We start from the raw sequence: 56,768 nt of genomic DNA on the forward strand, positions 1-56,768 counted from the left end.
GCGTTTCCGCATCAGCGACGTTTATTAATTTACCATATACAAACTATTAACGTCAATACTTTTTAATAAAAAGTTCTTCTTCTTACATAACGAATACATTCCTCTGCGTTAGCAACTCTCCGAAACAAACAAAAAATGATTTTATATCTTTCTTCCATCGCCTTTTTTACAACTTCATGAATACGCTCATCTTCAAAATCAAATAAAAGTTCCTCTAACTCTCTCTTTAATATGTATTCCATCTCTTTTCTCTCTTCTTTTGTCAACATCAGCCCAAGCAAATGATCACCTCAATAATTCCTTACGTAACAATAAACGTTCCGCTCATTTTCACTTATTACAATCCTATCATTCATTATATCCACTACTTACGATATTAATCCTTTGTTCTCTTTTTTATATTTCCAGCATATATGTAACTGAAAAGGATTGGACAAAGGGGCGTAATATTATGTTTTTCTTTTTTATTACGAGTAAAAGAACTTTTAAACACATTAGCTTAATAGTGATACTTTCCTTATTTACAGCATGGCTACTCTTTTTAAAAACATATTCACATGAATCTGCTTTTTCAACTGCTACAGGCCCTAAAGTAATTTACAAAGGAGATACCGCTAAAAAGCAAGTTGCATTTACGTTTGATATTAGTTGGGGAGACAAAAAAGCAATTCCAATCCTTGATACTCTTAAAGAAAGAGAAATTAAGAATGCAACCTTCTTCCTTTCTGCTGCATGGGCCGAAAGACACCCCGATATTGTAGAGCGCATCATGAAAGATGGACACGAAATCGGTAGTATGGGTTACAATTACACATCTTATACTTCTCTAGAGACGAATGAAATAAGACGAGACCTTTTACGAGCACAAGATGTTTTTACAAAACTTGGTGTAAAACAAGTCAAACTGTTACGTCCACCTAGTGGCGAATTTAACAAGGCAACCCTTAAAATTGCAGAATCACTTGGATACACCGTCGTGCATTGGAGTAATAATTCAAACGATTGGAAAAACCCAGGTGTAAACCACATCGTTTCCACCGTCTCTAATAATTTGAAAGGTGGAGATATTGTCTTATTACACGCATCCGATTCTGCCCTTCAAACAAATAGAGCTTTACCGCTGCTCCTGCAAAAATTAAAAAGTGATGGATATGAGCAAATATCCGTATCACAACTTATTTCCAACACAAGTACGAAAAGTGAAGATGTGAAATAGCTTCGTCCCTACTACTCTTCACGTATAAAAAGCTCTACTACCTTTCAAGAAGGTGGTAGAGCTTTTTTAATCACACCATTTCCAGTAATATAACTGCCGGTGTATAAAACCTCTCTCTATTAAGCAGGTTTACTCGTTTTTCCGATTAAACGATGTAATACAAGTAATTGATATGCATTACATAACAATAGCGGTATAACCATTAAATATAACCAATCTGTATCATTAATCCGAAGCGCCGGTACCCATTCAAGAATTGTTACAACAACCATAAAGAACAGAGCTGGCACAAATGCTTTTTTATTTGTTTCTTTACTTTTTACATAAGCAACAATTGCTCCAAACACAAATAAAATTCCAGCAACAAGTATGTTATTCCCCAATGAGACTTCCCCATTTGCAATAAGTACAGACCTTAAATACACAAAATCAAATAATACGAATGCAATAAAGAAGAGCTGGACTGCATTCCATAAAGACGATGAGCGAAACATCCCTAGTCCAAAACGATGGATTGTTAAATATGCAAAGAATCCCATTTGACTTATAACGCTAAAAATAAATCCTACACCCATCAACCAGAAAGATACCGCTAAAATCTCCTTAACGTCGAAATTTTGAAAAAATTCATTGTACCTGTCCCACTCCAAAACAAAACCAATAATAACTGTGCTAATCCCACCAAGAAACAACGTCGTTAAAAATAGTCGTACCCACTTGCGGCTATTCACAACACATCCCCCATTATCCTTATATTTCTAATTAAATTGTATCAATGACAATTTCAAAAAGCTAGCCATGTTCATGTATAAATTCCTTAAAGATATTTATATTAAAAAGAGAGAACTGTGCTGAAAGGAGTTCCAACTTATGAAACGGATACTATTCATTTTCGTTTCTTCTTTTCTACTTATCGCACTTGTAGCATGCGCACAAGGAAAAGAAACGAAATCCGAACTAGATTACGATCAAACAAAGAAAATGATTGTTGATATTTTAAAAACAGATCAAGGTAAGAAAGCTATTCAAGATGTATTAACTGATGAAAAAATGAAACAAGCACTCATACTAGATGAAACAGTAGTAAAGAAAACGATTGAAGATGCAATGGTATCCGATAAAGGGCAACAATTCTGGGAAAAGCTCTTTAAAGATCCTGAGTTCTCATCGAAGTTCGCTAAAAGTATGGGGAAAGAACAAACCCAATTAATGAAAACCTTATTAAAAGACCCTGAATACCAAGCAGGCGTTATAGAAATCATGAAAAATCCTGAAGTAGAAAAAATGATGTTACAAACAATGAAGAGTAAAGAATACCGTCAATATCTACAACAAGTACTAACAGAAACTGCTGAAAGTCCACTCTTCCAATCCAAGATGATTGATATCATTAGTAAAGGTGTACAAAAGGCTGAAAAAGGTGGATCTGATAAGAAAGAAGCAGGCGGTGACGGTGGTTCTCAAGGCGAGAAGAAGGAAGAACAGTGAAAATAATAACTATAATAACGAGTGGACAATGTATAAATTGTCCACTCGTTATTACTTTATCTTGCTATTAACAGACAAAATGGCCCTCTAGTTAAGCGAAAAGTTTACTAGTAACAAAACCCTTATTGTTGCCAGTAACAGATGAACTCCACTGATTAAAGTTTCACTTTATTTTTGTGTAACAGCTGTTTTATCAATTACCACTTCGGCTATTTTACTATAAATAATGCCGGTTGTATGTGTATCTTCATATACTGAAGGAGCAAAGTCTTCTTTATTCCAATCAGGTTGTTGCAGCGGAATACGACCAAGAACATTCGTTTGTAGTTCGGTAGCCAACTTATCTCCCCCGCCTCTTCCAAATACATATTCTTTCTCACCAGTTACCTTACTTTCAAAATATGCCATGTTCTCAACAACACCGAGAATACTATGTTCAGTGCGTAATGCCATCGCTCCAGCACGCGCTGCTACAAACGCAGCTGTTGGATGAGGCGTCGTTACAATAATCTCTTTGCAAGATGGCAACATTGAGTGCACATCTAACGCAACATCACCTGTTCCTGGTGGTAAATCTAGTACTAAATAATCTAAATCGCCCCATTCCACTTCTGTGAAGAAGTGGTTTAACATTTTCCCAAGCATAGGTCCTCTCCAAATAACTGGTGCATTATCCTCTACAAAGAAGCCCATTGAGATTACCTTTACACCTAAACGTTCCACCGGAATTATCTTGTCACCTCTTACGATGGGACGTTTTTCTATCCCCATCATGTCTGGCACACTAAAACCGTAAATGTCCGCATCAATAATACCAACTTTTTTTCCTAAACGAGCTAAAGCAACTGCAAGGTTAACGGAAACGGTTGATTTTCCCACGCCACCTTTTCCACTCGCTACTGCTAAGAATGTCGTTTTTGAATTTGGTGACAATAAAGATTCACTTTGCTCTGCTTCTTGTTCTGGTGCAAACTGAGCTAATTCCTCTTCTGTAAATTCTGCAAAACGAAGTCCAACTGTTGCTGCTCCAAGTTCTTTTACTAACTTTACAATTCCAGACTGCAACTGCATTTGTTCCGCTGTACCAGTTTTTACGATTGCAATTTTGACACTCACATGTTCCTTCTCAGGCTTGACTGTTACCTCTTTAATTGCACTTGTTTCTTTTAATGTTTTATGTAAAAACGGATCTACAATCCCTTCTAACGCTTCAACCACTTGTTCTTTCGTTACCATAATTAACCCAGCCCCCTGTATGAAAAATAACGTAATGTTAATTGAATTCATCTTTGTTTATTCTTCAAATTAATGCGTTTACATTTCCAGTATAACATATTTTCCGAAAACTTCGTTAACGAGAGAAACTCAAAAAAATCCTCCTTATTCTGGAGGATTTCCTTTTTCCGTGAAATAACGCAATATACCACGGTATATTGCAGCTGCTACCTTCTGTTGATATTTCTCCGAATTTAACATATACCTTTCGTTCACATTCGATAAAAAGCCGGCTTCAATTAAAGCACCTGGTGTTTTCGCATACTTCAATAAGTATACGTGAGAAATTGTTTTAGCAGAACGATTCGTATTTTCTAAACTCGTTCTCAATTCAGCCTGTATAAATTTAGCAGCACGTTCATTTTCAATTGAAGAGCGATAGTAGAATGTTTGTGCGCCTTTCGATCCACTACTAGTTAAAGCATTTAAATGAATGCTTGCAAAAAAGTCTATATCTGGTTTATTGATGATTTCTACACGTTTTTTTAAATCCTCCGCTTTACGTCTACTATATGACTTTGTATCTTTGTTAGCTAAATCATAATCTCCCTCACGCGTTAAAATAACTAGTGCACCTTGTTCTTGTAAATAGTCTTGTACCTTTTTTGTAATTTCAAGCGTAATATCCTTTTCTATAATATCCTTTCCACCAACAGCCCCTCCATCTGGTCCACCATGCCCAGCATCTAATACGATTACTTTCCCTGATAAGGGTAAATTCCAAGCTCGCCACGATTTTGTGATTTGAAATTCTTGTTTGACTAAAAAAAACAAAACAACCGCAGCGAGTGCAAAAGAGATAATTCGAATTCTCTTCATACCTTTCCTCCTCCAGCTAGTCCCTCTAATTACTTATATGGGACAAGAGGAAAGTTTATGCTTGTCTTAATGAAGCTTTAATCGATATCTTCTTTCACCTTTTTCATACCCTTCTTGCCACCACAATCCTATAAACTGCTGACAAGATTCAAAAAGTAATTCCTCATCTTTCAACTTTATTTCTCGCATAGTCATACTCGTTAAAAATTGAAATAGCGTTTCAGTTAATTGTTGTTCTTCTTCTAAAGCTCTATATTTCACATCAAAAAACGATTCACCATAATAACCAAATTTACTATATCTCGCTCCTAATAAATAAGATTCTATCCCTAATTCAATACAGTAATCTTCATACTGACGATGAAGCTCTTGCATTTGAAAGGCATCACGAATATTTGAGCGCAATGTTTTTAATGATAATTCTCGCAGCATCTTCCGCTCGTATTTTAACTGCTTTTCTTTTTGTTTTTCTTGTAAGCTGACAATGACATTCATAGTACTTATAAACCTCCCTAATACGTATTAGTCTAAACTTCTAAAGAAGAAGCATACGCGAGGCCGTAGCACTAAAATATTCCAAGCTAAAAAAATTGTAAAAGAGGAATGAAACACAAAAAAACCCCAACCAAAATGGTTGGGGTTTGTAGTTCGCAAAAATTAACGTTTTGAGAACTGAGGTGCACGACGTGCGCCTTTAAGACCGTATTTTTTACGCTCTTTCATACGTGCGTCACGAGTTAATAGACCTGCACGTTTTAGTGTTAGACGGTATTCTGGATCAGCTTTTAATAAAGCGCGAGAAATACCGTGACGAATAGCACCAGCTTGACCAGTGTATCCACCACCATTTACGTTTACAAGTACATCGTAGTTACCTAAAGTTTCTGTTGCAACTAGAGGTTGTTTCACTACTTCACGTAATGCAGCAAATGGGATATAGTTTTCAAAATCACGACCGTTAATGATAACGCGTCCTTCGCCTGGAACTAGGCGTACGCGCGCTACTGAACTCTTACGACGTCCAGTGCCATAGTATTGAACCTGTGCCAAAGTAAGCCCTCCTTTAATTAATTATCCGCGAAGTTCGTAAACTTCTGGTTTTTGTGCTTGGTGTGGATGCTCTGCTCCAGCATACACGTTAAGTTTCTTAGAAACTTGACGGCCTAAGCGTCCTTTTGGAAGCATGCCTTTAATTGCAAGCTCTAACATTTGTACAGGGTAGTTTGTACGCATTTCAAGAGCTGTTCTTTGCTTAAGTCCACCTGGGTGGTTAGTGTGACGGTAGTAAATTTTATCGTTTAATTTATTACCTGTTAAATGAATTTTCTCAGCGTTAATAATAATTACATGATCACCCGTGTCAACGTGTGGTGTAAATGTAGGTTTGTTTTTACCACGTAAAATGGATGCTACTTCAGTAGATAGGCGACCTAAAGTTTGACCTTCAGCATCAACCACATACCATTTACGCTCAACTTCGTTAGCTTTTGCCATAAAAGTCGTACGCATGTGTTTCCCTCCTCGTTATCTTTTCCATAGAAAAAATCTATTGTTTATCTTAAACACGATTTCCTTCCGGGGCTAATCGTGGTTTTAGAAACAATACCATATGTTATGATATACTTTTGAGTTTCTAATGTCAAGCAAATGTTACACCAGGATTAGTTGTTATAGTTTACCTCCCATAGGTAAAGCCCATGACCTGGAGCCATCTTTCCAGCAAACTGACGATTTTGTTTCGCTAAAATCTCTGGAATGCTATCAGGATCAAGCTTTCCTTGCCCTACGTTAAGTAACGTACCAACAATAATTCTGACCATATTATATAAAAATCCATTACCTACAAAACGAAAAATTAATTCATCATCTTGCTCAATTAACTCGATTTCATAAATTGTTCGCACTTTATCTTTTTTGTCAGTTTTTGCCGAGCAAAAAGAAGTGAAATCATGCGTTCCAATAAAATAAGGAATTGCTTTTCTTATAGAATTGATTTCGAGCGGATATGGATATTGATATACGTAATTTCTACGGAATACATCCGCAGTCTTTGATAATAATACACGATAACGATATTCTTTTTTCTCAACACCGTAACGTGCATGAAATTCTTCTGTTTTTTTCTCTACTCGCCTAATAACAATATCATCTGGCAACATTGTATTTAAAGCGTTATTCCATTGCCACTCCTCAAGAGACAAAGGAGTATCAAAGTGTATTACTTGCCCTTTTGCATGAACCGTAGAATCTGTTCTACCAGACGCCTGAACACGAACAAGTTCTCCCTTATGCAATTTCTGTAATGCTTTTTCTATCTCCTGTTGAACAGTACGATGCTTCGGCTGAATTTGATAACCACAAAAATGCATACCATCATATGCAACCGTACATTTTATTCTATCCATTTCTCTATTCTCCATTACGATCGCACCCATGCCAAAATACAAGCTAAACAAAATAAGCTTACAATCGTTACTGTATCGCTTGTTTTCCAGCGTAGTTGCCTAAATTTAGTACGTCCTTCACCACTTTGATATCCACGAGCTTCCATCGCAATAGCTAAGTCCTCTGCACGCTTAAAAGCACTGATAAACAGAGGAACGAGCAGTGAGATAATAGCTTTCATTCTATCTTTTATCGGTCCACCAGCGAAATCAATACCACGTGATGCTTGTGCTTTCATTATTTTACTCGTTTCATCCATTAATGTCGGGATAAAACGAAGAGAAATTGACATCATTAATGCGATTTCATGAACAGGAACCTTTATACGCTTCAATGGCTTTAATAACGTCTCCAAACCATCTGTAATTTCAATAGGTGTCGTCGTTAACGTTAATAATGTCGTCATTAAAATAATAACGAAGAACCGTACAGAAATGTATATCCCTTGCTCTAATCCTTTTTCATGTATCGAAAACCAACCAAGCTGGAGTAGTACATCCCCCTCTTTATTTGTAAAAATATGCAGGAAAAATGTAAAAAGAAAAATCCATAAAATTGGTTTTAAGCCCGAAAGTACATAACGAATCGGCACTTTTGCAAAAAATAAAGCAATGAGTGCATATAAAAATAAAAATCCATATGAAATCGCATTATTTGCTAAGAAAACAACAAATACATATAAAAAGACAATCAGCAGCTTCGTACGTGGATCAAGTTGATGAATAAGTGAATTCCCCGGGATATATCTCCCAATAATCAACTGCTGCATGATTCATGACCACCTTTTCGTAACACCTGCACAACTTCATGAGTAAGATCCTCTAAAGATAAGGTAGCCTTTGGAATTGAAATACCAAACTTCTCTTCAATTGCACGTTTATACTTTAATGACATAGGAAGATCCACACCAATTTTCTCTAGTTCATCAGCATGTGAAAATACTTCCTCTGCACTTCCTTGCAAAAAGACCGTTCCTTTATGCATAACTACAATTTGTTCCGCATACTGAGCAGCATCTTCCATATTATGCGTTACAAGGATAACTGTAAGCCCTTTCTCCTTATGCAACTTATAAAACATCTGCATAAGTTCGTTCTGCCCTTTTGGATCTAGACCTGCTGTAGGTTCATCTAATACAAGCACTTCAGGTTCCATTGCCAGTACACCCGCTATAGCAACACGTCTCATTTGTCCACCACTTAATTCGAACGGAGAACATGTTAACAGTTCCGGTTCTAGCCCTACAAGTTCTATTGCCTCTCTAGCCTTTTGCTTCGCTTCGTCTCCAGATACCCCGAAATTAGTAGGTCCGAAGCAAATATCTTTCTCCACAGTTTCTTCAAACAACTGATGTTCCGGGAATTGAAAGACAACCCCTACTTTTTTACGTAGTGGCTTTAGCTTTTTTTCTTTCTTTCCTGCCGAAATCAAATGTTCACCAATTTGAACTGTACCATTTGTCGGCTGCAATAAACCATTTAAATGTTGAATCATCGTCGACTTACCTGAACCAGTATGACCGATAATGGCATAATAGCCCCCACTTGGAAACGACACGTCTACATCATAAAGTGCGCGTCTTTCAAATGGAGTTTTATATTGATAACGATGTTCTACTTTTTGGAATGTAATCTCCAAAGTTCGTTCACCAAGCTTTCCATTGTAAGATGCGTATTTTGCAAAAGAATTTCATTTCTTTTTAATAATTCTGCTATTTTCACCGAAAACGGTACATCTAAGCCAATTTCTTGGAGCATATGAGAGGACTTGAAAATTTTCTCTGGAGTCCCTTCCTCTAATATTTCTCCCTTATTTAAAATAATGACACGATCTGACTGCGCCGCTTCTTCTAAATCGTGCGTAATTGATAACACGGTAATACCTTTTTGATTAACAAGTTGTCTAACCGTTTCTACTACTTCACGTCTTCCTTGAGGATCTAACATTGACGTTGCTTCATCTAATATTAAAATAGATGGCTGAAGTGCTAAAACGCCCGCTATTGCCACTCGCTGTTTTTGCCCACCAGATAAGGAATGAGGCTCATCATTAAGAAAATCTTCCATACGGACAAGTCGTAAGGCCTGTTCTAATCTTTCAATCATTTGTTCTCTTGGCATTCCGATATTCTCTAAACCAAATACAACATCATCTTGCACTGTTGTTCCAACAAATTGATTATCTGGATTTTGAAATACCATTCCAATTTGTTTTCGAACATCCCATACCGTTTCCTCTGATAAAACCATTGAATCATTTACTGTAATAGTCCCTGCTTCCGGCAAAAACAAACCATTCAATAATTTTGCAAGTGTAGACTTTCCTGAACCGTTTTGTCCAATAATAGATACCCATTCTCCCTCATATAAGGAAAATGAAACATCTTTTAATGCATACGTGGCTGCCCCAGGATATTGAAATGATATATTTCCTATCCGAAGTTTCTCTTTTTTCAATAGAAGGCACCCTTTCCTTCGCCAAGCTCGCCTATTTTTATATTTAAAAAAAAGGGCCATGACCAGTTTCTTGAAAAGAACTGTCCTGCCCTTTTAATTATCATTATACTAACTCGATAATTACCATTGGTGCTGCGTCTCCGCGACGTGGACCAATTTTTGCAATACGAGTGTATCCGCCTTGGCGCTCAGCATAGCGTGGAGCTACATCAGCGAATAATTTTTGAAGTGCATCTTGACCAGTCTCAGCGTTAGCTACTTCATTGCGAATGAAAGCTGCTGCTTGACGACGAGCATGAAGATCTCCGCGTTTACCTAAAGTGATCATTTTTTCCACTACAGAACGAAGTTCTTTTGCACGAGTTTCTGTCGTTTGGATGCGCTCGTTGATAATTAAATCAGTAGCTAAGTCACGTAACATAGCTTTACGTTGCGCACTTGTACGGCCTAATTTTCTGTATGCCATTCGTAGTTCCCTCCTTTGTTCATGGGTTTAAATCCTCAGTCGTCTTTACGTAAACCTAAACCTAATTCCTCAAGTTTATGTTTAACTTCTTCTAAGGATTTACGTCCTAAGTTACGAACTTTCATCATATCTTCTTCTGTTTTGTTCGCAAGCTCTTGTACAGTATTAATTCCTGCACGTTTTAGGCAATTATAAGAACGAACAGAAAGGTCTAGTTCTTCGATAGTCATCTCAAGAACTTTCTCTTTTTGATCTTCTTCCTTCTCGACCATAATCTCAGCATTTTGTGCTTCATCAGTTAAACCAACAAAGATATTTAAATGCTCAGTTAAGATTTTGGCACCTAAAGAGATAGCTTCTTTTGGCCCGATGCTTCCATCCGTCCATACATCAAGCGTAAGCTTATCATAATTAGCCACTTGTCCGACACGTGTCTTTTCCACTTGGTAAGTCACACGTGATACTGGAGTATAAATAGAATCAATAGGAATTACTCCTATTGGTTGATCTTCGCTTTTATTTGCATCAGCTGGCGTATACCCACGGCCACGCTTTGCAGTTAAACGCACGCGGAAATGCGCATCTTTTGCTAACGTTGCAATGTGTAAATCTGGATTTAAGATTTCTACATCACTATCGTGAGTAATATCAGCAGCTGTGACAATACCTTCGCCCTGCACATCAATTTCCAACGTCTTCTCTTCTTCAGAGTAGATTTTAAGAGCTAACTTTTTCAAGTTTAAGATGATCGTCGTAACGTCTTCTACTACGCCCTCAACTGTTGAAAATTCATGTAATACGCCATCGATTTGGATAGCAGTAACAGCGGCACCAGGGAGTGAGGATAAAAGAATACGACGTAAGGAGTTACCCAAAGTAGTACCATATCCACGCTCAAGCGGTTCAATTACGAATTTACCATATTTAGCATCTTCGTTAAGTTCAACCGTTTCGATTTTCGGCTTTTCGATTTCAATCATTAACTAAACCCTCCTTCAAAACGTCGAAACCCCGGTTAAACAAAGGTATAACCCCTGTCTAACCGAAAGTCCCCCTTAGGCAGTTCCCGATTGTGCACAACAAGCGATGTTTCTGTACGAAATTTCTCGATAATGCATCATATCCATTATAGACAAAAGGGAAAATTCTATACAGAAAAATTACACACGACGACGTTTTGGCGGACGACATCCATTATGAGGAACTGGAGTAACATCTCTAATTGCTGTTACTTCTAGACCTGCAGCTTGAAGAGCACGAATTGCAGCTTCACGACCAGCACCAGGACCTTTAACAGTAACCTCTAAAGTTTTTAAACCGTGCTCCATTGCAACTTTAGCAGCAGCTTCAGCAGCCATTTGCGCAGCGAATGGAGTAGATTTACGAGATCCACGGAAACCAAGTGCACCAGCACTAGACCAAGAAAGTGCGTTACCGTGAGTATCTGTAAGTGTTACGATTGTGTTGTTGAAAGTAGAACGAATATGAGCTATACCAGCTTCGATATTCTTTTTCACACGTTTTTTACGAGTGTTTGTTTTACGTGCCATTGTTAGTTCAACCTCCTTTACTTATTATTTCTTTTTATTTGCTACTGTACGACGTGGACCTTTACGTGTACGAGCATTGTTTTTAGAATTTTGACCACGAACTGGTAAACCACGACGGTGACGAAGACCACGGTAAGAACCGATCTCCATTAGACGTTTAATGTTAAGAGATACTTCACGACGAAGGTCTCCCTCAACTTTAATACGATCGATAACATCACGGATACGTCCTAATTCGTCTTCCGTTAAATCACGAACTCGTGTTTCTGAAGAAATACCAGCTTCAGTAAGAATTTTTTCAGCAGTTGTGCGACCAATGCCGAATACGTAAGTTAAAGAAATAACAACGCGTTTGTCTCGAGGAATATCTACACCTGCGATACGTGCCATTCTGAATGCACCTCCTTCTGATTAACCTTGTTTTTGTTTATGTTTAGGGTTTTCACAAATAACCATTACTTTTCCACGTCTACGAATAACTTTACATTTTTCGCAGATTGGTTTAACTGACGGTCTTACTTTCATGTCTCGAACCTCCTTAAAGATTACGGAGTGCTATATTATTTAAAACGGTACGTAATACGACCACGATTTAAATCGTACGGAGATAATTCTACCGTAACTTTGTCTCCTGGTAAAATACGAATGAAGTTCATACGGATTTTACCAGAAACGTGAGCCAATACGACATGCCCATTCTCTAATTCTACTTTGAACATAGCATTTGGCAACGTTTCAAGAACGGTACCTTCGACTTCAATTACATCATCTTTAGCCATTCAATAGTTCTCCCTTCTTCAAATCAGTAACATTTTACACTGCTCTGAAATCCCGGAGAGCCAGCTACTTATAAAGTGGTAAGGATTTCGTATCCTGCTTCTGTAAGAGCAATCGTGTGCTCAAAATGGGCACACCATTTACCATCTACCGTTACCACTGTCCAGTCATCAGATAGTGTTTTTACATATCGTCTTCCTTGATTCACCATCGGCTCAACACAGATGACCATTCCCGGCTTTAATCTAGGGCCTCTATTTGGTGGACCATAGTGCGGGATTTGAGGGTCCTCATGTAAGTCTTGCCCGATTCCGTGACCAACATACTCCCTAACGATCGAGAATCCATTCTCTTCAGCATGGGTTTGAACCGCATGTGAGATATTTGATAATCTCTCGCCTGGTTTTACTTGTTCTAGACCAAGATACAACGATTTTTCTGTGACATCAAGTAGCTTTTGAACAGATTCAGAAATGTTTCCAACTGGATACGTCCATGCAGAATCTCCATGGTACCCATTGTATTTCGCACCAATATCGATACTGATGATATCGCCCTCTTTGAGCTTGCGCTTTCCTGGAATTCCGTGTACAAGCTCTTCATTTACAGAAGCACATATGCTCCCCGGAAATCCGTTGTATCCTTTAAAAGATGGCGTAGCACCATATTTTTGAATCGTCTTTTCCGCTATTTGATCGAGCTCTTTCGTTGTAATTCCTGGAGTAATGTGCTGTTTCAACTCTTGATGAGTTAAAGCAACGATTCTGCCAGCTTCTCGCATGATTTCTATCTCGCGAGGAGTTTTGCAGATGATCATTACGCTAAGCCTCCGATGAGAACATCGATATCAGCAAATACTTTATTGATATCTTGCTCACCATTAATGCTTTTTAAGTAACCAAGCTCGTCGTAGAAATCAAGCAAAGGTTTTGTTTGCTTAATATTTACATCTAAACGATTTGCTACAGTTTCTTCATTGTCATCAGAACGTTGGTATAATTCGCCACCACATTTATCGCACACATCAGCTTTTGCTGGTGGATTGAATTCTAAGTGGTAAGTCGCACCGCACTCTTTACAAATGCGACGGCCTGTAAGGCGTTTTAATAACAACCCTGAATCCACATTAATGTTTAAAACATAGTCGATTTTTTTGCCAAGATCTTTCATAATCTCTTCAAGAGCTGATGCTTGTGCAACAGTTCGTGGGAAACCGTCTAGTAAGAAACCTCTTACGCAGTCTTCTTGACTTAAACGTTCACGAACAATTCCGATTGTAACTTCATCTGGAACAAGTGCACCTTTATCAATAAAAGATTTTGCTTGTAGACCCATTTCAGTTTCAGCCTTCATAGCTGCACGGAACATATCTCCTGTTGAAATGTGAGGGATGTTATACTTGGCTACAATCTGTTCGGCTTGTGTACCTTTACCAGCACCAGGAAGCCCCATTAAAATTAAGTTCATCCTTGTTCCCCCTCAGTACATGAGCATGTAGGGAAGATAGTTCTTCCCACTTACTCACTGCTTGATAAACCCTTTGTAATGGCGTTTTACCAGTTGGCTTTCTAGCTGCTTCATTGTTTCTAAAGCAACGCCGACAACGATTAACATACTCGTTCCACCAATCTGTGCAGATGGAGGAAGATTTCCCAATTTCGTAAAAATAACTGGTAAGATTGCAATCGCTGCTAGGAAAATTGATCCTACAAAGGTCAAACGATACAAGATTTTTGTTAGATATTGTTCTGTATTCTTACCCGGACGAATACCTGGAACATATCCACCTTGCTTGTTTAGATTCTCTGACATTTGCTCTGGATTAACCTGAACAAATGCATAGAAATATGTGAAGGCTACAATGAGCGCAACATATATGATCATTCCCACTGGGTGAGAATAGTTAAAGTTTGCAATAATCCACTGCGATACATCATGTTTCGGGAAGAACTGTGCAATAGTTGGAGGCGTAATTAAGAATGAAACAGCAAAAATGACTGGAATAACACCCGCACTATTTACCTTAAGCGGTAAATGTGTGTTTTGTGCTCCAGCATGATTCCCATTCCCTCCTGTTACACGCTTCGCGTATTGAATTGGGATCTTTCTAACAGCTTGTTGAATGAAAATAACACCAACAATAACTGCTAGCACAGCTAGTAAAATCAATGCAACTTTAACGATACTCATGAACAATTGATCTCCGATATTTTGAAACTGTTGTTGATACACTTGAGATATAACACTTGGGATCGCTGCAGCAATACCGCCAAAGATAAGGATGGAAATACCATTACCTACACCTTTAGCTGTAATCTGTTCGCCTAACCACATTAAAAATGCAGTACCAGCAGTCAGTACCGTAGCAATGTATAAATAAGTGCTCCAACCAGGATTCAAAATTAATTGCCCACCTACCATACCGTTAAAACCGATTGACATACCAAACCCCTGAATAAACGCAAGAACAATTGTAAAGTAACGCGTGAATTGCGTTAGTTTACGACGGCCCATTTCACCTTGCTTCGACCATTCCGAAAATTTAGGAACAACATCCATCTGCAATAATTGCACGATGATGGATGCTGTAATATACGGCATGATTCCCATCGCGAAGATGGAGAAGTTTTTCAAGGCGCCACCGCCAAATGTATTTAGGATGCCTAAAGCATTTAATTGGTCTTGTGCTTTCAGTACGTCTCCATTTGTAAATGGCACTGGGATAAACGTGCCAATCCTGAATACGATTAACATCGCTAAAGTGAATAATATTTTACGTCTTATCTCAGCAACGCGCATAAAGTTGGAGATTGTACGAAACATTAGATCACCTCAACTGATCCGCCAGCTGCTTCAATTGCTTCTTTAGCACTTGAAGAGAACTTGTGCGCTTTAACAGTTAGTTTTTTCTCTACTGCTCCGCTTGCAAGAATTTTAACACCGTCGTTTAACTTGCTGATAACGCCAGTTTCCAGCAATAATTCAGGTGTTACTTCTGTACCATCTTCAAAACGATTTAACGTTGATAAGTTTACAATAGTAAACTCTTTACGGTTAATGTTTGTGAAGCCGCGTTTTGGTAAACGACGGAATAATGGAGTTTGACCACCTTCGAAGCCAAGACGAACACCGCCACCAGAACGTGCGTTTTGTCCTTTATGACCTTTACCAGCAGTTTTACCGTTACCAGAACCGATACCACGACCGACACGGTTACGTACTTTACGAGAACCTTCTGCAGGTTTTAATTCATGAAGTTTCATTCCCAGGCACCTCCTTATATTAATGAGTTATCCTTAAGCTTCTTTTACAGTTAAAAGGTGAGAAACTTTGTTGATCATACCAAGAATAGCAGGAGTTTCTTCCTTAACTACAGTTGAATTCAACTTTTTAAGACCTAAAGCTTCTACCGTCGCACGTTGATCTTGTGGACGACCAATTACACTACGAGTGAGGGTAATTTCTAACTTTTTCGCCATTTGTTTTCCCTCCTTAACCTAGTAGCTCTTCTACAGATTTACCGCGTAATTTTGCAACATCTTCAGCGCGCTTAAGTTCGCTTAATCCGTTCACAGTAGCGCGAATCATGTTGATTGGTGTGTTAGAACCAAGAGATTTCGAAAGAATATCTTGTACACCAGCTAATTCAAGAACCGCACGAACAGGTCCACCAGCAATAACACCAGTACCCTCAGCAGCAGGTTTTAAGAATACTTCACCAGCTCCAAAGTGACCGTTGATTGTGTGTGGAATTGTTGTACCAACTAATGGTACAGCGATTAAATTTTTCTTAGCGTCTTCGATAGCTTTGCGAATTGCGTCTGGTACCTCTTGTGCTTTACCAGTACCGAATCCAACATGACCGTTTTTATCGCCAACTACAACTAGTGCAGCAAAGCGGAAACGACGACCACCCTTAACAACTTTCGCGACACGATTTATCGTAACTACACGTTCTTCAAGTTCTAATTTACTTGGGTCAATGCGATGCATCAATTTTCCCTCCTTTGACCATTAAAATTGTAATCCAGCCTCACGAGCAGCTTCAGCTAGAGCTTTAACACGGCCATGGTATAAGTAACCACCGCGATCGAATACTACTTCTTTAACGCCTTTCTCTACAGCACGCTTAGCAACTGATTCTCCAACTTTCGTAGCAGCTTCAGTATTGCTAGTACCGTTAAGAGCAAGGTCTTTATCAAGAGTAGATGCACTTACTAACGTTACACCATTCACATCATCAATAACTTGAGCGTAAATATGTTGGTTAGAACGGAACACGTTTAAACGTGGACGCTCTGCAGTACCAGTAAGTTTAGCACGTACACGTGCATGTCTTTTCTTACGAGTCGCATTTTTATCAGCTTTAGTGATCATTTTCTTGTCACTCCTTTCTCTCACCTAACGGGTTTACTTAGCAGTTTTACCTTCTTTACGACGAACAACTTCGCCTTCGTAACGAATACCTTTACCTTTGTAAGGCTCAGGAGCACGTACAGCACGGATGTTAGCAGCAAATTCGCCAACACGTTGCTTGTCGATACCTTTAATTACGATTTTAGTTGGTGCAGGTACTTCAACTTCAAGACCTGCTTCCGGAGTCATTTCTACTGGATGAGAATAACCTACGCTTAAAACAAGTTTATCTCCTTGTTTTTGAGCACGGTAACCAACACCGACTAATTCAAGTCCGCGTGCGAAACCTGCAGTTACACCTTCAACCATGTTTCCGATTAAAGCACGAGTTGTACCGTGTAATGCACGGTGTTCCTTCTGTTCAGATGGACGCTCAACTGTTAGTGTATTTTCTTCAATTTTGATAGACATATCAGCATTGAATTTACGAGTTAATTCACCTTTAGGGCCTTTTACTGTTACAGTATTGTCTTCTGCAATTGTAATAGTAACACCTGCAGGGATTTCAAGAATCTTTTTACCAATACGAGACATGTGGTCACACCTCCGTTCGTTTTAAATATATATTACCAAACGTATGCTACTACTTCTCCACCAGTTTGTAATTGACGAGCGTCTTTGTCTGTCATTACTCCCTTAGATGTAGAAACAAGAGCGATACCTAATCCGTTAAGTACACGTGGTACTTCGTCAGCTTTAGCGTAAACGCGTAAGCCAGGTTTACTGATACGTTTTAATCCAGTGATTACACGTTCATTGTTTGCACCATATTTCAGGAAAATACGAAGGATACCTTGTTTGTTATCCTCGATGTATTCTACATCACGAATGAAACCTTCACGTTTTAAAAGTTCAGCGATCTCTTTTTTGATTTTAGAAGCAGGAACCTCTAATTTCTCATGACGTACCATGTTCGCATTACGGATGCGAGTAAGCATGTCTGCAATTGGATCTGTCATCACCATGTGTTTTACCTCCTTCCCATTTGTGGGTTTTACCAACTAGCTTTTTTAACACCAGGAATTTGACCTTTATATGCAAGTTCACGGAAACAAATACGGCAAAGTTTAAATTTGCGGTATACAGAATGCGGACGACCGCAGCGTTCGCAACGTGTATACTCTTGTACTTTAAACTTAGGAGTACGCTTTTGTTTCGCTATCATAGATTTTTTAGCCACGTTTTCGCCTCCTCTACTTAGCGTTGGCTTCCATTATTTTTGGAATGGCATACCGAATTGTGTTAAAAGTTCACGAGCTTCTTCATCAGTTTTCGCTGTAGTAACGATTACGATGTCCATACCGCGTACTTTGCTTACTTTATCATAATCAATCTCAGGGAAGATAAGTTGCTCTTTAACACCTAATGTGTAGTTCCCACGACCATCGAATGATTTCTTAGAAACACCACGGAAATCACGTACACGTGGTAAAGAAACCGATACTAATTTGTCGAAGAACTCATACATTTGCTCGCCGCGTAAAGTTACTTTCGCACCGATTGGCATACCTTCACGAAGACGGAAACCAGCGATTGATTTTTTAGCACGAGTTACAACAGGTTTTTGACCTGCGATTTGTGTTAATTCTTCTACTGCATTGTCTAAAGCTTTTGAGTTAGATACCGCGTCACCAACACCAGTGTTGATTACGATCTTTTCGATTTTCGGTACTTCCATCACAGATTTATAGTTAAACTTGCTCACTAGAGCAGGAGTAATTTCCTTTTGGAACTTCTCTTTAAGGCGATTCAATGAAGTGACCTCCTTTCTTAAGAAAATTATTTATCTAATAATTCACCAGATTTTTTTGCAATACGAACTTTTTTACCATCTTCTACTTTGAAGCCTACGCGAGTAGGTTCACCTGTTTTCGGATCTAAAATCATAACGTTAGAAACGTGAATAGGTGCTTCTTTAGTAATAATTCCACCTTGTGGATTTAATTGAGATGGCTTAGAGTGTTTTTTAACGATGTTAACACCCTCAACGATAACACGGTTTTGCTTTGGGAAAGCCACAAGGATAACGCCTTGTTTTCCTTTGTCTTTACCAGTGATTACCTGTACTTTATCACCTTTTTTTACATGCATCTTAATTCTGCACCTCCTTAGCAAGGCAATACCTTAAATTATAGAACTTCTGGAGCTAAAGAAACGATCTTCATGAAGTTGCTATCACGTAATTCACGAGCTACTGGTCCGAAGATACGAGTACCACGTGGGCTCTTATCGTCTTTAATGATAACCGCTGCGTTTTCATCAAATTTGATGTAAGAACCGTCCGGACGACGAGCTCCGCTCTTCGTACGTACTACTACTGCTTTAACAACGTCACCTTTTTTAACAACGCCACCTGGTGTTGCTTGTTTTACCGTAGCAACGATAATGTCACCAATGTTAGCATATTTACGACCAGAGCCGCCTAATACTTTAATTGTTAAAAGTTCACGTGCACCAGAGTTGTCAGCAACTTTCAAACGAGATTCTTGTTGGATCATGTTATGAAACCTCCCTTCGGACTAAAAATTCCGATTCGTCTATTTAGATAATAACCGCTTCTTCAACGATTTCAACTAAACGGAAACGCTTAGTAGCAGAAAGCGGGCGAGTTTCCATGATTTTAACGATATCGCCAAGTTTCGCTTGGTTTTGCTCATCATGGGCTTTGTACTTCTTAGAATACTTAACACGTTTTCCGTACAAGGAATGAGTTTTGTAAGTTTCAACTAAAACTGTAATCGTTTTGTCCATTTTGTCAGACACTACACGACCAGTATAAACTTTGCGTTGGTTACGTTCGCTCACTATGCAAACCTCCCCTCAATTTATCGATTAATTCCGATCTCTCTTTCACGAACTACAGTTTTCATACGAGCAATTGCTTTACGCACTTCACGAATGCGAGTTGGATTCTCTAATTGTCCTGTAGCAAGTTGGAAGCGAAGATTAAACAACTCTTCCTTTAAAGCTTTAACTTTTGTTTCGATTTCGGCAGTGGTTAATTCACGAATATCATTAGTTTTCATTAGATTCACCACCATTTTCTTCACGTTTTACGAATTTACATTTCACAGGTAACTTGTGAGCTGCAAGACGTAATGCTTCGCGTGCTACCTCTTCAGATACACCCGCGATTTCGAACATAATTTTCCCAGGTTTTACTACTGCTACCCAGCCTTCTGGTGCCCCTTTACCGGAACCCATACGTACTTCTAGAGGTTTTGCAGTGTAAGGTTTAGAAGGGAAAATTTTAATCCATACTTTACCGCCACGTTTCATGTAACGAGTCATTGCACGACGAGCAGCTTCGATTTGACGGTTTGTAATCCATGAAGCAGCTTGTGCTTGTAAACCGAATTCACCGAAAGCAATTTCAGTTCCACCTTTAGCACGACCACGCATTTTACCACGATGCTCTCTACGATATTTTACGCGTTTTGGCATTAACATATTATTTTCCTCCTTCCTCAGAAGCTTTCTTTTTTGTAGGAAGGACTTCTCCACGGTAGATCCATACTTTTACGCCTAATTTACCGTATGTTGTATCAGCTTCAACTGCTGCATAGTCAATATCAGCGCGAAGTGTATGAAGTGGAACAGTTCCTTCACTGTAAGATTCTGCACGAGCGATATCAGCTCCGCCAAGACGACCAGAAACCTGTGTTTTAATACCTTTAGCACCTGCACGCATAGCACGTTGAATAACTTGCTTTTGTGCACGACGGAATGATACACGGTTTTCTAATTGACGAGCGATGTTTTCGCCTACTAATTTAGCGTTAAGATCAGCTCTCTTAACTTCTAAAATGTTGATGTGTACACGCTTGCCTGTTAATTGGTTAAGAGCTTTACGAAGTGCTTCAACTTCAGTACCACCTTTACCAATTACCATACCAGGTTTTGCAGTGTGAATTGTAACATTTACACGATTTGCTGCACGTTCGATTTCTACTTTAGCAACAGCAGAATCTTTTAAGCGTACATTAATGTACTCACGGATTTTGATGTCTTCATGTAATAATGTAGCGTAATCTTTCTCAGCGAACCAACGAGATTCCCAGTCACGGATAACACCGACACGAAGACCAATTGGATTAACCTTTTGACCCATCGATTATCCCTCCTTCTTTTCTGATACCACAACTGTGATGTGGCTTGTGCGTTTGTTAATTTGGCTTGCACGACCCATTGCACGTGGACGGAAACGTTTCAACGTTGGACCTTCGTCAACGAAGACTTTTTCAACAACTAGGTTGTTAATATCCATCTCATAATTGTGCTCTGCATTTGCGATTGCAGATTTTAAAACTTTTTCTACAACTGGAGAAGCAGTTTTTGGTGTGTGGTTAAGGATAGCAATCGCTTCACCCACTTGCTTACCTCGGATTAAGTCTACTACTAAACGAACTTTACGAGGAGCAATACGAACTGTTCTCGCTACTGCTTTAGCTTGCATTGAAGTGCCTCCTCTCATTATCTTCTAGTTTTCTTATCGTCAGCAAGGTGACCTTTATACGTACGAGTTGGTGCGAATTCACCTAACTTATGGCCAACCATATCCTCAGTGATGTACACAGGTACGTGTTTACGACCATCATATACAGCGATTGTGTGTCCGATGAACTGAGGGAAGATTGTTGAACGGCGAGACCAAGTTTTAACAACTTGTTTTTGCTCAGATGCAACTAATTTTTCCATTTTGCTCATTAAGTGATCATCGACAAATGGTCCTTTTTTTAAGCTACGAGCCATTTTGGTGCCTCCCTTCGTGATTGGCGTACGGTTCTAGAAATGAACCGTACTACAATCCCATTATTTTTTACGACGACGAACGATAAATTTGTCAGACGCTTTGTTTTTCTTACGAGTCTTGAATCCAAGAGTTGGTTTACCCCATGGAGACATTGGAGACTTACGTCCGATTGGAGAACGACCTTCACCACCACCGTGTGGGTGATCAACCGGGTTCATTACAGAACCACGAACTGTTGGGCGTTTACCTAACCAGCGAGAGCGACCTGCTTTACCGATTTTGATAAGTTCATGTTGTTCGTTACCTACTTGACCGATTGAAGCGCGACAAGCAGATAATACAAGACGTACTTCACCAGAAGTTAAACGTACAAGTACGTATTTACCTTCTTTACCAAGTACTTGAGCAGATGTACCAGCAGAACGAACTAATTGTCCGCCACGACCAGGCTTAAGCTCGATGTTATGAACAACAGTACCTACTGGAATGTTGATTAATGGTAATGCGTTACCGATTTTGATGTCAGCTTCTGGGCCAGACATAACTTCCATACCTACTTCTAAAGATTTAGGAGCAAGAATGTAACGTTTTTCACCGTCAACGTAGTTAATTAATGCGATATTCGCAGAGCGGTTTGGATCGTATTCGATCGTAGCAACGCGTCCTGGAATTCCATCTTTGTTACGCTTAAAGTCGATGATACGGTATTGACGCTTATGTCCGCCACCTTGATGACGTACAGTAATTTTACCTTGGTTATTACGACCAGCCTTCTTGCTTAAAGGAGCAAGTAAAGACTTTTCGGGTCTGTCAGTCGTGATTTCAGCGAAATCATTCGTAGTCATATTACGACGACCGTTAGTAGTTGGATTATACTTTTTAATTCCCATCTCAATTTCCCTCCTTCTTTAGTAAGAATTAAACACCTTGGAAGATTTCGATTTCTTTGCTGTCAGCAGTTAGCTTAACGATTGCTTTACGACGACGGCTAGTAAAACCAGCGTGACGACCAACGCGTTTTGCTTTCGGCTTGTAGTTCATGATGTTCACTTTTTCTACTTTAACACCAAAGATCGCTTCAAGAGCATCTTTAACTTCTGTTTTATTAGATTTAACGTCCACATCGAACGTGTATTTTTTTTCAGCCATCATTTCCATAGAACGTTCAGTGATAACTGGGCGCTTAATGATATCACGAGGATCTCTCATTATGCAAGCACCTCCTCTACTTTTTCCACTGCCGCTTTTGTCATGATTAGCTTATCATGATGAAGCACGTCTAAAACGTTTACGCCATCAGCAGTGATTACTGTTACTCCAGGGATATTGCGAGCAGATAACTCTACAGATTCGTTTGCATCAGCAGTTACGATAAGAGCTTTCTTCTCAACAGTTAATCCTTTAAGTACTGCTAGCATGTCTTTTGTTTTTGGTGCATTTAATACTAGGTCTTCAAGAACTACAATGTTGTTCTCAACTACTTTAGTAGCTAATGCAGATTTAATTGCTAAACGACGAACCTTCTTAGGAAGTTTGTACGCATAGCTTCTTGGTGTAGGTCCGAATACCGTACCACCACCACGCCATTGAGGAGAACGGATAGACCCTTGACGAGCACGTCCAGTTCCTTTTTGACGCCATGGTTTACGACCACCACCGCGAACTTCAGAACGAGTTTTTACTTTGTGTGTACCTTGACGTAAAGATGCACGTTGCATCATTACAGCTTCGAAAAGTACAGCTTCATTTGGTTCGATACCGAAAATAGCTTCAGCTAATTCGATTTCACCAACCTGTGAACCAGTTTGGTTATATACAGTAACTTTTGGCATTGGAATTCCTCCTTCCTATTGTGAATTATTTGCTAACCTTCACAGCGCCTTGAACAACTACAAGAGATTTCTTAGCACCTGGAACGTTACCTTTTACTAGTAATAAGTTGCGCTCAGTGTCAACTTGAACGATTTCTAAGTTTTGGATAGTAACTTGGTCTCCACCCATACGTCCAGCAAGTTTTTTGCCTTTGAATACACGGTTCGGAGCAACTGGGCCCATTGAACCTGGACGACGGTGATAGCGAGAACCATGAGACATAGGTCCGCGAGATTGTCCGTGGCGTTTGATAACACCTTGGAAACCTTTACCTTTAGAAATTCCTGTTACGTCAACGATTTCACCTGCAGCGAAAACTTCAACTTTTACCTCTTGACCAACCTCTAATCCGTCCACGTCTGCATCGCGGATTTCGCGAATGAAGCGCTTAGGAGTTGTAGATGCTTTAGCAGTGTGGCCTTGTTCAGGTTTGTTAGTTAACTTTTCACGTTTATCTTCAAATCCTAACTGGATTGCATTGTAGCCATCAGTTTCAGTTGTTTTCTTTTGAAGAACAACGTTTGGATTAGCAGCGATAACTGTTACTGGGATTAACTCACCGTTCTCAGCAAATACTTGAGTCATACCGATCTTTCTTCCTAAGATTCCTTTGGTCATGAGTTACACCTCCTACATTTTTAAGTTATATAATTTATAGTTTAATTTCGATATCTACACCAGACGGTAAGTCTAAACGCATTAATGAATCTACTGTTTGTGGAGTAGGACTCACGATATCGATTAAACGTTTGTGTGTGCGCATTTCGAATTGCTCACGAGAATCTTTGTACTTATGAACAGCACGAAGAATTGTGTAAATAGTCTTCTCAGTTGGTAATGGGATCGGACCAGAAACTGTTGCCCCAGAACGCTTAGCTGTTTCTACAATTTTCTCAGCTGATTGATCAAGAATACGGTGATCATAAGCTTTTAAACGGATACGAATTTTTTCTTTTGCCATTATTTTCCCTCCTTCGTTCGCCTATTTCTAAAATAGACCTTCTCCATGGAAATTTCCCCACACCATGCCATGGCAAAGCGGCCGGGTGTGTCAGCAACCTTCCACTTCATCGCAGTCAAAGACCAACATTGTCTATTATACAATGTTATTAGTCTAGATGCAAGCATCTTTTTGTTTGCATCTGCTTTTCTCTACTTTTGCTATTATACATGGCACTTTAAAGAATTTCAAGTTTTCATCTACTAGAATTCATTTTACAGTTTTTGGGTTTCGTTTTAATGTTTTTATATACTATAGAAGAAACTCGTCAAAACATAAAGATATCATCCAATTCATTATATAAACACAAACAAAACCCCCCAAGGGAAATCCCTTGGGGGGTTTTATATCAGTTAAGATTACTCAACGATAGTAGCAACTACACCGTAACCTACTGTACGTCCACCTTCACGAATAGAGAATTTAGTTCCCTCTTCGATAGCGATTGGAGCGATAAGTTCGATAGTCATTTCGATGTTGTCACCAGGCATTACCATTTCAGTACCTTCTGGTAATTGGATGATACCAGTTACGTCAGTTGTACGGAAGTAGAACTGAGGACGGTAGTTAGCGAAGAATGGAGTGTGACGTCCACCTTCTTCTTTAGATAATACGAAAACTTCAGCTTTGAATTTAGCGTGTGCTTTTACAGAGCCAGTTTTAGCAAGAACTTGTCCACGTTGGATGTCTTCACGAGCAACCCCACGAAGAAGAGCACCGATGTTGTCTCCAGCTTGAGCTTGGTCAAGAAGTTTACGGAACATTTCTACACCAGTTACAGTTGTAGAAGCATTCTCTTCAGCAAGACCGATGATTTCTACTACGTCACCAACTTTAACGATTCCGCGCTCTACACGACCAGTTGCAACTGTACCACGACCTGTGATAGAGAATACATCCTCGATAGGCATTAAGAATGGTTTGTCAGTTTCACGTTCTGGAGTTGGGATGTAAGCATCAACTTCAGTCATTAATTCAATGATTTTTGCTTCCCAATCAGCTTCTCCTTGAAGAGCTTTAAGAGCAGAACCTTTGATTACAGGAATGTCGTCGCCTGGGAATCCGTATTCAGATAATAGGTCACGAACTTCCATTTCTACTAATTCTAATAATTCTTCGTCGTCAACCATGTCGCATTTGTTTAAGAATACAACGATGTAAGGAACACCTACTTGACGAGAAAGAAGGATGTGCTCACGTGTTTGAGGCATTGGGCCATCAGCAGCAGATACTACTAAGATACCGCCGTCCATTTGAGCAGCACCAGTGATCATGTTTTTAACATAGTCAGCGTGACCTGGGCAGTCAACGTGTGCATAGTGACGAGTTTCAGTTTCGTACTCAACGTGTGCAGTTGAGATTGTGATTCCGCGCTCTCTTTCTTCTGGAGCAGCGTCGATTTGATCGTATCCGCGTGCTTCAGCACCACCAGCTTTTGCAAGAACTGTAGTGATCGCAGCAGTTAATGTAGTTTTACCATGGTCAACGTGGCCGATTGTACCGATGTTAACATGGGGTTTAGAACGTTCGAATTTAGCTTTAGCCATTCTAAATTCCTCCTTAGTTTATATAGGTTATTTTATATTTAGACTAGAAAGCGAAACTTACGTCCCACTTTCTAAGCTTACATAAGTAGTTATACTCGAACAATTGATAAAAATCAATTATTCGCCTTTATTTTTTTTAATAATTTCTTCTGAAACAGACTTCGGTACTTCTTCATAATGATCAAATGTCATTGAGAATGTTCCGCGTCCTTGAGTGTTAGAACGTAATGCTGTCGCATAACCGAACATTTCAGAAAGCGGAACCATAGCGCGAACAACTTGTGCGTTACCGCGAGCTTCCATACCTTCTACACGTCCACGACGAGATGTTACGTCACCCATGATGTCTCCCATGTATTCTTCAGGGATTACAACTTCAACTTTCATCATTGGCTCAAGAATTACTGGGTTACATTTAGAAACCGCAGCTTTAAGTGCCATAGATGCAGCGATTTTGAACGCCATCTCAGATGAATCGACATCATGGTAAGAACCGTCAACTAATGCTGCTTTAATGTCAACTAGTGGGTAACCAGCTAGTACACCATTTTTAAGTGAGTCTTCAAGACCCGCTCCAACAGCTGGGATGTATTCACGTGGAACTACACCGCCGACGATTTTGTTTTCGAATTCAAATCCTTTACCTTCTTCGTTAGGTGCAAACTCAATCCAAACGTGACCGAATTGTCCACGTCCACCAGATTGACGAGCAAACTTACCTTCAACTTTCGCAGCAGCGCGGAAAGTTTCACGGTATGCTACCTGAGGAGCACCAACGTTTGCTTCGACTTTGAATTCACGGCGCATACGGTCAACGATGATATCAAGGTGAAGTTCACCCATACCAGCGATGATAGTTTGGCCAGTTTCTTGGTCAGTGTGAGCACGGAATGTTGGATCTTCTTCAGAAAGCTTAGATAATGCTGTACCCATTTTATCTTGGTCAGCTTTAGATTTTGGTTCGATAGCTACAGAGATAACTGGCTCTGGGAATTCCATAGACTCAAGGATAACAAGACTCTTCTCGTCACAAAGAGTATCACCAGTAGTAGTATCTTTTAAACCTACAGCAGCAGCGATATCACCAGCGTAAACTGTTGAAATCTCTTCACGGCTGTTAGCGTGCATTTGTAGGATACGTCCTACACGCTCACGCTTACCTTTAGTTGAGTTTTTCACGTATGATCCAGAGTTTAACACACCAGAGTACACACGGAAGAACGTTAACTTACCAACATAAGGGTCAGTCATGATTTTGAATGCTAGAGCTGCGAATGGTTCTTCATCGCTAGACTTACGTTCTACTTCTTCATCTGTATCCGGAAGAGTACCTTTAATAGCAGGTACATCTAATGGAGATGGTAGGTAGTCGATAACTGCGTCTAACAGGATTTGAACACCTTTGTTTTTGAATGCAGAACCACAGATTACTGGGAAGAATTCTACAGAAGTTGTAGCCTTACGGATACCAGCTTTAAGCTCTTCTACAGTGATTTCTTCACCTTCTAGGTACTTCATCATCATTTCTTCATCAAGCTCAGCTACCGCTTCAATAAGCTTTCCACGGTATTCTTCAGCTAGTTCTTTGTGCTCTTCAGGAATTTCGACACGCTCGATGTCTGTTCCTAAATCGTTACCGTACATGTAAGCACACTCTTCAACAAGATCAATGATACCATTGAACTCATCTTCAGCACCGATTGGTAACTGAATTGGATGTGCGTTTGCTTGTAAACGATCGTGGATTGTTCCTACAGAGTATAAGAAATCTGCACCGATCTTATCCATTTTGTTAACGAATACGATACGAGGTACACCGTAAGTAGTAGCCTGACGCCAAACAGTTTCTGTTTGTGGTTCTACACCAGATTGTGCATCAAGTACTGCTACCGCACCATCAAGTACGCGTAAAGAACGTTCTACTTCTACTGTGAAGTCTACGTGTCCTGGAGTATCAATGATGTTTACACGGTGACCTTTCCATTGAGCTGTAGTTGCAGCAGAAGTAATTGTGATACCACGCTCTTGCTCTTGCTCCATCCAGTCCATCTGAGATGCACCTTCATGAGTTTCACCGATTTTATGAATACGTCCTGTGTAATACAGAATACGCTCAGTTGCTGTTGTTTTACCAGCATCGATGTGAGCCATGATACCAATATTACGAGTGTTTTCTAAAGAGAACTCTCTTGTCATTTGGTGTCTTGCTCCTTCCATATATGGATTGGATTTTTTATTTTAAGTAGCAAAAAAGCCACTTTATATTGTTACATATGCCAGTGTCCAGTACCCTCATTATGTAAAACGAGCGCCCAACGAAAGGGAGAGGCATTCTCCCTCTCCACACTTCCATAAGCGACAAATAAAGCGGTTTATGCTTACATTTATTTTACGTTGAATCCTACCAACGGTAATGAGCAAATGCTTTGTTAGCTTCTGCCATTTTATGAGTGTCTTCACGTTTCTTAACAGATGCACCAGCGTTGTTAGCTGCATCTAAGATTTCGTAAGCTAGACGCTCTTCCATAGTTTTTTCACCACGAAGACGAGCATAGTTTACTAACCAGCGAAGACCTAAAGTTGTACGGCGTTCTGGACGAACCTCAACTGGAACTTGGTAGTTAGCACCACCAACACGACGAGCGCGTACTTCAAGAACAGGCATGATGTTCTTAAGAGCTTGCTCGAATACTTCCATTGGTTCTTTATCTGAACGTTCACGAACGATATCGAAAGCGTTATAAAGAATTGTTTGAGATTTACCTTTTTTACCGTCAACCATCATTTTGTTGATAAGGCGTGTTACTAGCTTAGAATTGTACATTGGATCTGGTAACACGTCACGTTTCGCAACAGGTCCTTTACGAGGCATATTGAGTTCCTCCTTTCATTATAAGTTTATTATTTTTTAGCAGGTTTTGGTCGCTTAGTACCATATTTAGAACGTCCTTGCATACGTTTGTCAACACCAGCTGTATCAAGCGCTCCACGAACGATGTGGTAACGTACCCCTGGTAAATCCTTTACTCGACCACCGCGAATTAATACTACGCTATGCTCTTGTAAGTTATGACCGATACCTGGGATGTAAGCTGTAACTTCAATCCCGTTTGTTAAACGTACACGAGCGTATTTACGTAACGCTGAGTTAGGTTTCTTTGGAGTCATTGTACCAACACGAGTACATACACCACGTTTTTGAGGTGCAGAGATATCAGTTGATTTTTTCTTTAAAGAGTTAAAACCTTTGTTTAACGCAGGTGATTTAGATTTCCATACTTTATCAGTACGACCATTTCTCACTAATTGGTTAATAGTAGGCATTTGATTATCCTCCCTTCGCATGTTTGTATGACCACATATCCAGGTGGTTCATTATTAGTTGAAAACAAAGTTTTTGCAAGGAAGAGCAAATGCTCTCTCCTCACAAAAACAGTTTTAACTTATTATTCCTATTGCTGAAGCTCCCACTTGAATCCCCGAAACTTTTCCAAGCTTACGAACTGATTCAACTTTTGTTATGGGTATGTTATGTTGCAAAGCAGTGCGAATGATAACATGGGTTAACCGCACATCAGCATCTTCTGCAATAACAACTTCTTTAACTATACCATTTTTGATTGCTTCCAATGTTCGTTTATGACCAACGACTACATTTTCAGCATTTGACACTTTTTGATAAGACATATAAATATCCTCCAAAGCATCGTTCAGGAGCAACCTTGATTATAGTAACATTTTGACTCATACAATGTCAACTAGGATTAGCTGTTTTTATACAAAATTTACGACGGAAAATTTTACTGTTCCACATAAACTTCATCGTTTTCTACATTCATGTTATCTTGTGTTGTTTTTACAAGATCCACTTTACGATAACGATTCATACCTGTTCCAGCAGGAACAAGCTTACCGATAATAACATTCTCTTTCAATCCTAGAAGCTCATCGCGTTTACCTTTAATTGCTGCATCCGTTAAAACACGAGTTGTTTCTTGGAACGAAGCTGCAGATAAGAACGAATCTGTTTCAAGTGAAGCTTTTGTAATACCAAGTAGAACAGGTCTAGCTGTCGCTGGTTGTTTACCTTTCAGTAACACCTTCGCATTCGCATCAGTAAACTGATGGATATCTAGTAATGTTCCTGGTAATACATCTGTTTCACCTGCATCACTTACACGAACTTTACGTAGCATTTGGCGTACCATTACTTCTACGTGTTTGTCACCAATTTCTACCCCTTGCATACGGTATACTTTTTGAACTTCACGTAATAAGTATTCTTGCACTGCTGTAATGTCCGTTACTTTTAGTAATTCTTTCGGATCAATAGAACCTTCTGTTAACTCTTTACCGTGGCTAATTGGCTGTCCTGGAGTTACTTTCAGACGAGCACCGTAAGGAATAGCATACGTACGAGCTTCAACTTCACCCTGTACAACTACTTCTTGGCGATCTTTAACATCGTTGATCGCTGCGATAACACCGTCGATTTCACTGATAACTGCCTGACCTTTCGGATTACGAGCTTCGAAGATCTCTTGGATACGAGGTAAACCTTGAGTGATATCATCTCCGGCAACCCCACCTGTATGGAATGTACGCATCGTTAACTGTGTACCTGGCTCACCGATAGATTGAGCTGCGATAATACCTACCGCTTCTCCTACTTCTACGTCTGTACCAGTTGCTAAGTTACGACCGTAACACTTCTTACATACACCGTGGCGAGTGTTACACGTGAACGCTGAACGAATGTTTACAGTTTCAACACCCGAATTTTCAACGATATGAGCGATATCTTCAGTAATTAATTGGTTTTCACTAACTAATACTTCACCTGTTTCAGGATGTTTTACAGTTTTTCTTGCAAAACGTCCAACAAGACGATCATATAATGACTCAATTACTTCATTACCCTCTTTAATCGCACCAATTAATAGACCACGATCTGTTCCACAATCATCTTCACGGACAATTACATCTTGTGCAACGTCTACAAGACGACGCGTTAAGTAACCAGAATCGGCAGTTTTAAGTGCTGTATCGGCAAGACCTTTACGCGCACCATGCGTAGAGATGAAGTACTCAAGTACTGTTAAACCTTCACGGAAACTTGATTTAATTGGAAGTTCGATAATACGACCAGATGGATTGGCCATCAGACCACGCATACCAGCAAGCTGAGTAAAGTTCGATGCGTTACCACGGGCACCGGAATCACTCATCATGAAGATTGGGTTGCGTTTATTCAAGGATTTCATCAGTTTTCCTTGGATAACATCTTTTGCATTACTCCAAATAGAGATAACGCGATCGTAACGTTCTTCTTCCGTGATTAAACCGCGACGGAATTGTTTAATTACATTATCTACTTTTGCTTGTGCTTCATGGAGAATTTCATCTTTTTCACCTAATACAAGAATGTCAGATACCCCAACTGTAATACCAGCCTTTGTAGAGTACTTAAATCCTAAGTTTTTCATACGGTCAAGCATGCGAGATGTTTCCGTAATTTGGAAACGTTTGAATACTTCCGCAATGATGTTACCAAGGATCTTCTTGCTAAATGGTGCCACTTCTTCGCGACTAGCAATAATTTCTTTAATGTTCGCACCTTTTTCAACGAAATATTCCGCTGGTGTTTCTTTTTCAAGGTTTGAGTTTGTCGGTTCATTAATATAAGGGAACGACTCTGGTAAGATTTCGTTAAATATTAATTTACCAACTGTTGTTAATAGAAGCTTACCCTTTTGCTCTTCAGTAAACGTTACGTTATTTACTGAACTTGCAGCAACTGCAACACGTGTGTGCAGATGTACATATCCATTTTGGTATGCAAGTATTGCTTCGTTTGCATCTTTGAAGACCATACCTTCACCGATTGCGCCTTCACGCTCAAGTGTTAAGTAGTAGTTACCTAATACCATATCCTGAGATGGAGTAACAACTGGTTTTCCGTCTTTTGGATTCAAGATGTTTTGTGCCGCTAACATAAGAATACGAGCTTCTGCTTGTGCCTCTGATGATAACGGAACGTGAACCGCCATTTGGTCACCGTCAAAGTCCGCGTTGTATGCAGTACATACAAGTGGATGAAGACGAATTGCGCGACCTTCTACTAATGTAGGTTCAAACGCCTGGATACCAAGACGGTGAAGTGTTGGTGCGCGGTTTAGAAGTACTGGATGCTCTTTAATCACAGATTCTAAAACGTCCCAAACTTCAGGGTGTACACGCTCAATTTTACGTTTCGCACTCTTAATATTGTGTGCTAAGCCTTTTCCAACTAACTCTTTCATAACGAAAGGTTTGAACAGTTCAAGCGCCATTTCTTTCGGTAATCCACACTGGTACATCTTTAAGTTCGGTCCTACAACGATTACAGAACGGCCAGAGTAGTCAACACGTTTACCTAATAAGTTTTGACGGAAACGTCCTTGTTTACCTTTAAGCATGTGAGATAGTGATTTTAATGGGCGGTTACCTGGTCCAGTAACCGGACGGCCACGACGGCCATTATCGATTAATGCGTCTACAGCTTCTTGTAACATACGTTTTTCGTTTTGAACGATGATGCTTGGAGCACCTAGGTCCAATAGACGTTTTAAACGGTTGTTACGGTTAATTACACGACGATATAAGTCGTTTAAGTCAGAAGTAGCAAAACGTCCACCATCTAACTGTACCATTGGGCGTAGTTCTGGTGGGATTACTGGTAGAACATCTAAGATCATCCAAGATGGTTCATTTCCAGAGTTGCGGAATGCTTCTAATACTTCTAGACGTTTAATAGCACGAGTACGGCGTTGTCCTTGTGCTGTTTTTAATTCTTCTTTTAAGAAGTCTACTTCTTTATCTAAATCGATGTCTTGTAGTAGCTTTTTAATCGCTTCTGCACCCATAGCAGCTTGGAATGTGCTACCATATCGATCACGATATGCACGGTATTCTTTTTCAGAAAGTAATTGCTTCTTATCAAGTGGTGTATCTCCACTTTCTGTTACAACATAAGAAGCGAAATAAATTACTTCTTCAAGCGCGCGAGGGGACATGTCTAAGACAAGTCCCATGCGGCTCGGGATACCTTTGAAATACCAAATATGAGATACAGGAGCAGCTAATTCAATATGACCCATACGTTCACGACGTACTTTTGCACGCGTTACTTCAACGCCACATCGATCACAAACTACACCTTTATAACGTACACGTTTGTATTTTCCGCAATGACATTCCCAGTCCTTTTGTGGTCCGAAAATACGCTCACAGAACAAGCCATCTTTTTCAGGCTTTAACGTACGATAGTTAATAGTTTCTGGTTTCTTAACTTCACCGTATGACCAAGAACGAATCTTGTCAGGTGAAGCAAGTCCAATCTTCATATATTCAAAGTTATTTACATCTATCAAGGGGCCTACCTCCCTTTTAGTCTACAGGTTATCCCAATTATTCCTTAGTTGTCTCAACTTCAACATTCAATTTATCTGCTGATTGATGATCATCATCATCTTCTGTATCACGCATTTCAATTTCTGTATCGTCGCTAGACATCATTTTAACGTCCATACCTAAACTTTGCAGCTCTTTAATCAATACTTTGAATGATTCAGGAACGCCTGGTTCTGGAACATTTTCGCCTTTAACAATTGCTTCATAAGTCTTAACACGTCCAACAACATCATCAGACTTCACTGTTAAGATTTCTTGAAGAGTATAAGCAGCACCGTAAGCTTCAAGTGCCCAAACCTCCATCTCACCGAAACGCTGTCCACCGAACTGAGCTTTACCTCCAAGAGGTTGCTGCGTTACAAGTGAGTATGGTCCAGTAGAACGAGCATGAAGTTTATCGTCAACCATGTGCGCAAGTTTGATCATATACATGACACCAACAGATACGCGGTTATCGAATGGTTCACCAGTACGTCCGTCATACAGGATTGTTTTCGCGTCATTTGCCATACCAGCTTCTTCAATTGTGCCCCAAACATCTTCCTCACGAGCACCATCGAATACTGGTGTTGCAATGTGAATGCCCAGGTATCTTGCTGCCATACCAAGATGAAGCTCTAATACCTGACCGATATTCATACGAGATGGTACCCCTAATGGGTTTAACATAATATCGATTGGCGTACCGTCTGGTAAGTAAGGCATATCTTCTTCTGGTAAAATACGAGAAATAACACCTTTGTTACCGTGACGTCCGGCCATCTTGTCACCTTCAGAAATTTTACGTTTTTGAACGATATATGCACGTACAAGTTGATTCACACCTGGTGGCAATTCATCGCCATCTTCACGGTTGAATACTTTTACGTCTAAGATAATACCGCCACCACCGTGTGGTACACGTAGTGATGTATCACGTACTTCACGCGCTTTTTCTCCAAAGATAGCATGTAATAGACGTTCTTCAGCTGTTAATTCTGTTACACCTTTAGGTGTTACTTTACCAACAAGTAAATCTCCATCTTTTACTTCAGCACCAACGCGAATGATACCGCGCTCGTCAAGGTTACGTAATGCGTCTTCCCCAACGTTTGGAATGTCACGTGTAATTTCTTCTGGTCCAAGCTTCGTATCACGAGCTTCTGATTCATATTCTTCAATATGAATAGAAGTGTACACATCATCTTTTACAAGGCGCTCACTCATGATAATCGCATCCTCGTAGTTATAACCGTCCCAAGTCATGAAGCCAACAAGTACGTTACGTCCAAGTGCTAGTTCACCTAATTCCATAGAAGGACCATCCGCAAGGATTTCACCTTTTACAACTTCATTTCCAACACTTACGATTGGACGTTGGTTGTAACAAGTTCCTTGGTTAGAACGAATGAATTTTTGCATTTTGTAGCGATCTAAGTCGCCTTTTACTGTTTGACCGTCAACTTCTACATAGCGACGTACCCAAACTTCACGTGCTTCTACGCGCTCAACAACACCAGGATGTTTACAGATTACTGCAGCACCCGAGTCTTTTGCTGATACGTACTCCATACCTGTACCTACAATCGGAGATTCCGGATTCATTAACGGAACCGCCTGACGTTGCATGTTCGCTCCCATAAGTGCGCGGTTAGAGTCATCGTTTTCTAAGAACGGAATACAAGCTGTCGCTGCCGACACTACTTGTTTTGGAGATACATCCATGTAGTCGATGCGTTCTCTATTTGTGACAATATTTTCGCCACGGAAACGAGCTACGATATCTTCACTTAGGAATTCACCTTCATCAGATAATTTCATATTCGCTTGGGCTACAACATAGTTATCTTCTTCATCTGCTGTTAAATAATCAACATGCCCTGTTACAAGACCAGTTTCTGGGTCAACACGACGGTATGGTGTTTCAATGAAACCAAACTCATTTACTTTCGCGAACGAAGATAATGAGTTAATCAAACCAATGTTTGGTCCCTCTGGTGTTTCAATCGGACACATACGACCATAGTGGGAGTAATGAACGTCACGTACTTCAAAGCCTGCGCGCTCACGCGTTAAACCACCAGGTCCTAATGCAGATAGTCTTCGTTTGTGAGTTAACTCTGCTAATGGATTTGTTTGGTCCATGAACTGAGATAACTGAGAACTTCCGAAGAACTCTTTAATAGATGCAATAACAGGACGAATATTAATTAGTGCCTGTGGTGTAATTGCATTTGTATCTTGGATCGACATTCTCTCACGAACAACACGTTCCATACGAGAAAGGCCGATACGGAATTGGTTTTGTAATAGTTCTCCAACAGAACGCAGACGACGGTTTCCTAAATGGTCAATATCATCTGTATCTCCTACTTTGTATAGTAGGTTGAAGAAGTAACTGATAGAAGCAAGGATATCACCTGGTGTGATGTGTTTCACATCACGAGTAATGTTTGCATTACCAATTACATTAATTACGCGTTCGCCTTCCGACTCAGGAGCATAAATCTTAATAGATTGCAGCTCAACATCGCCTTCTACCACTCCACCCATTGGTTTCGCTGTTTTGAATCCAATGTTTTTCTCTAAGTAAGGTAAAATGCGATCAAGTGTACGACGATCTAAGATTGTTCCTTCTGCCGCTAAAATTTCACCAGTTTCTGGATCCACTAATGTTTCAGCTAAACGTTGATTAAACAATCTGTTTTTAATGTGTAACTTCTTGTTGATCTTATAGCGACCTACATTTGCTAAATCGTAGCGCTTTGGATCGAAGAAACGAGACACAAGTAAGCTCTTAGCATTTTCTACTGTTGGTGGTTCACCAGGACGTAGACGCTCATAAATTTCAAGCAATGCTTTTTCTGTGCTATCTGTGTTGTCTTTTTCTAATGTGTTGCTTAAGTATTCGTTATCACCTAAAAGCTCGGTGATTTCTTGATCAGAGCCAAACCCTAATGCGCGTAACAAAACAGTTACAGGAAGTTTACGCGTACGGTCAATACGCACATATACAACATCCTTAGCATCTGTCTCATACTCTAACCAAGCTCCGCGGTTTGGAATTACAGTAGCAGTAAAACCACGTTTTCCGTTTTTATCCACTTTGCCACTATAGTATACGCTTGGAGAGCGAACTAACTGGGAAACGATAACACGTTCTGCACCGTTAATTACGAATGTTCCAGTCTCTGTCATGAGTGGGAAATCTCCCATGAACACATCTTGTTCTTTTACTTCACCAGTTTCCTTGTTGATTAGACGCACTTTTACACGAAGTGGTGCTGCATACGTCACATCACGCTCTTTGCATTCGTCTACAGAGTATTTAGGTTCACCTAAGCTGTAGTCGATAAATTCAAGCGATAGATTTCCCGTAAAGTCTTCAATCGGAGAAATGTCTTGGAACATTTCTCGCAAACCCTCATCAAGAAACCACTGATAAGAAGAGGTTTGAATTTCGATAAGATTTGGTAACTCTAATACTTCACTAATACGGGCATAACTTCTTCGTTGGCGGTGGCGTCCGTATTGAACTAGTTGACCTGTCAACTGCTTCACCCCTCAAATCATGAGTATTATAAATGCACAAAAAAATTTGTGCAAAATCACAAATAAATACAACTACTGCTATTAGCGTAGTCTTTTTCTCTTAAAGATAAATACGTTGAGTCTTTCTACCTGCTCAAAAAAGAAAAATGGCTTCTATAAGAAAACCATCATTCTGTTTCATAATCTGCTGATTTTACTATCTTTTCCAAGAGAAACAAAAATATACATCTTTCTCAACGCAGAAAATCATATATTGGCATTGTATAATGTTAACATAGCCAAAAATAACCGTCAACGTTTTTTTGATTTTATGATATAATATCCTTTTTTCTTTTCTACAACCTCAACTTCAGAAAATACTTCCTCTAGTTTTTTCAGCGCAGATGGTGCACCTTGCTTCTTTTGAATAACAATCCAAAGTTCTCCACCTGGAACTAAATACTCCACAGCTTTTTCTAAAATTTCATGTACGACATCTTTACCCGCACGAATTGGAGGGTTAGATAGAATAGCAGCATACTTGCCATCTACATTTTCATAGACGCTACTTTGAAAAATACGTATATTCTCGATTTTGTTATTAGCGGCGTTTTCTTTCGCAAGTCCAAGCGCCCTTTCATTCACATCCACCATGTGAACTTCACGACCTTGAAACTCTTTCGCTAGCGACAAACCAATAGGACCGTATCCGCAACCTACATCTAATATATTACCTTTAATATCTGGCATTTGAAAAGCTTCAATTAAAAGACGGGAACCAAAGTCCACTTCGTTTTTCGAGAACACCCCATGGTCGGATAAGAAAGTAAATTGAGATCCACGAAGTGCAAATTCCCATCGCTTACGATCACTTTTACTAGAAGGGTCGTTAGAAAAATAATGGTCTGCCATATGGCCACCTCTCTTCTTTACAGTTAAAAAAAAAGCTCGCATGAGAGCGAGCTTTTTTTAAAGCATCAAAAGTTAATTACTTAACTTCTACAGCAGCGCCAACTTCTTCAAGTTTAGCTTTGATTTCTTCAGCTTCTTCTTTAGCAGCAGCTTCTTTGATTACTTTTGGAGTGTTGTCAACTAATTCTTTAGCTTCTTTTAAGCCAAGACCAGTGATTTCACGAACAACTTTGATAACTTTGATTTTTTGTGCACCAGCGCTAGTTAGTTCCACATCAAATTCAGTTTTCTCAGCAGCAGCTTCTCCAGCGCCACCAGCAACAGCTACAGGAGCAGCAGCAGTTACGCCGAATTCTTCCTCGATAGCTTTTACTAAGTCGTTAAGTTCTAATACAGTCATAGATTTAACTGCTTCAATGATTTGTTCTTTAGTCATTGTAAATATCCTCCCTTAAATAGGTTTGTATTGTTTTATCGATAATACGTAATTATCTTTTAAAAAATTAAGCGCCTTGCTCTTCCTTTTGTTCTGCAACTGCTTTAGTAGCAAGTGCAAGGTTACGGATTGGAGCTTGAAGAACGCTAAGAAGCATAGAAAGTAAGCCTTCACGTGATGGAAGAGTAGCGATTGCTTTAACCTCATCAAGTGTTACAAGTTTACCTTCGATTACGCCCGCTTTAATTTCTAAAGCTTCATGATTTTTAGCGAAGTCGTTTAATACTTTCGCAGGAGCAACTACATCCTCGTTACTGAACGCGATTGCGTTTGGTCCTGTTAAGAATTCGTTTAACTCAGCCATTTCAGCAGATTCTGCAGCACGACGAGTTAGAGAGTTTTTGTAAACTTTGAACTCAACGCCAGCTTCACGTAATTGCTTACGTAATTCTGTTGCTTCAGAAACTGTTAAACCACGGTAGTCAACAACGATCGTAGATTTACTAGCACGAAGTTTGTCCGCGATTTCAGTTACAACTTGTTGTTTAGTTTCGATTACTTTGCTCATGTTATTACACCTCCTGTAGATTATATAGAAGATGTACCGAAAGTGCACTAAAAACCTCCATGCCCAACTTGTAGACATGGAGGCATATAGTCACAGAAAAAAATTCCGTTTCGTATATTAACACCTAGGTAGGAAATTAAGTCTATTGACACCTACTGTCTACGGTACACTATTTAAATTCACAACATAAATGATTATATTAAATCTTCTTTATGAAGTCAACTTCCAATTTTTACGCTAATGTAGAAACGTCTACACGTACGCCAGGTCCCATTGTAGAAGCAACTGTTACGTTCTTCATGTAAGTACCTTTTGCAGCAGATGGCTTAACTTTTAATAAAGTATCAGCGATTGTTTTGAAGTTTTCTACTAATTTAGCATCTTCGAAAGATACTTTACCGATTGGAACGTGGATGTTACCAGCTTTATCAACGCGGTATTCAACTTTACCAGCTTTGATTTCGTTAACAGCTTTAGTTACATCGAAAGTAACTGTTCCAGTTTTAGGGTTTGGCATTAAACCTTTAGGTCCTAATACGCGACCAAGTTTACCAACTTCACCCATCATGTCAGGAGTTGCTACTACTACATCGAAATCGAACCAACCTTGTTGGATTTTACCGATGTAATCAGTATCGCCTACGAAGTCAGCTCCAGCAGCTTCAGCTTCTTTAGCTTTTTCACCTTTAGCGAACACTAATACACGTTGTACTTTACCAGTACCGTGCGGAAGAACAACTGCACCACGGATTTGTTGGTCAGCTTTCTTAGGGTCAACACCTAAACGGAATGCAGCTTCTACAGTTGCATCAAATTTAGCTGTGTTTGTTTTCTTTACTAATTCTACTGCTTCTGTTGCAGAGTAAGCAGCTGCACGGTCAACAAGCTTTGCAGCTTCTACGTACTTTTTACCTCTTTTAGCCATTTTTATTTCCTCCTCGAATGTGGTTTTAGCGGAATAACCTCCCACGTTTACGCCTGTTTTCAGGTATAACCTGAGGATGAGCGCCATCCATTTATTTAAAAACGATAATCATTTACGATAATAAAGGTTGCGAATTGGAATTCCAGACCCGCAACCTTTTTTTAAAAACAAATCGAATTAGTCTTCGATAACGATGCCCATACTGCGTGCAGTACCTTCAACCATACGCATTGCAGCTTCTACGCTAGCAGCGTTTAGGTCAGGCATTTTAGTTTCAGCGATTTCGCGTACTTTATCACGCTTAACAGTTGCCACTTTATTACGATTTGGTTCACCAGAACCAGACTCAATACCAGCTACTTTCTTAAGAAGAACAGCAGCAGGAGGAGTTTTAGTAATGAAAGTGAATGAACGGTCCTCAAATACCGTAATTTCAACAGGGATGATAAGACCAGCTTGATCTGCTGTACGAGCGTTAAACTCTTTACAGAAGCCCATGATGTTAACACCTGCTTGTCCTAATGCTGGACCAACTGGTGGAGCTGGGTTAGCTTTACCTGCAGGAATTTGAAGCTTTACCATTTTAATTACCTTTTTAGCCACGAGACACACCTCCTTAAGTCCGTGATGTGGTCAATTGGACAGTGATTTGCCCTCCCACGTCATATTTTATCTGTAAGGATAAAATCTTTCAAAAAACGCCTCCGATAATGAAGACGTACTGACTTAAAAGATATTATCACTTTTTACAATTCATTTCAAGTTTCATTTTATAATTTTTCAATTTGATGGAAGTCAAGTTCAACTGGAGTCTCGCGACCAAACATGTCCACAAGTACACTAACCTTTTTCTTCTCCACATCAATTTCTTCAATAGCACCTGTATAATCTGCGAATGGCCCCTCATTTACACGTACTGTCTCATGAAGTTCAAAGTCGAAATCAACCACTTCGTTGTCCATTCCCATATGTTTCATAATGGTAACAACTTCCTCTTCTAATAGAGGCGATGGCTTAGATCCAGAACCAGAAGAACCAACGAACCCAGTTACACCCGGCGTGTTACGTACAACATACCAAGAATCATCAGTCATGATTAATTCTACTAATACATAACCTGGGAACACTTTTCTTTTCATTAATTTTTCTTTTCCGTTTTTCATTTCTACTTCTACTTCTTCCGGGACAACAACACGGAAAATTTTATCTTGCATACCCATTGATTCTACACGCTTCTCTAGGTTTGCTTTTACTTTATTTTCATATCCAGAATAAGTATGGACAACATACCAACTTTTTTCCATTCATTTAGGACGAGCGTCCTTCCCTCCCTGACGTACATTTTTTTGCGCAAATGAAAAAACCCGTTCACCGGGCTTTTACACAGTTCTTATAAATAACATTATATCATGGATAAGTGCTTCTTATTCAAGAATTAACCAAGAATTAACCGAATTAAAGAAGAAATGCCCATATCAACTACTGCGAAGAAAATCGCAAAGAACACAACTGTAGCAACAACAGTCGCTGTTGAGCGGAGTAATTCATCTTTTTTAGGCCAACTTACTTTTTTCATTTCGCGACCTACATCGCCGAAAAAGTTCGTTAAACGCATCTGCGGGACCTCCAGTGTATTATTTCAATTATTTATTTTGTTTCCTTGTGAACTGTATGCTGATTGCATGTTTTACAAAACTTTTTTATTTCAAGTCGCTCTATTGAGCTCGTATCTTTCATAGTAGAGTAGTTTCGATTTTTACACTCTTCACATGAGAGTACAACTTTTTTCCTCATTAGTTACACCAACCTTGTAACATTATGTCCCTAAAAATGTATCATACAATAAAAGACAATGTCAATGACATGCATTTTGTACGCTCTACAAAAGAAAACAGGTGATTTATTTTACACCTGTTGCACTTGTTATTTGTTATGAATTTAAAGTTGTACTTTCTCGCATTTCCATATATCGTTCCAATTTCCTCTTCACCCGCTGTAAAGCGTTATCAATAGATTTCACATGTCTGTTTAACTGTTCTGAAATCTCTTGATAAGAACGCCCATCTAGATATAAAGAAAGTACTTTTCTTTCTAAATCGCTTAATAATTCTGATATTTTTGATTCTATGTCTGTATATTCTTCTTGGCTAATAATCATCTCTTCAGGATCAGTTACCTTCGCTTCAGAAATAACATCCAATAATGTTCGATCAGATTCCTCATCGTAAATCGGCTTATCTAAAGACACATATGAATTTAAGGGAATATGTTTTTGTCTTGTTGCCGTTTTAATAGCGGTAATAATTTGTCGAGTGATACACAGTTCAGCAAATGCTTTGAATGAAGACAGCTTGTCCTCTTTATAATCACGAATTGCTTTAAACAACCCTATCATACCTTCTTGAACAATGTCTTCTCGATCGGCACCCACTAAAAAGTAAGATCTTGATTTCGCGCGAACAAAGTTCTTATACTTGTGAATTAAATATTCTAGAGCGTCAGTATTACCTTTTCGAACTAACTCAACGATTGCCTCATCCTCTAAATCACGAAATGTAACGTCGCCTACACTTACGAAGCCTGCTTCCACCTTGATCCCTCCGACCGCTATTTATTTAGCAATATTATACAGTAAAAAGACAAAGAGCGTCAATGCTTCAACGCTCTCCTCTTCTTAATTTTTCTAATTTTTCTGTAATATCTTTACTAAATATCTTTCGCATGGCGGGTTGCTGTTCTTTCGTGTCTTTTGTACGCCTTCTTACTTGTTGCTCCATTGCCTGTACTTCCAACTCTAATTCACGCGCAGATTTCCGAAGGGCACCTTGCGCAAATATAACCCATTGTTCCGTGTAATCAGAAGTCGCAACATATATTCGTGTATTTATATTTCTAAGCTCTATCGCAAGTTGCTCTATCTTTTCATCTGCAGTTTGATTCTTTCGTGTGAATATTACTTCCACACGAGATTGTTTCATCTTTTTTTCAATACCATGTACTGTATAGGCATCAAAGACTATCATCACTTTTGTGCCTGTATAACCTTGATAATCCGCCATCTTATCAATAAGTGCATCTCTTGATGATTGTAAATCTACATCCCGCAGTTTCTTCAAATCTCCCCAAGCTCCGATAATGTTGTAACCGTCAACGATTAAAATATCGTTCATCTTTTATTTACCAATTTCGTGACGTTTACGATATACCTCATACATTAACAAACTTGCGGCTACGGAAGCATTTAAGGATGTAACTTTACCAACCATCGGTAGAGTGATTAGGAAATCACACTTTTCACCAATAATACGGCTCATACCTTTTCCTTCACTACCAATTACTAACCCAATCGGCATTTTACCATCTAAATTACGATAATCCGTTTTTCCTTTGGCATCTGTACCAGCAATCCAAAGTCCACGTTCTTTTAATTCATCAATTGTACGGGATAAGTTCGTTACGCGTGCAACAGGAATGTATTCAATTGCTCCTGTTGATGCTTTCGCAACTGACGCTGTAAGCCCCACAGCCCTTCTCTTTGGAATAATAATCCCATGAGCTCCTGTCGCATCAGCAGTACGCATAATAGAACCTAAGTTATGCGGATCTTCAATCTCATCTAAAATTAAGAAGAATGGATCTTCATTACGTTTTTCTGCCACTTTGAATAAATCTTCTAACTCCGCATACTGATATGCAGCTACTTGAGCGATTACACCTTGATGATTACCCTCAACTAATTGATCTAACTTTTTCTTTGGTGCATGTTGTAAAATAACCTTATTCTCTTTCGCTAACGCTAGTACAATCTGCACTTGTCCTTTGGCAGCACCTTCTGCGATCCAAATTTTATTAATATCTCTCCCTGATCGTAACGCTTCAATTACAGGGTTACGTCCGATAATATATTCACTACTCATGATGATGTGCCCCCTTCCTTTTCTTCTAAAACTGCAATTGCCTTATATACAATTTCGTCTAATCTTTCACGGTTATTTAATAAATGATGATAACCAATTAGCGCTTCAAAGGCTGTACTATGTCGATATGTTTGTACATCCGTATTTTTCGGAACCGTACCTGAATTTGCATTACGTCCTCTTCTTAATACCGCCTCTTCTTCCTCTGTCAAAAACGACGTCTCTAATAAATGATAAACAACTTTCGCCTGTGCTTTTGCTGAAACAAAGCTCGTCCCTAAGCGATGTAATTGATTAGGGCGAACCTTTCCTTTTTGAAGGAGGTGATAGCGGATATATTGTTCATATACCGCATCACCCATATACGCTAACGCCAAGCTGTTTAATTGCTTTGCATCAATCATCCTTATCCTCTTTTCCATCTTGTACCTTGAGCGGTATCTTCTAAAATAATATTACGTCCTTTTAAATCGTCACGAATTTGATCAGACAATGCGAAATCGCGATTTTTACGAGCCTCAATGCGCTTTTGGATAAGTTCTTCAATTTCTTCATCCAGCAATTCTTCTTGCGTTAATTCTAATCCTAAAATATCAAATAACGTTTCCAATTGTTTTACGTATGCTTCGATCACAACTTTAGATGTATGCTCTTCAAGTAAATATTGATTTGCATGATTGGCTACATTGTATAATTCGGTAATTGCATTCGCAGTGTTAAAGTCATCATTCATTGCCTCTTCAAATGCAGTCTGGAATTTCTCTATTTCAACTAACCATTTCTCATTATGGTCTGTTAAATCCGTACTGCTTTCCATACGATGCTTTAAGTTTCCATAAGCTGTTTTAATTCTTTCCAGCCCATTATTCGTACTTTGTAATAACTCTTCACTAAAGTTAATCGGATGACGATAGTGTACTGATAACATAAAGAATCTAATTAACTGTGGGTCGTATTGCTTAATAATATCGTGAACTAAAATAAAGTTACCAAGCGATTTAGACATCTTCTCATTGTTAATATTAATATATCCATTATGCATCCAGTAACGTGCAAACGTTTTTCCAGTCAATGCTTCCGACTGCGCAATTTCATTTTCATGATGCGGGAACGCCAAGTCTTGACCACCAGCATGAATGTCAATTGTATCCCCTAAGTACTTACGTGCCATTGCTGAGCATTCAATATGCCACCCTGGACGCCCTTGCCCCCAAGGGCTTTCCCAGAAGATTTCTCCTTCTTTCGCAGCTTTCCATAAAGCAAAATCAAGAGGGTCTTGTTTCTTTTCCCCCACCTCAATACGAGCACCGTGACGTAAATCTGCGATTGGTTGATGTGATAATTTACCGTAACCTTCGAATTCCTTCGTTTTAAAGTACACATCTCCCTCTGATTCGTATGCATACCCTTTATTCACAAGTTCTTGAATAAATTCAATAATGATATCCATATTTTCTGTTACACGAGGATGGACTGTTGCGTGTTTGCAACCTAGCGCTGTTACATCTTCAAAGTACGCTTCAACAAAACGATCAGCAATTGTCGGTACATCTTCACCTAATTCATTTGCCGCTTTAATTAATTTATCATCTACGTCCGTAAAGTTCGATACGTATTGCACATCGTACCCTTTATATTCTAGATAGCGACGTACTGTATCGAATACCATAGGAGGTCTTGCATTGCCAATATGAATGTAGTTATAGACTGTAGGTCCGCATACATACATCTTTACCTTATTTTCTTCTAATGGAACAAACTCTTCTTTTTGACGTGTTAACGTATTATAAATGTGAATAGTCATTTTTATCCTTCCTTTCTACCTTTACTTCCAGTTGTTTCTTCAATTTATCAAGTTCTACTTCCATAGCCTTTAATTTATCAAAAATTGGATCCGGAAGGTCAGAGTGATTTAATTCTTGACCAATCTTTACTCCATTTTGAATAACGACTCGGCCAGGTATACCTACAACTGTAGAATGTGCAGGAACTTCTTTTAATACGACAGACCCTGCCCCGATTTTAGAATTCTCTCCCACAGTAATAGAACCAAGGACTTTAGCACCCGTCGCAATTAATACATTATCCTGAATTGTTGGATGCCTCTTGCCTTTTTCTTTTCCTGTACCACCTAATGTAACCCCTTGATAAATTGTTACATTATCACCAATTTCACAAGTTTCTCCAATTACAACTCCCATTCCATGGTCTATGAAAAAGCGTCGACCAATAGTTGCTCCTGGATGAATCTCAATGCCAGTAAAAAAACGACTAACTTGTGAAACAAAACGTGCAAGAAAGAAAAAATCCCTTTTATAAAAAGCATGTGCAATTCGATGAGCCCAAACTGCATGTAATCCAGAGTAAGTTAAAATGACTTCGAAATAACCTCTTGCCGCTGGATCCTGTTCAAAAACGACTTCAATATCTTCCCGAAGCCTCTTAAACATCGATGTTCCCTCCCCTTTATGGGCTGCTTTTTCGAGTGAACTAACTCCCTACTTATCTCCCTAAATCTTTATACACGTAGATAAAATTTATACTCATACCCAGTTTTACGGTATAAAAAAAGACGCCTCTGTCATATTGACAGAGACGCCTTTTAAGCGCGGTTCCACTCTGTTTAGGCTAAAAAAGCCTCAAACTCATCTCTGATAACGGTGTACACCGCTTCTGCTTACTTTAACGCCTTAAGATGTTTCACAAAACATTTTGCTGTTCAGCAGAAGACTCGAAGGGGCATTTCAAAAACCCGCTTATAAACCACTTCCAGCCTAAAGGTGGTTCTCTCTGTAAAAAGCCTGATTTTCTACTTCTCCTTCTCGTCGCTTTTCCTTATTAGGTTTTAAGTATACTTATTATATTTCTAAACCTAGAAAATGTTAACCAATTACTTTTTGAAGACGATTTAAAACTTTTTCTTTTCCAAGAAGTGCAATAGCATTAGGAAGCTCTGGGCCATGTGTTTGACCAGTAGTTGCAACACGGATTGGCATAAATAAGTTTTTACCTTTATGACCTGTTTCCTTTTGAACTGCTTTAATAGCCGCCTTAATTGCTGCTGGTTCCATCGCCTCTAGTGCTTCTACTTGACCAGCAAATGCACGAAGTACTTCTGGTACTTGTTCACCTTTTAATACTTCTTGTCCTTCTTCTTCATGATCAACATGATCTTTGAAGAACATTTCAGAAAGCTCTACAATTTCAGCTCCAAAACTCATTTGTTCATGATATAACGCAATTACATCACGAATCCAAGCTTGCTCTTGTTCACTTAAAGTTTCACCTATACGTCCAGCTTTCACTAGATGCGGTAAGCTTAATTCTACCACCGTATCTAAATCTTGCTTTTTCATATATTGGTTGTTCATCCATTTTAATTTTTGAGAATCAAATAATGCAGGTGATTTTGATAAACGAGCTGCATCGAACATTTTGATAAACTCTTCTTTAGAGAAGATTTCTTCTTCTCCTACCGGCGACCAACCTAGTAGTGCAATAAAGTTAAAGATTGCTTCTGGAAGATATCCAAGCTCTTTATATTGCTCAATAAATTGAATAATAGATTCATCACGCTTACTTAATTTTTTACGGCTTTCATTTACAATTAAAGTCATATGGCCAAATTGCGGGATATCCCAACCGAAAGCTTCATAAATCATCATTTGTTTTGGCGTATTTGAAATATGGTCATCACCACGAAGTACATGTGTAATTTCCATTAAGTGATCATCTACTGCTACCGCAAAGTTATAAGTTGGAATTCCATCTTTTTTCACGATAACGAAATCACCGAAATCATTTGAATGGAATGCTACTTCATCTTTTACGATATCTTTAAATGTGTAATCACGATCAGCTGGTACACGGAAACGAATACTTGGAATACGTCCCTCAGCTTCAAATTCTTTCATTTGTTCTTCAGTTAAATCACGGTGGTTACCTGCATAACGAGGTGTTTCACCACGAGAAATTTGTCCTTCACGCTCTGCTTCTAGCTCTTCTTCTGTCATATAACATTTGTAAGCTAAACCACGCTCTAATAAATCTAGATATAATTTTTTATAAATATCTAAACGCTCTGTTTGACGATATGGTCCAAATTCACCACCAACATCAACACCTTCATCCCAGTCCATACCGAGCCATTTCAAGTATTTTAATTGGCTTTCTTCTCCACCAGCCACGTTACGTTTTACATCAGTATCTTCAATACGAATAATAAACTTGCCATCTAAATGACGAGCAAATAAATAATTAAATAATGCCGTACGCGCATTTCCGATATGTAAGTGTCCTGTTGGACTTGGCGCATAGCGCACTCTCACTTGCTTTTCCATAATTGGTACACCTTCCATTCTTAATGTCTACACATTCTATAATTGTACAACAAAAAAATGTGATTATCCATCTTACGAATTAAAAACCATTATTTTTTCTGTAATAATACCACTGCTTGAGAAGCAATTCCTTCTTCTCTACCTGTAAATCCTAATTTCTCTGTTGTTGTTGCCTTTACATTAATGTTATCTATAGACGTTTCTAACAGTTCACTAATACGTTTACGCATACTTTCAATATGCGGTGCCATTTTTGGCTTTTGAGCAATAATTGTACAATCTAAGTTCCCTAACTCATAACCTTGTTCACGCACAAATTCCCAAACTTTTTGTAACAATACAGCTGAATCTGCATCTTTAAAAGCTGGGTCTGTATCAGGAAAATGCTTTCCAATATCTCCTGCTGCAATGGCACCTAAACATGCATCAGCAATCGTATGTAACAATACATCTGCATCTGAATGACCGATTAATCCTTTCTCGTGTGGAATTGTAATTCCGCCAATAATTAACGGTCTACCTTCCGCAAATTCATGCACATCAAAACCTTGTCCAATTCGAAACATTCTTTACATCCTCCTTGAGCTAAACCACTGAGCTTTATGACTCTATATTATATTGATATCCCTACAAAGAAAAGCCCGGCCATTGCCGAGCTTTCCTTTGTTATACACCATCACGGCTATTTTTTCTGAACATGAAGGAAACTTTCAGCAATTAGCAAATCCTCTGGAGTCGTCACTTTAATATTATAGTAACTCCCCTCTACTACACCTACTTGCTTACCAATACGTTCCACGAGACTTGCATCATCTGTACCAAGAAAACAACTCTGTTTTGCACTTCTATGAGCTTCTAACAAAAGAGAAACAGAGAACCCTTGCGGTGTTTGTACAGCCTTAAGCTGAGATCGTTCTACCGTTTCGACAACAACACCTTGCTCTACTTTCTTAACTGTATCCTTTACTGGCACTGCACAAATGGAAGCTCCATATTTTTCTGCTGCTGTTAATACGTCTTGAATCACTTTATTCGTTACGAATGGGCGCGCTCCGTCATGTACAAGAACGTATTCAACATCACTCGCATGCTGAATCGCGTTATATACACTATCTTGTCTTTCGGCTCCACCCTGAATAAATTGTACCTGTTTTTCAATCGGATACTTCTGCATTAATTCCTCAAAATACGGGCGTTCCTCTTCGTTAATTGCCATAACAATACTTTTGCACTCTTTATCTCTTTCAAAAGCACGTAATGTATGAACGATAATCGGTACTTCGTTTATAAGTAAGAACAACTTATTTTTGCCAGCACCCATCCGCTTTCCTTGGCCGGCTGCCGGAATAATTAATGTATACATATTAATAATCCTCTACCTATAATGCTTTTTCTAATAATTTACGTTTTGCGAAAATCATACGACCAGCCGATGTTTGTAATACGCTAGTAACCAGTACATTAAGTTGCGAACCTACATACTCTCTACCATCTTCTACTACAATCATCGTACCATCATCTAAGTACGCAACACCTTGGTTTTGCTCTTTACCATCTTTCACAACATAAACATTTAATTCTTCGCCAGGGAGTACAACTGGTTTAATTGCATTAGCTAAATCATTAATGTTTAACACCGTTACTCCTTGTAATTCAGAAACTTTATTTAAGTTGAAATCATTCGTTACTACAGTTCCACCGGTGATTTTTGCTAACTTTACAAGTTTGCTATCCACCTCTTGGATATCCTCGAAATCGCCTTCATAAATTTCTACCGGAATCGGCATCTCTTTTTGAATACGATTTAAAATGTCTAGTCCTCTGCGACCACGATTACGCTTTAAAGCATCGGAAGAATCGGCAATATGCTGAAGCTCTTCTAATACGAATTGTGGAATCACAATTGTTCCTTCCAAAAACTTCGTTTGGCAAATATCAGCAATACGTCCATCGATAATTACACTCGTATCGAGAATTTTCCAATGAGTCGTAGATTTTTCTGCTTCTACCTCTTCGTTCTCGCTATTATTTTTCTTCTTACCTCCGCGTTGGGGTAATGTAAATAATCCTAGCAATTCATTCCTCTTTTTAAATCCTACTTGGAATCCTAAATATCCAAGTAAAAGAGTGAAGAACACTTGCAACACCGTACTAATAACCGGAATTGTAAATTCACGAATCGGTATTAAAATTAAATATGCAACAATAAGACCAGAGATCAATCCTAATGTACCAAATAAAACATCTGCTACAGGCGCCTTTACAAGAGCCTCTTCAATATGCTTAATAAGTTGAACAATATAATCTACAAGCCAAAATGTTGTTAAAAATAAAATAATTGCACCAATAATCGCACGAACATAAGATCCTTCCAATAAAGGAACAGCACCGATGTCTAATACATTAATAACTTTTGGGATTAAGTAAATCCCTAACGCTCCCCCGATTACTAGAAAGAAGAGCTGTACGATCCGTTTTAACATCCAACCACCTCCTACTCATTATTAACCATTGTTTCGCTAATCAAAACGCCGAATGCAAAAGCGGACGTGTTTTTTTTTATAAATAGTTTTATTTACCAATATATCATATCATATACCAAAAATGTTCTAGTGTCGTTATATTATGGAATCAATGTAATATTCTTAATTGTGTCTACTCATATAGAGATGCTCTTGAATTCTTTTTAGGCCTTCTCGTATTTTCTTCGCCCTTACTTCCCCAATTCCTTCCACATCATCCAATTCATGAATAGTCGCGCGACAAACTCCTTGCAACGTTTTGAATCGATTAATTAAATTTTCAATGATAAGTGGCGGAACACGAGAGATTTTGCTTGTAATTCGATATCCCCTTGGCGTCACACTTTCTTCTAAACTGGTTTGCCCTGGATAGCCAAGTAATTTAACTAAATCACTATCCTCTAAAAGTTGTGTATTTGCAAGGTCCTGTAACTTTTTCAAAATTTGATGATGGTCTTGTGTTTTCTCCTGATGGTAATCTTTAATTAACAATGCTGCCTCTGCTTCTAAATCAGCTAGTAATTCTGTAAGCTGTAAACGAATTAACCTACCTTCTGTTCCTAGCTCATGAATATAGCTCAATATTTCATTTTTAATACGCAGTACCATTTCAACACTATGTAAAACGTGAACTACCTCAGACATTGTAACGACCTCTTCAAATTCTAGAATGCCCAAATTCGTAATACCATCATTCCATACAGCCTTATATTTTTCTAACGTTTGAATAGCTTGGTTTGCCTTTGTTAAAATAACCCCTATATCTTTTAGTGTATAACGTAAGTTCCCTTGATATAGCGTAATTACGTTACGTCTTTGTGAAATGGCCACAACAAGGCTGCCCGTCTGCTTCGCTACACGTTCTGCTGTTCGGTGACGCATACCGGTTTCAATAGAATCAATAGATGCCTCTGGAACTAACTGTGCATTCGCTATTAAAATTTTACTTCCCGTTTCATTTAAAATAAGTGCCCCGTCCATTTTTGCTAATTCATATAAACTAGCAGGAGAGAATGCACAATTAATGTGAAAACCACCATCCACAATACTTTTAATCTGCTCATTATATCCAAGAACAATTAGCCCCCCTGTTTGTGCGCGAAGTACATTATCTATCCCTTCACGCAGTGGTGTTCCTGGGGCCACGAGCTGTAAAATATTAATCATACTTTTGACACGTTGCTTATTTTCTTCCATAGCCTAGCCTCCTAATGTCAAACGAAGCGCTTCTCCTAAATTAGAAACACCTACAACCTCAATCCCATCCGGAATTGTCCATCCTCCTAAGTTTTTTCTAGGAATAATAACACGTTGAAATCCTAATTTAGCCGCTTCTTGTACACGTTGTTCGATTCTTGATACTCTTCTTATTTCTCCAGTTAATCCTACTTCTCCTATTACTGCATCAGTTGGTGCCGTAGATTTATCCCTAAAACTTGAGGCTATACTTAAAGCCACTGCTAAATCAATTGCCGGTTCGTCTAATTTCAAACCACCAGCTACTTTTAAATATGCATCTTGATTTTGCAATAGTAAACCTGTTCTTTTTTCTAATACTGCCATAATAAGCGAAACACGGTTATGATCAATTCCCGTCGCCATTCTTCGAGGATTTCCAAAACTAGTAGGGGAGATTAATGCTTGTATTTCTACTAAAACCGGTCTTGTTCCTTCCATTGAAGCAACTACTGTTGATCCTGCAACACCAACCGGCCTTTCCTCAAGGAAGATTTCAGAAGGATTTAAAACTTCCGCAAGACCAAGCTCTTTCATTTCAAAGATACCCATTTCATTCGTGGAACCAAAACGGTTCTTCACAGCCCGTAAAATACGATACGTATGGTGTCGATCTCCTTCAAAGTAAAGAACTGCATCGACCATATGTTCTAACATACGAGGTCCTGCAATTGCTCCTTCTTTTGTCACATGCCCGACAATGAAAATAGGGATTCCTTTTGTTTTTGCAAGTTTCATTAATTCCGCTGTACATTCACGTACTTGTGCCACACTTCCTGGTGCTGACGTCACTTCAGGTAAATGTATCGTTTGAATAGAATCAATAACAACAAAAGCTGGATTCATCTCTTCAATATGTGCTGCAATACGCTGCAGGTCTGTCTCTGCTACAACAAATAGATTGCTACCCTTTACATGCAAACGATCTGCACGAAGTTTAATCTGCTTTGCCGACTCCTCACCCGATATGTATAATACATCATATGAAGAATCTGCTAATTGTGATGAAATCTGTAATAGTAATGTTGATTTTCCAATCCCAGGGTCTCCACCAATAAGCACTAAGGACCCATCTACAATTCCACCACCAAGCACACGATTAAACTCTTGAAATTCCGTTTCAATACGTGCCTCAGACTTTGTTTCTACTTCGGTAAGACGTCTTGGTTTTGTTACTTCCGTTTGAATTGCATTCGCGTAATTAAGGCGCCTAGATGATACAACTGGCTCCATTTCTTCAACAAGTGTATTCCATTGACCACATCCAGGACATTTACCCATATATTTTGGTGACTGATAACCACATTCTTGACATATAAATTTCGTTTTCTTTTTAGCCATACCTTTTTATAGTTCACTTCACTTTCGTCTATAAACGTTTATCCTTCTCGTACAAGAAAGAGGGCTATCGCGTAGCCCTCTTTGTTTGTCTATACTTATTTTACCTTTTCCGCACTATGAATGACAAATGATTCTCCTTCTACATCAAAGATAACTTTTTGTCCTTTCTCAATAGCACCTTTTAAAAGTTCTTCTGATAGTCTATCTTCTACATGTTTCTGAATTGCTCTGCGAAGTGGACGAGCGCCATACTCACGATCAAATCCTTTATCTGCAATAGCTGAAATTGCCCCTTCCGTTAAGTGCAATTCGATTTCTTGTTCTTTTAAGCGATTTACTAACTGATTTACCATAAGAGTTACAATCTCTTGAATATGTTTTTTCTCAAGCATATGGAATACGATAATTTCATCAATACGGTTTAAGAATTCTGGACGAAATGCCTTTTTCAACTCATCCATTACTTTACCTTTCATATCCGAATAATCACGGCTTTCATCTTGGACATTAAATCCAAGATGTTTGTTACGTTTTAACGCCTCGGCACCAACGTTAGACGTCATAATAACAATTGTATTACGGAAATCAACTGTACGTCCTTTAGAATCTGTTAAACGACCATCTTCTAATACTTGTAGTAGAATATTAAATACATCCGGATGAGCTTTCTCTACCTCATCTAATAATACAACTGAATATGGCTTGCGACGAACTTTCTCTGTTAATTGTCCACCTTCTTCATATCCAACATATCCTGGAGGAGAACCAACTAAACGGGAAGTAGAATGCTTCTCCATATACTCTGACATATCGATGCGAATCATTGCATCTTCATCACCGAACATAGATTCTGCTAGTGCTCTTGCAAGTTCTGTTTTACCTACACCTGTTGGTCCTAAGAAAATAAATGAACCAATCGGGCGCTTCGGATCTTTTAATCCTGCTCTTGCACGACGAACAGCTTTTGCTACTGCTACTACTGCTTCATCTTGACCAATCAAACGATCATGAAGAATGGATTCTAAATTTAATAATTTATCAGTCTCTGTTTGTGCAAGTTTAGAAACTGGGATACGCGTCCATGTAGAAACGACATTTGCAATATCTTCTACCGTAACCTCTGAATTTTCTTTTCCTTGTTGCTCTTTCCATTGACCTTTTGTATCTTCTAACTTCTCACGTAAGCGTTGCTCCATATCACGTAAGGATGCAGCCTTTTCAAATTCTTGACTTTGTACAGCTGCATCTTTTTCTTTTCGAATCTCCTCAAGCTTCACTTCAAGCTCTTTTAAGTTTGGTGGTGTTGTATAAGAACGTAAGCGAACTTTTGAAGCAGCTTCATCAATTAAATCAATTGCTTTATCCGGTAAAAAGCGATCTGTAATATAACGATCTGAAAGTTTTACAGCTGCATCAATAGCGTCATCTGTAATAGATACACGGTGATGCGCCTCATAACGATCACGTAAACCTTTCAAGATTTGAATCGATTCTTCTAAACTTGGCTCATCAACATGAATTGGTTGAAAACGTCTTTCTAAAGCCGCGTCTTTTTCAATATATTTACGATACTCATCTAAAGTTGTTGCCCCAATACATTGTAGCTCTCCTCGTGCTAAAGATGGTTTTAAAATATTCGATGCATCGATTGCACCTTCTGCTCCACCTGCACCAATTAATGTATGAAGCTCATCAATAAATAGAATAATATTGCCTGCTTGGCGAATTTCATCCATCACTTTCTTTAAACGATCTTCAAATTCACCGCGATATTTTGTTCCAGCTACCACTGTACCCATATCTAGTGTCATAACACGCTTATCTCTTAAAGTTTCAGGAACTTCATTATTTACAATTTGCTGTGCTAATCCTTCTGCAATTGCCGTTTTACCTACACCAGGCTCACCAATTAATACTGGGTTATTTTTCGTTCTACGGCTTAATACCTCAATTACACGTTGAATTTCTTTACCGCGTCCAATAACAGGGTCTAAGCGATTTTCACGTGCAACAACTGTTAAGTCCCTTGCTAAACTGTCCAGTGTCGGTGTATTTGCATTTGTTGCTGAACCACCTTGATGACCTGAACTAGCTTCATTACTTCCAAGAAGTTGTAACACTTGTTGTCTTGCTTTATTTAGACTTACACCTAAATTATTTAAAACACGTGCGGCTACACCTTCACCTTCACGGATTAAACCGAGTAAAATGTGTTCTGTTCCAACGTAAGAATGGCCTAGCTTACGCGCTTCATCCATAGATAATTCAATAACCTTTTTAGCACGAGGTGTATAATGTACAGTTTGAGAAGCTTCTGTTCCTCGCCCAATTAACGCTTCTACTTCTTTTTGAACTTTCTCTGGACTTAATCCAAGAGCAATTAATGCTTTTGCTGCAATTCCTTCACCTTCGCGTACAAGCCCAAGTAAAATATGTTCTGTTCCAATATTATTATGCCCAATACGAATTGCTTCCTCTTGAGATAAAGCTAACACTTTCTGTGCTCTTTCTGTAAATCTTCCAAACATCATAGAAATCGCCTCCTACTTGCGCTTAGTTTTTTTCAATACGTAATCGCTCACGGATTAAGGTTGCTCTTCGATAATCTCTTTCTTCTGGCCCTAAAGGTCCACCTGCGTATTGTTGTAAAATACCTGGTTGCGTAAGAACCATTAGCTCAGTCAAAATATTTCTCGATATACCTTTTATATATCCTAGATCAATACCAAGTCGTACATCTGATAAGCAATTGGCTGCTTCTGCAGATTGAATTAAACGACTGTTTGCTAGTATGCCGTAAGAACGATAAACCTTATCTTCAAGTTCAATACTTGAATTTTGTACAATTAATTCTCTAGCCATTTTTTCTTGCTGTATAATTTGTTGAATGACACTCTTTAAATCTGCAATAATATCTTCTTCAGACTTTCCTAGCGTCATTTGATTTGAAACTTGAAATATATTACCTAACGCTTCGCTACCTTCACCGTATATTCCTCTTACTACTAACCCTAATTTTTGAATTACTTGTATAATACGGCTAATTCTTTTTGTTAAAACCAGTCCCGGTAAATGTATCATCACAGAAGCTCTTAACCCTGTGCCAACATTAGTAGGACAACTCGTAATATATCCAAGTGATTCATCAAAAGCGTATTCAACTTCTTTCTCAATCCAATTATCTATTTGATTGGCACTTTGAAGTGCCTCTGATAACTGTAATCCTGAAAATAGGCACTGAATCCGAATATGGTCTTCTTCATTAAGCATAACACTAATATGTTCACTTTCTGATAGTAGACATGCTCCATATTCTGTCCCTGCAAGATTTGGACTAATTAAATGCTTTTCGACTAAAACTCTCCTTTGAAGAGGGGTTAATTCATTCATCTTTAATAGTCCAAACTCCCCAAAAGACCCTACTGCTTTATTTATGAATTTCTTTTTGAATAATTCATGAATCTGTTTAGCTTCTTCTTCGTTTTGCATAGTGGAAAATTGATATTGTTTAAAGTTACGAGCCAAACGA

At 39.0% G+C, this 56,768-nt stretch carries 72 protein-coding genes and 2 other annotated features (1 of these 74 running past the window's edge); of the genes, 2 read left to right on the plus strand and 70 right to left on the minus strand.

The window, feature by feature from the left end:
- Positions 1-62 precede the first annotated feature (62 nt).
- Complete coding sequence (locus DN403_RS17710) at positions 63-281, minus strand: hypothetical protein (RefSeq protein ID WP_000901146.1); 219 nt, start codon at positions 279-281, stop codon at positions 63-65.
- 170 nt (positions 282-451) lie between these two features.
- Between DN403_RS17710 and pdaB the strand changes: the two genes are divergently transcribed.
- Positions 452-1,216: a polysaccharide deacetylase family sporulation protein PdaB gene (pdaB, locus tag DN403_RS17715; RefSeq protein WP_000464716.1), complete on the plus strand. Its 765-nt coding sequence runs from the start codon at positions 452-454 to the stop codon at positions 1,214-1,216.
- A 119-nt stretch (positions 1,217-1,335) separates the two neighbouring features.
- Here pdaB and kbaA read toward each other — a convergent pair whose 3' ends face one another.
- Complete coding sequence (gene kbaA / locus DN403_RS17720; RefSeq protein ID WP_001088533.1) at positions 1,336-1,947, minus strand: KinB signaling pathway activation protein KbaA; 612 nt, start codon at positions 1,945-1,947, stop codon at positions 1,336-1,338.
- A 139-nt stretch (positions 1,948-2,086) separates the two neighbouring features.
- On the opposite strand from kbaA, the gene gerD reads away from it, so the two are divergent.
- Entirely contained in the window at positions 2,087-2,704 is a 618-nt protein-coding gene (gerD, locus tag DN403_RS17725) for a spore germination lipoprotein GerD (RefSeq protein ID WP_000821601.1), read from the plus strand.
- A 168-nt stretch (positions 2,705-2,872) separates the two neighbouring features.
- Here gerD and DN403_RS17730 read toward each other — a convergent pair whose 3' ends face one another.
- The 68 genes from DN403_RS17730 to mcsB form a co-directional block, all read right to left on the minus strand.
- Entirely contained in the window at positions 2,873-3,940 is a 1,068-nt protein-coding gene (locus DN403_RS17730; RefSeq protein ID WP_000256626.1) for an Mrp/NBP35 family ATP-binding protein, read from the minus strand.
- Between the two features lie 144 nt (positions 3,941-4,084).
- On the minus strand, positions 4,085-4,798 hold the full coding sequence (cwlD, locus tag DN403_RS17735; protein WP_000822437.1) for an N-acetylmuramoyl-L-alanine amidase CwlD: 714 nt from the start codon (positions 4,796-4,798) through the stop codon (positions 4,085-4,087).
- A 66-nt stretch (positions 4,799-4,864) separates the two neighbouring features.
- Positions 4,865-5,293, minus strand: a complete 429-nt coding sequence (locus DN403_RS17740) for a DUF2521 family protein (RefSeq protein WP_001101005.1) — start codon at positions 5,291-5,293, stop codon at positions 4,865-4,867.
- 162 nt (positions 5,294-5,455) lie between these two features.
- Positions 5,456-5,848: a 30S ribosomal protein S9 gene (gene rpsI, locus DN403_RS17745; RefSeq protein ID WP_000079986.1), complete on the minus strand. Its 393-nt coding sequence runs from the start codon at positions 5,846-5,848 to the stop codon at positions 5,456-5,458.
- A 21-nt stretch (positions 5,849-5,869) separates the two neighbouring features.
- Positions 5,870-6,307, minus strand: a complete 438-nt coding sequence (gene rplM / locus DN403_RS17750) for a 50S ribosomal protein L13 (RefSeq protein WP_001260795.1) — start codon at positions 6,305-6,307, stop codon at positions 5,870-5,872.
- 152 nt (positions 6,308-6,459) lie between these two features.
- Positions 6,460-7,203, minus strand: a complete 744-nt coding sequence (gene truA / locus DN403_RS17755) for a tRNA pseudouridine(38-40) synthase TruA (protein ID WP_002084072.1) — start codon at positions 7,201-7,203, stop codon at positions 6,460-6,462.
- Between the two features lie 14 nt (positions 7,204-7,217).
- The gene (locus DN403_RS17760) at positions 7,218-8,012 is read right to left on the minus strand and encodes an energy-coupling factor transporter transmembrane component T family protein (RefSeq protein ID WP_001186530.1); all 795 of its coding nucleotides are present in this window, start codon (positions 8,010-8,012) and stop codon (positions 7,218-7,220) included.
- On the minus strand, positions 8,000-8,881 hold the full coding sequence (locus DN403_RS17765; protein ID WP_000406528.1) for an energy-coupling factor ABC transporter ATP-binding protein: 882 nt from the start codon (positions 8,879-8,881) through the stop codon (positions 8,000-8,002). Before DN403_RS17765 ends, DN403_RS17760 begins: the two co-directional genes overlap by 13 nt.
- Entirely contained in the window at positions 8,857-9,699 is an 843-nt protein-coding gene (locus DN403_RS17770; protein ID WP_000711763.1) for an energy-coupling factor ABC transporter ATP-binding protein, read from the minus strand. Before DN403_RS17770 ends, DN403_RS17765 begins: the two co-directional genes overlap by 25 nt.
- 103 nt (positions 9,700-9,802) lie before the next feature.
- Positions 9,803-10,165 carry a 50S ribosomal protein L17 gene (rplQ, locus tag DN403_RS17775; protein WP_000331490.1) on the minus strand — a complete coding sequence of 121 codons (363 nt, stop codon included), beginning with the start codon at positions 10,163-10,165 and terminating at the stop codon, positions 9,803-9,805.
- A 35-nt stretch (positions 10,166-10,200) separates the two neighbouring features.
- Positions 10,201-11,145 (minus strand): DNA-directed RNA polymerase subunit alpha, encoded by a 945-nt coding sequence (locus tag DN403_RS17780; protein ID WP_000569643.1) that lies wholly within the window; start codon positions 11,143-11,145, stop codon positions 10,201-10,203.
- A 180-nt stretch (positions 11,146-11,325) separates the two neighbouring features.
- Positions 11,326-11,715: a 30S ribosomal protein S11 gene (rpsK, locus tag DN403_RS17785; protein WP_000101797.1), complete on the minus strand. Its 390-nt coding sequence runs from the start codon at positions 11,713-11,715 to the stop codon at positions 11,326-11,328.
- 24 nt (positions 11,716-11,739) lie between these two features.
- On the minus strand, positions 11,740-12,105 hold the full coding sequence (gene rpsM / locus DN403_RS17790; protein WP_000090792.1) for a 30S ribosomal protein S13: 366 nt from the start codon (positions 12,103-12,105) through the stop codon (positions 11,740-11,742).
- 21 nt (positions 12,106-12,126) lie between these two features.
- Positions 12,127-12,240 carry a 50S ribosomal protein L36 gene (rpmJ, locus tag DN403_RS17795; RefSeq protein ID WP_000868344.1) on the minus strand — a complete coding sequence of 38 codons (114 nt, stop codon included), beginning with the start codon at positions 12,238-12,240 and terminating at the stop codon, positions 12,127-12,129.
- A gap of 35 nt (positions 12,241-12,275) precedes the next feature.
- Positions 12,276-12,494 (minus strand): translation initiation factor IF-1, encoded by a 219-nt coding sequence (gene infA, locus DN403_RS17800; protein ID WP_001029884.1) that lies wholly within the window; start codon positions 12,492-12,494, stop codon positions 12,276-12,278.
- 68 nt (positions 12,495-12,562) lie between these two features.
- The gene (gene map / locus DN403_RS17805) at positions 12,563-13,309 is read right to left on the minus strand and encodes a type I methionyl aminopeptidase (protein WP_000582539.1); all 747 of its coding nucleotides are present in this window, start codon (positions 13,307-13,309) and stop codon (positions 12,563-12,565) included.
- Positions 13,309-13,959 (minus strand): adenylate kinase, encoded by a 651-nt coding sequence (locus DN403_RS17810; protein ID WP_001048995.1) that lies wholly within the window; start codon positions 13,957-13,959, stop codon positions 13,309-13,311. The genes map and DN403_RS17810 overlap by 1 nt, the downstream gene beginning before the upstream one ends.
- Before the next feature lie 54 nt (positions 13,960-14,013).
- Positions 14,014-15,315 (minus strand): preprotein translocase subunit SecY, encoded by a 1,302-nt coding sequence (secY, locus tag DN403_RS17815; RefSeq protein ID WP_000490118.1) that lies wholly within the window; start codon positions 15,313-15,315, stop codon positions 14,014-14,016.
- Entirely contained in the window at positions 15,315-15,755 is a 441-nt protein-coding gene (gene rplO / locus DN403_RS17820) for a 50S ribosomal protein L15 (RefSeq protein ID WP_000766083.1), read from the minus strand. Before rplO ends, secY begins: the two co-directional genes overlap by 1 nt.
- Before the next feature lie 33 nt (positions 15,756-15,788).
- Complete coding sequence (rpmD, locus tag DN403_RS17825; protein WP_001085233.1) at positions 15,789-15,971, minus strand: 50S ribosomal protein L30; 183 nt, start codon at positions 15,969-15,971, stop codon at positions 15,789-15,791.
- Between the two features lie 13 nt (positions 15,972-15,984).
- A complete protein-coding gene (gene rpsE, locus DN403_RS17830; RefSeq protein WP_000554646.1) occupies positions 15,985-16,485 on the minus strand; it encodes a 30S ribosomal protein S5 in 501 nt (166 codons plus the stop codon).
- 21 nt (positions 16,486-16,506) lie between these two features.
- Positions 16,507-16,869 (minus strand): 50S ribosomal protein L18, encoded by a 363-nt coding sequence (gene rplR, locus DN403_RS17835; RefSeq protein ID WP_000628818.1) that lies wholly within the window; start codon positions 16,867-16,869, stop codon positions 16,507-16,509.
- A gap of 33 nt (positions 16,870-16,902) precedes the next feature.
- Positions 16,903-17,442: a 50S ribosomal protein L6 gene (gene rplF, locus DN403_RS17840; protein WP_000086551.1), complete on the minus strand. Its 540-nt coding sequence runs from the start codon at positions 17,440-17,442 to the stop codon at positions 16,903-16,905.
- Positions 17,443-17,474: 32 nt separating this feature from the next.
- Positions 17,475-17,873 carry a 30S ribosomal protein S8 gene (gene rpsH / locus DN403_RS17845; protein ID WP_000245511.1) on the minus strand — a complete coding sequence of 133 codons (399 nt, stop codon included), beginning with the start codon at positions 17,871-17,873 and terminating at the stop codon, positions 17,475-17,477.
- A gap of 29 nt (positions 17,874-17,902) precedes the next feature.
- Positions 17,903-18,088 carry a 30S ribosomal protein S14 gene (gene rpsN, locus DN403_RS17850; protein ID WP_001085700.1) on the minus strand — a complete coding sequence of 62 codons (186 nt, stop codon included), beginning with the start codon at positions 18,086-18,088 and terminating at the stop codon, positions 17,903-17,905.
- Between the two features lie 33 nt (positions 18,089-18,121).
- A complete protein-coding gene (rplE, locus tag DN403_RS17855) occupies positions 18,122-18,661 on the minus strand; it encodes a 50S ribosomal protein L5 (protein WP_001080829.1) in 540 nt (179 codons plus the stop codon).
- 26 nt (positions 18,662-18,687) lie between these two features.
- Positions 18,688-18,999: a 50S ribosomal protein L24 gene (gene rplX / locus DN403_RS17860; RefSeq protein WP_000558200.1), complete on the minus strand. Its 312-nt coding sequence runs from the start codon at positions 18,997-18,999 to the stop codon at positions 18,688-18,690.
- Positions 19,000-19,037: 38 nt separating this feature from the next.
- Positions 19,038-19,406 (minus strand): 50S ribosomal protein L14, encoded by a 369-nt coding sequence (rplN, locus tag DN403_RS17865; protein ID WP_000615912.1) that lies wholly within the window; start codon positions 19,404-19,406, stop codon positions 19,038-19,040.
- 43 nt (positions 19,407-19,449) lie between these two features.
- Positions 19,450-19,713 (minus strand): 30S ribosomal protein S17, encoded by a 264-nt coding sequence (gene rpsQ, locus DN403_RS17870; protein ID WP_000004106.1) that lies wholly within the window; start codon positions 19,711-19,713, stop codon positions 19,450-19,452.
- Between the two features lie 20 nt (positions 19,714-19,733).
- Complete coding sequence (gene rpmC, locus DN403_RS17875; RefSeq protein ID WP_000855718.1) at positions 19,734-19,934, minus strand: 50S ribosomal protein L29; 201 nt, start codon at positions 19,932-19,934, stop codon at positions 19,734-19,736.
- Positions 19,924-20,358, minus strand: coding sequence for a 50S ribosomal protein L16 (rplP, locus tag DN403_RS17880; RefSeq protein ID WP_000928969.1), 435 nt, complete (start codon positions 20,356-20,358; stop codon positions 19,924-19,926). Before rplP ends, rpmC begins: the two co-directional genes overlap by 11 nt.
- Position 20,359: 1 nt before the next feature.
- Entirely contained in the window at positions 20,360-21,019 is a 660-nt protein-coding gene (gene rpsC / locus DN403_RS17885; protein ID WP_000529956.1) for a 30S ribosomal protein S3, read from the minus strand.
- 3 nt (positions 21,020-21,022) lie between these two features.
- A complete protein-coding gene (rplV, locus tag DN403_RS17890) occupies positions 21,023-21,364 on the minus strand; it encodes a 50S ribosomal protein L22 (RefSeq protein WP_001148024.1) in 342 nt (113 codons plus the stop codon).
- Positions 21,365-21,381: 17 nt separating this feature from the next.
- Complete coding sequence (gene rpsS, locus DN403_RS17895) at positions 21,382-21,660, minus strand: 30S ribosomal protein S19 (RefSeq protein WP_000124454.1); 279 nt, start codon at positions 21,658-21,660, stop codon at positions 21,382-21,384.
- Between the two features lie 60 nt (positions 21,661-21,720).
- Positions 21,721-22,551: a 50S ribosomal protein L2 gene (gene rplB, locus DN403_RS17900; protein WP_000511583.1), complete on the minus strand. Its 831-nt coding sequence runs from the start codon at positions 22,549-22,551 to the stop codon at positions 21,721-21,723.
- Between the two features lie 28 nt (positions 22,552-22,579).
- On the minus strand, positions 22,580-22,870 hold the full coding sequence (gene rplW / locus DN403_RS17905; RefSeq protein WP_001205558.1) for a 50S ribosomal protein L23: 291 nt from the start codon (positions 22,868-22,870) through the stop codon (positions 22,580-22,582).
- Positions 22,870-23,493: a 50S ribosomal protein L4 gene (rplD, locus tag DN403_RS17910; RefSeq protein WP_001127258.1), complete on the minus strand. Its 624-nt coding sequence runs from the start codon at positions 23,491-23,493 to the stop codon at positions 22,870-22,872. The genes rplW and rplD overlap by 1 nt, the downstream gene beginning before the upstream one ends.
- Positions 23,494-23,518: 25 nt before the next feature.
- The gene (gene rplC / locus DN403_RS17915) at positions 23,519-24,151 is read right to left on the minus strand and encodes a 50S ribosomal protein L3 (RefSeq protein ID WP_000160209.1); all 633 of its coding nucleotides are present in this window, start codon (positions 24,149-24,151) and stop codon (positions 23,519-23,521) included.
- 34 nt (positions 24,152-24,185) lie between these two features.
- The gene (gene rpsJ / locus DN403_RS17920) at positions 24,186-24,494 is read right to left on the minus strand and encodes a 30S ribosomal protein S10 (RefSeq protein WP_001040595.1); all 309 of its coding nucleotides are present in this window, start codon (positions 24,492-24,494) and stop codon (positions 24,186-24,188) included.
- 398 nt (positions 24,495-24,892) lie between these two features.
- Positions 24,893-26,080: an elongation factor Tu gene (tuf, locus tag DN403_RS17930; protein WP_001029617.1), complete on the minus strand. Its 1,188-nt coding sequence runs from the start codon at positions 26,078-26,080 to the stop codon at positions 24,893-24,895.
- A gap of 117 nt (positions 26,081-26,197) precedes the next feature.
- A complete protein-coding gene (gene fusA / locus DN403_RS17935; protein ID WP_000196384.1) occupies positions 26,198-28,276 on the minus strand; it encodes an elongation factor G in 2,079 nt (692 codons plus the stop codon).
- Between the two features lie 205 nt (positions 28,277-28,481).
- The gene (gene rpsG, locus DN403_RS17940; RefSeq protein ID WP_001137492.1) at positions 28,482-28,952 is read right to left on the minus strand and encodes a 30S ribosomal protein S7; all 471 of its coding nucleotides are present in this window, start codon (positions 28,950-28,952) and stop codon (positions 28,482-28,484) included.
- 29 nt (positions 28,953-28,981) lie between these two features.
- On the minus strand, positions 28,982-29,404 hold the full coding sequence (gene rpsL, locus DN403_RS17945) for a 30S ribosomal protein S12 (protein WP_001142341.1): 423 nt from the start codon (positions 29,402-29,404) through the stop codon (positions 28,982-28,984).
- 114 nt (positions 29,405-29,518) lie between these two features.
- Complete coding sequence (locus DN403_RS17950; protein WP_000121833.1) at positions 29,519-29,767, minus strand: 50S ribosomal protein L7ae-like protein; 249 nt, start codon at positions 29,765-29,767, stop codon at positions 29,519-29,521.
- 113 nt (positions 29,768-29,880) lie between these two features.
- A complete protein-coding gene (gene rpoC / locus DN403_RS17955) occupies positions 29,881-33,492 on the minus strand; it encodes a DNA-directed RNA polymerase subunit beta' (RefSeq protein WP_000567944.1) in 3,612 nt (1,203 codons plus the stop codon).
- Between the two features lie 37 nt (positions 33,493-33,529).
- Positions 33,530-37,063, minus strand: coding sequence for a DNA-directed RNA polymerase subunit beta (gene rpoB / locus DN403_RS17960; RefSeq protein ID WP_000147553.1), 3,534 nt, complete (start codon positions 37,061-37,063; stop codon positions 33,530-33,532).
- 291 nt (positions 37,064-37,354) lie between these two features.
- Entirely contained in the window at positions 37,355-37,954 is a 600-nt protein-coding gene (locus DN403_RS17965) for a class I SAM-dependent methyltransferase (RefSeq protein WP_000763259.1), read from the minus strand.
- A gap of 76 nt (positions 37,955-38,030) precedes the next feature.
- Complete coding sequence (gene rplL, locus DN403_RS17970; protein ID WP_000159736.1) at positions 38,031-38,390, minus strand: 50S ribosomal protein L7/L12; 360 nt, start codon at positions 38,388-38,390, stop codon at positions 38,031-38,033.
- 67 nt (positions 38,391-38,457) lie between these two features.
- On the minus strand, positions 38,458-38,958 hold the full coding sequence (rplJ, locus tag DN403_RS17975; protein WP_000048717.1) for a 50S ribosomal protein L10: 501 nt from the start codon (positions 38,956-38,958) through the stop codon (positions 38,458-38,460).
- 39 nt (positions 38,959-38,997) lie between these two features.
- Positions 38,998-39,141: a sequence feature (ribosomal protein L10 leader region), on the minus strand.
- 49 nt (positions 39,142-39,190) lie between these two features.
- Positions 39,191-39,883: a 50S ribosomal protein L1 gene (gene rplA / locus DN403_RS17980; protein ID WP_002084079.1), complete on the minus strand. Its 693-nt coding sequence runs from the start codon at positions 39,881-39,883 to the stop codon at positions 39,191-39,193.
- Between the two features lie 177 nt (positions 39,884-40,060).
- Positions 40,061-40,486 (minus strand): 50S ribosomal protein L11, encoded by a 426-nt coding sequence (rplK, locus tag DN403_RS17985; protein ID WP_001085872.1) that lies wholly within the window; start codon positions 40,484-40,486, stop codon positions 40,061-40,063.
- 167 nt (positions 40,487-40,653) lie between these two features.
- On the minus strand, positions 40,654-41,187 hold the full coding sequence (gene nusG / locus DN403_RS17990) for a transcription termination/antitermination protein NusG (protein ID WP_000415794.1): 534 nt from the start codon (positions 41,185-41,187) through the stop codon (positions 40,654-40,656).
- Positions 41,188-41,318: 131 nt separating this feature from the next.
- Positions 41,319-41,498 (minus strand): preprotein translocase subunit SecE, encoded by a 180-nt coding sequence (gene secE, locus DN403_RS17995; protein WP_001241323.1) that lies wholly within the window; start codon positions 41,496-41,498, stop codon positions 41,319-41,321.
- Positions 41,499-41,530: 32 nt separating this feature from the next.
- Positions 41,531-41,677, minus strand: coding sequence for a 50S ribosomal protein L33 (gene rpmG, locus DN403_RS18000; RefSeq protein WP_014481927.1), 147 nt, complete (start codon positions 41,675-41,677; stop codon positions 41,531-41,533).
- A 136-nt stretch (positions 41,678-41,813) separates the two neighbouring features.
- Positions 41,814-42,473: an RNA polymerase factor sigma-70 gene (locus DN403_RS18005; protein ID WP_000387198.1), complete on the minus strand. Its 660-nt coding sequence runs from the start codon at positions 42,471-42,473 to the stop codon at positions 41,814-41,816.
- Between the two features lie 67 nt (positions 42,474-42,540).
- On the minus strand, positions 42,541-43,053 hold the full coding sequence (locus DN403_RS18010; RefSeq protein ID WP_000997887.1) for an NYN domain-containing protein: 513 nt from the start codon (positions 43,051-43,053) through the stop codon (positions 42,541-42,543).
- A gap of 3 nt (positions 43,054-43,056) precedes the next feature.
- Positions 43,057-43,800 carry a 23S rRNA (guanosine(2251)-2'-O)-methyltransferase RlmB gene (gene rlmB, locus DN403_RS18015; protein WP_000093762.1) on the minus strand — a complete coding sequence of 248 codons (744 nt, stop codon included), beginning with the start codon at positions 43,798-43,800 and terminating at the stop codon, positions 43,057-43,059.
- The gene (locus DN403_RS18020) at positions 43,797-44,204 is read right to left on the minus strand and encodes a Mini-ribonuclease 3 (RefSeq protein ID WP_000564265.1); all 408 of its coding nucleotides are present in this window, start codon (positions 44,202-44,204) and stop codon (positions 43,797-43,799) included. The genes rlmB and DN403_RS18020 overlap by 4 nt, the downstream gene beginning before the upstream one ends.
- 2 nt (positions 44,205-44,206) lie before the next feature.
- Positions 44,207-45,604 carry a cysteine--tRNA ligase gene (gene cysS, locus DN403_RS18025; protein ID WP_000152279.1) on the minus strand — a complete coding sequence of 466 codons (1,398 nt, stop codon included), beginning with the start codon at positions 45,602-45,604 and terminating at the stop codon, positions 44,207-44,209.
- On the minus strand, positions 45,585-46,250 hold the full coding sequence (cysE, locus tag DN403_RS18030) for a serine O-acetyltransferase (RefSeq protein ID WP_000476495.1): 666 nt from the start codon (positions 46,248-46,250) through the stop codon (positions 45,585-45,587). The genes cysS and cysE overlap by 20 nt, the downstream gene beginning before the upstream one ends.
- 138 nt (positions 46,251-46,388) lie before the next feature.
- Positions 46,389-46,635: a binding site (T-box leader), on the minus strand.
- Positions 46,636-46,682: 47 nt separating this feature from the next.
- Positions 46,683-48,140, minus strand: a complete 1,458-nt coding sequence (gltX, locus tag DN403_RS18035; protein ID WP_000415148.1) for a glutamate--tRNA ligase — start codon at positions 48,138-48,140, stop codon at positions 46,683-46,685.
- A gap of 89 nt (positions 48,141-48,229) precedes the next feature.
- Positions 48,230-48,706, minus strand: coding sequence for a 2-C-methyl-D-erythritol 2,4-cyclodiphosphate synthase (gene ispF, locus DN403_RS18040; protein ID WP_000488386.1), 477 nt, complete (start codon positions 48,704-48,706; stop codon positions 48,230-48,232).
- Positions 48,707-48,822: 116 nt separating this feature from the next.
- On the minus strand, positions 48,823-49,503 hold the full coding sequence (ispD, locus tag DN403_RS18045) for a 2-C-methyl-D-erythritol 4-phosphate cytidylyltransferase (protein ID WP_000288312.1): 681 nt from the start codon (positions 49,501-49,503) through the stop codon (positions 48,823-48,825).
- A gap of 16 nt (positions 49,504-49,519) precedes the next feature.
- Positions 49,520-50,623, minus strand: coding sequence for a PIN/TRAM domain-containing protein (locus tag DN403_RS18050; protein ID WP_000919681.1), 1,104 nt, complete (start codon positions 50,621-50,623; stop codon positions 49,520-49,522).
- A 162-nt stretch (positions 50,624-50,785) separates the two neighbouring features.
- The gene (disA, locus tag DN403_RS18055; protein ID WP_000392164.1) at positions 50,786-51,859 is read right to left on the minus strand and encodes a DNA integrity scanning diadenylate cyclase DisA; all 1,074 of its coding nucleotides are present in this window, start codon (positions 51,857-51,859) and stop codon (positions 50,786-50,788) included.
- 3 nt (positions 51,860-51,862) lie between these two features.
- Positions 51,863-53,239, minus strand: a complete 1,377-nt coding sequence (radA, locus tag DN403_RS18060; RefSeq protein WP_001085199.1) for a DNA repair protein RadA — start codon at positions 53,237-53,239, stop codon at positions 51,863-51,865.
- Positions 53,240-53,334: 95 nt separating this feature from the next.
- Positions 53,335-55,770, minus strand: a complete 2,436-nt coding sequence (clpC, locus tag DN403_RS18065) for an ATP-dependent protease ATP-binding subunit ClpC (protein WP_149185651.1) — start codon at positions 55,768-55,770, stop codon at positions 53,335-53,337.
- A gap of 22 nt (positions 55,771-55,792) precedes the next feature.
- Positions 55,793-56,768, minus strand: partial view of a protein-arginine kinase McsB gene (gene mcsB / locus DN403_RS18070; RefSeq protein ID WP_000050837.1) — the 3' portion only. 89 nt of this gene lie beyond the right edge of the window; 976 of the gene's 1,065 nt are visible here — the last part of the coding sequence; the start codon falls outside the window, past its right edge; the stop codon is at positions 55,793-55,795.

It is taken from the genome of Bacillus sp. AY2-1 (assembly GCF_008368965.1).
Classification (GTDB): Bacteria; Bacillota; Bacilli; order Bacillales; family Bacillaceae_G; genus Bacillus_A; species Bacillus_A thuringiensis_S.

Excerpts from the sequence above, each read along its gene's own strand:
- pdaB (WP_000464716.1), top strand. The coding sequence starts at position 452 with ATGTTTTTCTTTTTTATTACGAGTAAAAGAACTTTTAAACACATTAGC.
- gerD (WP_000821601.1), top strand. The coding sequence starts at position 2,087 with ATGAAACGGATACTATTCATTTTCGTTTCTTCTTTTCTACTTATCGCA.
- DN403_RS17730 (WP_000256626.1), bottom strand. The coding sequence starts at position 3,940 with ATGGTAACGAAAGAACAAGTGGTTGAAGCGTTAGAAGGGATTGTAGAT.
- cwlD (WP_000822437.1), bottom strand. The coding sequence starts at position 4,798 with ATGAAGAGAATTCGAATTATCTCTTTTGCACTCGCTGCGGTTGTTTTG.
- DN403_RS17740 (WP_001101005.1), bottom strand. The coding sequence starts at position 5,293 with ATGAATGTCATTGTCAGCTTACAAGAAAAACAAAAAGAAAAGCAGTTA.
- rplM (WP_001260795.1), bottom strand. The coding sequence starts at position 6,307 with ATGCGTACGACTTTTATGGCAAAAGCTAACGAAGTTGAGCGTAAATGG.
- truA (WP_002084072.1), bottom strand. The coding sequence starts at position 7,203 with ATGGATAGAATAAAATGTACGGTTGCATATGATGGTATGCATTTTTGT.
- DN403_RS17760 (WP_001186530.1), bottom strand. The coding sequence starts at position 8,012 with ATGCAGCAGTTGATTATTGGGAGATATATCCCGGGGAATTCACTTATT.
- rplQ (WP_000331490.1), bottom strand. The coding sequence starts at position 10,165 with ATGGCATACAGAAAATTAGGCCGTACAAGTGCGCAACGTAAAGCTATG.
- DN403_RS17780 (WP_000569643.1), bottom strand. The coding sequence starts at position 11,145 with ATGATTGAAATCGAAAAGCCGAAAATCGAAACGGTTGAACTTAACGAA.
- rpsK (WP_000101797.1), bottom strand. The coding sequence starts at position 11,715 with ATGGCACGTAAAACAAACACTCGTAAAAAACGTGTGAAAAAGAATATC.
- rpsM (WP_000090792.1), bottom strand. The coding sequence starts at position 12,105 with ATGGCACGTATCGCAGGTGTAGATATTCCTCGAGACAAACGCGTTGTT.
- rpmJ (WP_000868344.1), bottom strand. The coding sequence starts at position 12,240 with ATGAAAGTAAGACCGTCAGTTAAACCAATCTGCGAAAAATGTAAAGTT.
- infA (WP_001029884.1), bottom strand. The coding sequence starts at position 12,494 with ATGGCTAAAGATGATGTAATTGAAGTCGAAGGTACCGTTCTTGAAACG.
- map (WP_000582539.1), bottom strand. The coding sequence starts at position 13,309 with ATGATCATCTGCAAAACTCCTCGCGAGATAGAAATCATGCGAGAAGCT.
- DN403_RS17810 (WP_001048995.1), bottom strand. The coding sequence starts at position 13,959 with ATGAACTTAATTTTAATGGGGCTTCCTGGTGCTGGTAAAGGTACACAA.
- secY (WP_000490118.1), bottom strand. The coding sequence starts at position 15,315 with ATGTTTCGTACAATCTCCAACTTTATGCGCGTTGCTGAGATAAGACGT.
- rplO (WP_000766083.1), bottom strand. The coding sequence starts at position 15,755 with ATGAAACTTCATGAATTAAAACCTGCAGAAGGTTCTCGTAAAGTACGT.
- rpmD (WP_001085233.1), bottom strand. The coding sequence starts at position 15,971 with ATGGCGAAAAAGTTAGAAATTACCCTCACTCGTAGTGTAATTGGTCGT.
- rpsE (WP_000554646.1), bottom strand. The coding sequence starts at position 16,485 with ATGCATCGCATTGACCCAAGTAAATTAGAACTTGAAGAACGTGTAGTT.
- rplR (WP_000628818.1), bottom strand. The coding sequence starts at position 16,869 with ATGATCACTAAAGCTGATAAAAATGCGACTCGTAAGAAAAGACATGCA.
- rplF (WP_000086551.1), bottom strand. The coding sequence starts at position 17,442 with ATGTCTCGTATTGGTAAAAAGATTCTTGAAATCCCTGCAGGTGTTACT.
- rpsH (WP_000245511.1), bottom strand. The coding sequence starts at position 17,873 with ATGGTGATGACAGATCCAATTGCAGACATGCTTACTCGCATCCGTAAT.
- rplX (WP_000558200.1), bottom strand. The coding sequence starts at position 18,999 with ATGCATGTAAAAAAAGGTGATAAAGTACAGGTAATCACTGGTAAAGAC.
- rplN (WP_000615912.1), bottom strand. The coding sequence starts at position 19,406 with ATGATCCAACAAGAATCTCGTTTGAAAGTTGCTGACAACTCTGGTGCA.
- rpmC (WP_000855718.1), bottom strand. The coding sequence starts at position 19,934 with ATGAAAACTAATGATATTCGTGAATTAACCACTGCCGAAATCGAAACA.
- rplP (WP_000928969.1), bottom strand. The coding sequence starts at position 20,358 with ATGTTAATGCCAAAACGCGTAAAATATCGTAGAGAGCATCGTGGTAAA.
- rpsC (WP_000529956.1), bottom strand. The coding sequence starts at position 21,019 with ATGGGTCAAAAGGTTAATCCAATTGGTCTTCGTGTCGGTGTTATCCGT.
- rplV (WP_001148024.1), bottom strand. The coding sequence starts at position 21,364 with ATGCAAGCTAAAGCAGTAGCGAGAACAGTTCGTATTGCTCCTCGTAAA.
- rpsS (WP_000124454.1), bottom strand. The coding sequence starts at position 21,660 with ATGGCTCGTAGCTTAAAAAAAGGACCATTTGTCGATGATCACTTAATG.
- rplB (WP_000511583.1), bottom strand. The coding sequence starts at position 22,551 with ATGGGAATTAAAAAGTATAATCCAACTACTAACGGTCGTCGTAATATG.
- rplW (WP_001205558.1), bottom strand. The coding sequence starts at position 22,870 with ATGAGAGATCCTCGTGATATCATTAAGCGCCCAGTTATCACTGAACGT.
- rplD (WP_001127258.1), bottom strand. The coding sequence starts at position 23,493 with ATGCCAAAAGTTACTGTATATAACCAAACTGGTTCACAGGTTGGTGAA.
- rplC (WP_000160209.1), bottom strand. The coding sequence starts at position 24,151 with ATGACCAAAGGAATCTTAGGAAGAAAGATCGGTATGACTCAAGTATTT.
- rpsJ (WP_001040595.1), bottom strand. The coding sequence starts at position 24,494 with ATGGCAAAAGAAAAAATTCGTATCCGTTTAAAAGCTTATGATCACCGT.
- tuf (WP_001029617.1), bottom strand. The coding sequence starts at position 26,080 with ATGGCTAAAGCTAAATTCGAACGTTCTAAACCCCATGTTAACATCGGT.
- fusA (WP_000196384.1), bottom strand. The coding sequence starts at position 28,276 with ATGACAAGAGAGTTCTCTTTAGAAAACACTCGTAATATTGGTATCATG.
- rpsG (WP_001137492.1), bottom strand. The coding sequence starts at position 28,952 with ATGCCTCGTAAAGGACCTGTTGCGAAACGTGACGTGTTACCAGATCCA.
- rpsL (WP_001142341.1), bottom strand. The coding sequence starts at position 29,404 with ATGCCTACTATTAACCAATTAGTGAGAAATGGTCGTACTGATAAAGTA.
- DN403_RS17950 (WP_000121833.1), bottom strand. The coding sequence starts at position 29,767 with ATGTCTTATCAAAAAGTGTCAAATGCTGAAAATGTAGTCGTTGGTCAT.
- DN403_RS17965 (WP_000763259.1), bottom strand. The coding sequence starts at position 37,954 with ATGGCAGACCATTATTTTTCTAACGACCCTTCTAGTAAAAGTGATCGT.
- rplL (WP_000159736.1), bottom strand. The coding sequence starts at position 38,390 with ATGACTAAAGAACAAATCATTGAAGCAGTTAAATCTATGACTGTATTA.
- rplJ (WP_000048717.1), bottom strand. The coding sequence starts at position 38,958 with ATGAGCAAAGTAATCGAAACTAAACAACAAGTTGTAACTGAAATCGCG.
- rplA (WP_002084079.1), bottom strand. The coding sequence starts at position 39,883 with ATGGCTAAAAGAGGTAAAAAGTACGTAGAAGCTGCAAAGCTTGTTGAC.
- nusG (WP_000415794.1), bottom strand. The coding sequence starts at position 41,187 with ATGGAAAAAAGTTGGTATGTTGTCCATACTTATTCTGGATATGAAAAT.
- secE (WP_001241323.1), bottom strand. The coding sequence starts at position 41,498 with ATGCGTTTAACGAACTTTTTCGGCGATGTAGGTCGCGAAATGAAAAAA.
- rpmG (WP_014481927.1), bottom strand. The coding sequence starts at position 41,677 with ATGAGGAAAAAAGTTGTACTCTCATGTGAAGAGTGTAAAAATCGAAAC.
- DN403_RS18010 (WP_000997887.1), bottom strand. The coding sequence starts at position 43,053 with ATGAACGATATTTTAATCGTTGACGGTTACAACATTATCGGAGCTTGG.
- rlmB (WP_000093762.1), bottom strand. The coding sequence starts at position 43,800 with ATGAGTAGTGAATATATTATCGGACGTAACCCTGTAATTGAAGCGTTA.
- DN403_RS18020 (WP_000564265.1), bottom strand. The coding sequence starts at position 44,204 with ATGATTGATGCAAAGCAATTAAACAGCTTGGCGTTAGCGTATATGGGT.
- cysS (WP_000152279.1), bottom strand. The coding sequence starts at position 45,604 with ATGACTATTCACATTTATAATACGTTAACACGTCAAAAAGAAGAGTTT.
- cysE (WP_000476495.1), bottom strand. The coding sequence starts at position 46,250 with ATGTTTAAGAGGCTTCGGGAAGATATTGAAGTCGTTTTTGAACAGGAT.
- gltX (WP_000415148.1), bottom strand. The coding sequence starts at position 48,140 with ATGGAAAAGCAAGTGAGAGTGCGCTATGCGCCAAGTCCAACAGGACAC.
- ispF (WP_000488386.1), bottom strand. The coding sequence starts at position 48,706 with ATGTTTCGAATTGGACAAGGTTTTGATGTGCATGAATTTGCGGAAGGT.
- ispD (WP_000288312.1), bottom strand. The coding sequence starts at position 49,503 with ATGTATACATTAATTATTCCGGCAGCCGGCCAAGGAAAGCGGATGGGT.
- DN403_RS18050 (WP_000919681.1), bottom strand. The coding sequence starts at position 50,623 with ATGTTAAAACGGATCGTACAGCTCTTCTTTCTAGTAATCGGGGGAGCG.
- disA (WP_000392164.1), bottom strand. The coding sequence starts at position 51,859 with ATGGAAGAAAATAAGCAACGTGTCAAAAGTATGATTAATATTTTACAG.
- radA (WP_001085199.1), bottom strand. The coding sequence starts at position 53,239 with ATGGCTAAAAAGAAAACGAAATTTATATGTCAAGAATGTGGTTATCAG.
- clpC (WP_149185651.1), bottom strand. The coding sequence starts at position 55,770 with ATGATGTTTGGAAGATTTACAGAAAGAGCACAGAAAGTGTTAGCTTTA.